41 protein-coding genes, 1 tRNA gene and 1 pseudogene are annotated in these 42,592 nt (G+C 51.2%); 30 read left to right on the plus strand and 13 right to left on the minus strand.

The annotated features are described in order from the left end of the window. On the minus strand, positions 1-185 hold a 185-nt coding region (locus ACL7TT_RS10205), incomplete at its 3' end, for a helix-turn-helix domain-containing protein (RefSeq protein ID WP_413395240.1). 60 nt (positions 186-245) lie between these two features. After that, a complete protein-coding gene (locus tag ACL7TT_RS10210) occupies positions 246-470 on the minus strand; it encodes an Acb2/Tad1 domain-containing protein (protein WP_413395174.1) in 225 nt (74 codons plus the stop codon). A gap of 123 nt (positions 471-593) precedes the next feature. On the opposite strand from ACL7TT_RS10210, the gene ACL7TT_RS10215 reads away from it, so the two are divergent. Continuing rightward, positions 594-767: a hypothetical protein gene (locus ACL7TT_RS10215; RefSeq protein ID WP_299947586.1), complete on the plus strand. Its 174-nt coding sequence runs from the start codon at positions 594-596 to the stop codon at positions 765-767. Positions 768-800: 33 nt separating this feature from the next. Here the strand turns inward: ACL7TT_RS10215 and ACL7TT_RS10220 are convergent, their stop codons facing one another. After that, on the minus strand, positions 801-935 hold the full coding sequence (locus tag ACL7TT_RS10220) for a hypothetical protein (protein ID WP_413395176.1): 135 nt from the start codon (positions 933-935) through the stop codon (positions 801-803). A 38-nt stretch (positions 936-973) separates the two neighbouring features. Then, the gene (locus ACL7TT_RS10225) at positions 974-1,258 is read right to left on the minus strand and encodes a helix-turn-helix domain-containing protein (RefSeq protein WP_413395178.1); all 285 of its coding nucleotides are present in this window, start codon (positions 1,256-1,258) and stop codon (positions 974-976) included. A gap of 83 nt (positions 1,259-1,341) precedes the next feature. On the opposite strand from ACL7TT_RS10225, the gene ACL7TT_RS10230 reads away from it, so the two are divergent. The 7 genes from ACL7TT_RS10230 (at position 1,342) to ACL7TT_RS10260 (ending at position 4,897) form a co-directional block, all read left to right on the plus strand. Beyond that, complete coding sequence (locus tag ACL7TT_RS10230; RefSeq protein ID WP_413395180.1) at positions 1,342-2,070, plus strand: LexA family transcriptional regulator; 729 nt, start codon at positions 1,342-1,344, stop codon at positions 2,068-2,070. 291 nt (positions 2,071-2,361) lie between these two features. After that, complete coding sequence (locus ACL7TT_RS10235; RefSeq protein ID WP_413395182.1) at positions 2,362-2,691, plus strand: response regulator transcription factor; 330 nt, start codon at positions 2,362-2,364, stop codon at positions 2,689-2,691. Then, positions 2,688-3,026: a hypothetical protein gene (locus tag ACL7TT_RS10240; protein WP_413395184.1), complete on the plus strand. Its 339-nt coding sequence runs from the start codon at positions 2,688-2,690 to the stop codon at positions 3,024-3,026. The genes ACL7TT_RS10235 and ACL7TT_RS10240 overlap by 4 nt, the downstream gene beginning before the upstream one ends. Next, complete coding sequence (locus tag ACL7TT_RS10245; protein ID WP_413395186.1) at positions 3,023-3,328, plus strand: DUF6378 domain-containing protein; 306 nt, start codon at positions 3,023-3,025, stop codon at positions 3,326-3,328. The genes ACL7TT_RS10240 and ACL7TT_RS10245 overlap by 4 nt, the downstream gene beginning before the upstream one ends. A gap of 96 nt (positions 3,329-3,424) precedes the next feature. Beyond that, entirely contained in the window at positions 3,425-4,132 is a 708-nt protein-coding gene (locus ACL7TT_RS10250) for an Nmad5 family putative nucleotide modification protein (protein WP_413395188.1), read from the plus strand. A gap of 60 nt (positions 4,133-4,192) precedes the next feature. Next, positions 4,193-4,726, plus strand: a complete 534-nt coding sequence (locus tag ACL7TT_RS10255) for a hypothetical protein (protein WP_413395190.1) — start codon at positions 4,193-4,195, stop codon at positions 4,724-4,726. A gap of 21 nt (positions 4,727-4,747) precedes the next feature. Next, positions 4,748-4,897, plus strand: a complete 150-nt coding sequence (locus ACL7TT_RS10260) for a hypothetical protein (protein ID WP_413395191.1) — start codon at positions 4,748-4,750, stop codon at positions 4,895-4,897. A gap of 135 nt (positions 4,898-5,032) precedes the next feature. On the opposite strand, the gene ACL7TT_RS10265 is transcribed toward ACL7TT_RS10260, so the two are convergent. The 3 genes from ACL7TT_RS10265 to ACL7TT_RS10275 form a co-directional block, all read right to left on the minus strand. Further along, positions 5,033-5,108, minus strand: a tRNA-Ala gene (locus ACL7TT_RS10265). 135 nt (positions 5,109-5,243) lie between these two features. Then, positions 5,244-6,719: a glutamate--tRNA ligase gene (gene gltX, locus ACL7TT_RS10270; protein WP_413395193.1), complete on the minus strand. Its 1,476-nt coding sequence runs from the start codon at positions 6,717-6,719 to the stop codon at positions 5,244-5,246. 424 nt (positions 6,720-7,143) lie between these two features. Then, a complete protein-coding gene (locus tag ACL7TT_RS10275) occupies positions 7,144-7,416 on the minus strand; it encodes a hypothetical protein (RefSeq protein ID WP_413395195.1) in 273 nt (90 codons plus the stop codon). Positions 7,417-7,845: 429 nt separating this feature from the next. Between ACL7TT_RS10275 and ACL7TT_RS10280 the strand changes: the two genes are divergently transcribed. Together ACL7TT_RS10280 and ACL7TT_RS10285 are read left to right on the plus strand one after the other, a co-directional pair. Continuing rightward, entirely contained in the window at positions 7,846-9,045 is a 1,200-nt protein-coding gene (locus tag ACL7TT_RS10280) for a glycerol-3-phosphate dehydrogenase/oxidase (protein WP_413395197.1), read from the plus strand. Between the two features lie 57 nt (positions 9,046-9,102). Further along, entirely contained in the window at positions 9,103-9,333 is a 231-nt protein-coding gene (locus ACL7TT_RS10285) for a hypothetical protein (RefSeq protein WP_413395199.1), read from the plus strand. 206 nt (positions 9,334-9,539) lie between these two features. On the opposite strand, the gene ACL7TT_RS10290 is transcribed toward ACL7TT_RS10285, so the two are convergent. The 3 genes from ACL7TT_RS10290 to ACL7TT_RS10300 all read right to left on the minus strand — a co-directional run bounded on the left by ACL7TT_RS10290 (position 9,540) and on the right by ACL7TT_RS10300 (position 14,266). Further along, positions 9,540-11,105 carry a S41 family peptidase gene (locus tag ACL7TT_RS10290; protein ID WP_413395200.1) on the minus strand — a complete coding sequence of 522 codons (1,566 nt, stop codon included), beginning with the start codon at positions 11,103-11,105 and terminating at the stop codon, positions 9,540-9,542. A gap of 206 nt (positions 11,106-11,311) precedes the next feature. Further along, positions 11,312-12,703: a Re/Si-specific NAD(P)(+) transhydrogenase subunit beta gene (gene pntB, locus ACL7TT_RS10295; RefSeq protein ID WP_413395202.1), complete on the minus strand. Its 1,392-nt coding sequence runs from the start codon at positions 12,701-12,703 to the stop codon at positions 11,312-11,314. Positions 12,704-12,715: 12 nt separating this feature from the next. After that, the gene (locus ACL7TT_RS10300; protein ID WP_413395204.1) at positions 12,716-14,266 is read right to left on the minus strand and encodes a Re/Si-specific NAD(P)(+) transhydrogenase subunit alpha; all 1,551 of its coding nucleotides are present in this window, start codon (positions 14,264-14,266) and stop codon (positions 12,716-12,718) included. 1,130 nt (positions 14,267-15,396) lie between these two features. Here ACL7TT_RS10300 and ACL7TT_RS10305 point away from each other — a divergent pair. The 6 genes from ACL7TT_RS10305 (at position 15,397) to ACL7TT_RS10330 (ending at position 24,474) form a co-directional block, all read left to right on the plus strand. Beyond that, positions 15,397-16,860, plus strand: a complete 1,464-nt coding sequence (locus ACL7TT_RS10305) for a NarK family nitrate/nitrite MFS transporter (protein ID WP_299946623.1) — start codon at positions 15,397-15,399, stop codon at positions 16,858-16,860. A 261-nt stretch (positions 16,861-17,121) separates the two neighbouring features. After that, complete coding sequence (gene nirB / locus ACL7TT_RS10310; protein ID WP_413395205.1) at positions 17,122-19,659, plus strand: nitrite reductase large subunit NirB; 2,538 nt, start codon at positions 17,122-17,124, stop codon at positions 19,657-19,659. Positions 19,660-19,700: 41 nt separating this feature from the next. Then, positions 19,701-20,132 carry a nitrite reductase small subunit NirD gene (nirD, locus tag ACL7TT_RS10315; RefSeq protein ID WP_413395207.1) on the plus strand — a complete coding sequence of 144 codons (432 nt, stop codon included), beginning with the start codon at positions 19,701-19,703 and terminating at the stop codon, positions 20,130-20,132. 2 nt (positions 20,133-20,134) lie between these two features. Beyond that, on the plus strand, positions 20,135-22,804 hold the full coding sequence (locus ACL7TT_RS10320) for a nitrate reductase (RefSeq protein ID WP_413395209.1): 2,670 nt from the start codon (positions 20,135-20,137) through the stop codon (positions 22,802-22,804). Positions 22,805-23,262: 458 nt separating this feature from the next. Continuing rightward, entirely contained in the window at positions 23,263-23,670 is a 408-nt protein-coding gene (locus tag ACL7TT_RS10325) for a VOC family protein (RefSeq protein WP_413395211.1), read from the plus strand. Positions 23,671-23,748: 78 nt separating this feature from the next. Further along, the gene (locus ACL7TT_RS10330) at positions 23,749-24,474 is read left to right on the plus strand and encodes a dienelactone hydrolase family protein (protein WP_413395213.1); all 726 of its coding nucleotides are present in this window, start codon (positions 23,749-23,751) and stop codon (positions 24,472-24,474) included. A 241-nt stretch (positions 24,475-24,715) separates the two neighbouring features. On the opposite strand, the gene soxR is transcribed toward ACL7TT_RS10330, so the two are convergent. Next, positions 24,716-25,201, minus strand: a complete 486-nt coding sequence (gene soxR / locus ACL7TT_RS10335) for a redox-sensitive transcriptional activator SoxR (RefSeq protein WP_413395215.1) — start codon at positions 25,199-25,201, stop codon at positions 24,716-24,718. A 625-nt stretch (positions 25,202-25,826) separates the two neighbouring features. Between soxR and ACL7TT_RS10340 the strand changes: the two genes are divergently transcribed. Together ACL7TT_RS10340 and ACL7TT_RS10345 are read left to right on the plus strand one after the other, a co-directional pair. Further along, entirely contained in the window at positions 25,827-26,792 is a 966-nt protein-coding gene (locus ACL7TT_RS10340; protein WP_299946605.1) for an ABC transporter ATP-binding protein, read from the plus strand. Further along, the gene (locus ACL7TT_RS10345; protein ID WP_413395217.1) at positions 26,789-27,550 is read left to right on the plus strand and encodes an ABC transporter permease; all 762 of its coding nucleotides are present in this window, start codon (positions 26,789-26,791) and stop codon (positions 27,548-27,550) included. The genes ACL7TT_RS10340 and ACL7TT_RS10345 overlap by 4 nt, the downstream gene beginning before the upstream one ends. 132 nt (positions 27,551-27,682) lie before the next feature. Here the strand turns inward: ACL7TT_RS10345 and ACL7TT_RS10350 are convergent, their stop codons facing one another. Beyond that, positions 27,683-28,315 (minus strand): TetR/AcrR family transcriptional regulator, encoded by a 633-nt coding sequence (locus ACL7TT_RS10350; protein ID WP_413395219.1) that lies wholly within the window; start codon positions 28,313-28,315, stop codon positions 27,683-27,685. Positions 28,316-28,448: 133 nt separating this feature from the next. On the opposite strand from ACL7TT_RS10350, the gene ACL7TT_RS10355 reads away from it, so the two are divergent. The 12 genes and pseudogenes from ACL7TT_RS10355 (at position 28,449) to ACL7TT_RS10410 (ending at position 42,209) form a co-directional block, all read left to right on the plus strand. After that, positions 28,449-29,567, plus strand: a complete 1,119-nt coding sequence (locus ACL7TT_RS10355; RefSeq protein WP_413395221.1) for an efflux RND transporter periplasmic adaptor subunit — start codon at positions 28,449-28,451, stop codon at positions 29,565-29,567. Positions 29,568-29,683: 116 nt separating this feature from the next. Next, positions 29,684-32,797, plus strand: a complete 3,114-nt coding sequence (locus tag ACL7TT_RS10360; RefSeq protein WP_413395223.1) for an efflux RND transporter permease subunit — start codon at positions 29,684-29,686, stop codon at positions 32,795-32,797. Positions 32,798-33,105: 308 nt separating this feature from the next. Further along, positions 33,106-34,236: a type 1 glutamine amidotransferase domain-containing protein gene (locus tag ACL7TT_RS10365; RefSeq protein WP_413395225.1), complete on the plus strand. Its 1,131-nt coding sequence runs from the start codon at positions 33,106-33,108 to the stop codon at positions 34,234-34,236. A 166-nt stretch (positions 34,237-34,402) separates the two neighbouring features. Next, positions 34,403-35,098, plus strand: coding sequence for a response regulator transcription factor (locus ACL7TT_RS10370; RefSeq protein WP_413395226.1), 696 nt, complete (start codon positions 34,403-34,405; stop codon positions 35,096-35,098). 27 nt (positions 35,099-35,125) lie between these two features. Next, complete coding sequence (locus ACL7TT_RS10375) at positions 35,126-36,397, plus strand: sensor histidine kinase (RefSeq protein WP_413395228.1); 1,272 nt, start codon at positions 35,126-35,128, stop codon at positions 36,395-36,397. Positions 36,398-36,656: 259 nt separating this feature from the next. Beyond that, positions 36,657-36,911 (plus strand): annotated as a pseudogene (locus ACL7TT_RS10380) (transposase); the annotation flags it as partial. An 873-nt stretch (positions 36,912-37,784) separates the two neighbouring features. After that, positions 37,785-38,285 carry a site-specific integrase gene (locus tag ACL7TT_RS10385; RefSeq protein ID WP_413395242.1) on the plus strand — a complete coding sequence of 167 codons (501 nt, stop codon included), beginning with the start codon at positions 37,785-37,787 and terminating at the stop codon, positions 38,283-38,285. Positions 38,286-38,421: 136 nt separating this feature from the next. After that, positions 38,422-38,655, plus strand: coding sequence for a UPF0175 family protein (locus ACL7TT_RS10390; protein ID WP_413395230.1), 234 nt, complete (start codon positions 38,422-38,424; stop codon positions 38,653-38,655). A gap of 13 nt (positions 38,656-38,668) precedes the next feature. After that, on the plus strand, positions 38,669-39,178 hold the full coding sequence (locus ACL7TT_RS10395; protein ID WP_413395232.1) for a DUF3368 domain-containing protein: 510 nt from the start codon (positions 38,669-38,671) through the stop codon (positions 39,176-39,178). A 487-nt stretch (positions 39,179-39,665) separates the two neighbouring features. Beyond that, positions 39,666-40,514 carry an NmrA/HSCARG family protein gene (locus ACL7TT_RS10400; protein WP_413395233.1) on the plus strand — a complete coding sequence of 283 codons (849 nt, stop codon included), beginning with the start codon at positions 39,666-39,668 and terminating at the stop codon, positions 40,512-40,514. A gap of 530 nt (positions 40,515-41,044) precedes the next feature. Next, positions 41,045-41,500 carry a hypothetical protein gene (locus ACL7TT_RS10405; RefSeq protein WP_413395235.1) on the plus strand — a complete coding sequence of 152 codons (456 nt, stop codon included), beginning with the start codon at positions 41,045-41,047 and terminating at the stop codon, positions 41,498-41,500. Between the two features lie 283 nt (positions 41,501-41,783). Next, positions 41,784-42,209: a hypothetical protein gene (locus ACL7TT_RS10410; protein WP_413395237.1), complete on the plus strand. Its 426-nt coding sequence runs from the start codon at positions 41,784-41,786 to the stop codon at positions 42,207-42,209. A gap of 56 nt (positions 42,210-42,265) precedes the next feature. Here the strand turns inward: ACL7TT_RS10410 and ACL7TT_RS10415 are convergent. Continuing rightward, positions 42,266-42,592: integrase core domain-containing protein (locus tag ACL7TT_RS10415; protein WP_413395238.1), on the minus strand; the 327-nt coding region annotated here is incomplete at its 5' end.

Below are 42,592 nucleotides of genomic sequence, written 5' to 3' on the forward strand. Positions count from 1 at the left end.
TGGTCCCGCTTACGACCGGGTCGATACATAGCGGAACGACGACTGATTTCACACTGGTCAGCGACATGCTGATAGCTGGGCCAGCATTCGCCCTGGTCATTAGCGTTGTCAGCCAATTTAAGGAGCACCAACTTGCGCAGCGGATTCCCCACTTTGACCTTCATTGCCTTGACCATTAGCTCCATACTCACGATGCAACTCCTATTTGATTTGGGTGGAGGCCGTGATCACTGCAGGCGTTCCTTTTAAAAGGTTTCGGGGCGAGCAACCCCACGAACTGCCCACATAAAGCCCTGCTGCAATTGGGTCTTACTCAGAGAGACACACCGTTTGTCAGTATCCGGATGCGCCCCCAGCTTTTCGATTAACGCACCGCACTTTTCAGCCAGGCCCTTAGCCTCATTCATAAGCGCTAACTCTTCCTCGCTGAGTTCGCGGTAGCCCTTAATTTTTCGGTGTTGATTTTCCATTCTGTATTCCAATATTTTCAGTTAAAAGCTGCCGAACTCTCCCGGCTGTCACACCACTCCCCAGGTGACGGGTTTCCCGGTACACTGCTGGCTTTCACACCAACAGCAATACAGACTTTCCCTATGGACGACTCAGACGAGCGCATTGCCGCAGACATCCTCATTGCCTCCCTTCAGCGCGGTGGAGGAAACTCCTCACACTGGCCATCAGGTGAGATGATCGAAGACGACGCCGAGAAACTTGCGAGTGCCTTCCAAGTGATTTACGACGCAGTACGCAACGCGCATAAGAATTAGTGTCTGGACTACTAGCCCGGCCCCAGCTGGGCCTCATCCACTGTCTTGTTCAAACAGCACGAAATCCTTACTAGCGATGTGGGCAGAAAGGATTTCAACTACTAGTGCTCTCCCTTGCTCCGTTTTGAGGAATTCTGCGACTGCGCTCTGTATTTCCTGCTTGTTCACCCTTCTCTCCTGTATGGATACCCATGACTGGTGATTGATTAGCCGGTACTCTCTTTGCCCCTATAATCAGTAACTAGGCTGGCAGTGAGAACGGAGGCTGCGACACTCCCTTGCTCCTCTGGCACCGGACCAAAAATATCCGGACGCAGGTCATAGCGGGTTATGACGCCATTGGTTGACTGCTCAATTGGCAAACACCAATGGGGTGCAATCTTCTTGCGACCTGTCACCCAGGCAGAAACAAGCCCTTGGGTAACCCCGAGGCTTTGTGCAAGTTTTGCTTGCGTTCTTTTTGCCCTTACAGCTATTTGGATTGCATTCATACACTTATTAATACCCCGGATATTAATACTAGTCAATACCCCAGGTACTTGTCATCTAATAGTGGCGCTAATAATCTCAACCTATGAGCAAACCAAAACGCAAAATCACCCAAGAAGAGAAACAACTTGCTGAGAACCTCAAGCGCACATGGCTTGCAAAAAAGGGGGAACTGGGGTTGAATCAAGAAAAAGCTGGCGCCACACTGGGCATTACTCAGGGAGCCGTCGGGCATTATCTGAATGGTCGAATTGCCCTCAATACCAACATCATCATCAAATTTGCGAAACTTCTAAAGGTTGAGCCCAAAGATATTGATCCAGCTCAATCCATCACGTTTAACAGGGAGTCTGAGCGTGCAGTACAAGAGCCATCACCCGAACGCCACCAAAACATTTCAAGAGGTCCACGAATTCGCACGAGAATTCCGTTGATTTCATCCGTGCAAGCTGGAGATTGGGCAGAAATTGTTGACAATTTTCAGCCTGGCGAGGCAGAAGAATGGCGAGAAACTACGGCCCGAGTAGGACCGAACGCTTTTGCGCTCCGCGTTGAAGGAGACTCAATGACCTCCCAAACAGGTATTAGTATTCCTGATGGCGCCATTGTTGTCGTTGATCCGGATGCATCCTATAGTAACGGCTCTATTGTGGTTGCCAAACTGGTTGATGTTGAGGAGGCCACCCTTAAGCGCTTGGTGATCGATGGCCCCAACAAGTACCTGAAACCTCTTAACACAGCCTATGCCCCAATTCTGATCAACAGTAATTGCCGTATTATTGGCGTGGCCAAAAAAATGGAACTCGACTTATAAAAGGCCGAGTTCATAAGCAGGCACAAATAATAATCCGCCAATCACCCAGATCGGGGAAGTAGTCTTCCCTCATAGAGTCACTCCCCCACCAGTAAAACTATCCCTCTGATAACAATACCCCCTTAACCCCAACCCCTCATCAGTTCGCATAAAAGCACCTCAATTTAAAAAAATAATACCTCAGGTATTTACAATAATAATATCCATGGTATTGTTTGTGGGGCAAGGGAGTGCTATGCATGCCGTCAGCTCAACCACTCCATGCAATAACCTTACAAAGGAAGCCAAGTGATGGAGTACAGAAAACTGGCCCCCCGCCAGGCAGAAGCCCTTACACACCGCGCTCGCGGGCTTAGCAATGCTGAAACCGCCGCCGCTATGCGCTGCTCTATCGCCAATGTCGCCAACCTGTTGACTGAATGCTTCTTTAAATTGCACGCCCGTAACAGTACCGATGCCGTCGCTAAAGCCATTAAACACGGCCTGATCCAGTTCGGCCTGCTCGCCTCCATTCTCGTCAGCGCCGGCACCGATTCCCAGGAACAACTCCGTACCCGATTCCAGCGCAAACCCACCATTAAAACTATTCGCATTCGTAACCAGGGAGGGAGCACCGCATGAAGGGCATCAAATTTAGATCAATTCCGATCACCGACTCAGGGGAAGACCCCGATAGGCCAGTGGTCGGCAAGGAAGCCATTGTGCTGCAGGGCAATGTCCTCGGAAAGATGATCTGCCGCCGCCGTTCCAACGAGTCATTGGATTATCACGCGGTTCTAAACGTCTTCACCTGCAACACCTTCGTTGGCCTGGGTTCAGACCTGGCACAGGGCCACGGCGCAAACCGTGTAGAAGCTATTAAAGACGCCCTCATCAAAAGCCGGGAAGCGGCAACGGATTACCTCGCAACCCTCGATCACCTTGCACAGAAAATCAATGAGAGTGAGTTCGCATGAACTCTGAAGCGGTTTCACCACCGGACTACAGCGCACCAGCCTTTCTGGAAAAAGCCGCTCAGCATATGCGTGACCGTGCAGAACAACGTGATTCGGAAAATGGTGAGCGCTCCATGGCCAAAACCGTTACCGCTTTTAATGCCCTCTACGGGTTTGATCTCACGGAAGAGCAGGGATGGCTGTTTATGGTGCTACTGAAGCAATCCCGTGCAAGCTGTGGGGTGTTTGTACCAGACGACTATGAAGACGGTGCTGCCTACTTTGCCCTGGCCGGTGAAGCCGCAGCAAAGAACAGGAGCTAAAGAATTTCCACCGCGCCCCTGGCGCATTCAGTCAGCTGTAACCGTATGGGCTGCCTGTATGGGGCTCTCTTTTAAAACCTGCAGCAAGGTAAAGACATGAAATCCTTTCCCATTACTAAAGAGATGCGTAACAACATCGCCAGAATTTTCACCTCAAAGGCTGTTGAGAAGGAAATCCGTGCAATTGCCAAGGAGGCTGACCGGCTTAATGCAGTGTTCTGGAAGCAGTACGAAAAGAAACTGCGTGCAGCTTCCGGCATTCCTTCAACCCGCTGGCCGGAACTCATCCAGCAGGGGATCGCCATTCAATCTCATCAATACATCCCCAGCGTTACAGCAAAGAAGGGGACTAGGGAAGCCCTGCGTATCGATGGTGACTCCAATGCTGTGCAATTTATGAGTACTTGGCTTAACAGCGGCTTAATGGAAACACTGCGCAAGAGAATCGATAGAAGAGTCAGTTTTAGCAGAGACCTGACTCTTGTATTTACTGCACCAAAACCACTTGCGAGTATGAGCGGCGGCAATCTAATAGACGATCCCGAGCTTATTGCAGACATTGAAGCGTTAGAGCTGCGTACAAAATCCGTGCTAACCGCAGCCAGAGATTTCCACGACCAGGTACAGACCATTCTCAACTCTTGCCGTACCTCAAAGCAACTGCAGGAACTCCTCCCAGAGGGCGCTAAATACCTGCCTGAACCAGCGGATAAGGGCAAAAACCTAGTTCCCTCAGAGCTGGCCGCTTCCGTCACAGAGATGCTGCAAAAAGGTATCCCGCCGGTACAAACGACTGCGGCTTAACCGATACACCCCCACTGCTTGGGCCGCAGGTACTGGGCCCCTTTTTAAAAGGATCTAATTATGGAAGTCCAAACTATAAGTGCCGAACCCACCGAAGAGCTTCAGGCTCCAAAGCTTGAAATGCCCGAATGGAAAAAATTTGCAGGAAACGAGACTGCTGATCTTCCAGTAGGAATTGAGGAAGGCACCCCAATCGCCATCCGTCTGCGCCAGGGCACAGAGCATGCTGTATTTGCCGGCGACTCGTTTGATCTGCCATTGGGAGATTGGGATCACGGCGACCACGAAAAAGATATTGTGGCCTACCGCCTGCTGTCTGCCGAAGAGGCTCGGGAGTTTATAGAAGCCCAGGCTGTTATCAAATACTTCTCTAAGCGTTTGGATAGAGAGATTAATCACTGGGGTAATCTTGTTTATGAACTAAAAGCAAGATTCAGCAAACCCCTATTTGAGCACATGCTGCCAAAACTGGTTGCCGCCTTTCGTGTTCCTGAGGGCTGCGGGCATAAAGCAGTCACTGCTAACGCTTCCAAATCACAAGCCTGGATTTTACAGCAAGTCATGCCGGCGTTTAGCGAACCATCCAAGGATTGAATGCCCCTCGCAGGTGAAACAATGGCAGCTTATTACAATGAAATTGATCCCTTTTCCGCCCAGTGGTTAAGGGAATTAATTTCAGCTGGGCACATAGCGCCAGGTGAAGTCGATGAGAGGAGCATTGAAGATGTTTACCTGGATAAGCAGGCTATAGGTAGGGAGTTTTGAAAAGGGAAGATTCAGACGAAAAAAAGGGCCGGATAAGGCCCTTTTTTTATCCCCGCGAGTTTTTGTGCAGTTTTTGTGCACCTTGCAGAGTTCGATTTCTCTTCTTCTGCAACCCCTTGAAATACAAGGAAAATTTGGTGGAGCTAAGCGGGATCGAACCGCTGACCTCAACACTGCCAGTGTTGCGCTCTCCCAGCTGAGCTATAGCCCCGAATATTCTGTATTTTCGTCGAAAACGGGGCGCATTCTAACAAGCTTTAGGCACCTGTCAACAGAAAAAAGCACTTTTAATCAGGTAGTTAGCAACAAGCCTCCGGCGCTGAAGCCAGGGGGGCCGCACATGGGTTCATACCAGCACGGCGTACTCCTTCTCCCAGCGCTTCAGCACTTTTTTCCCTGCCCCGCCCAGGGTGTCTATTGCATGGCGCAACCGGGCGCGGCTGAGGTCTGGGCCCAGCAGTACCATGGCATCCATCACAGAAAAAGAGGCAGTGGTTCCACTGATCGCCACAAACAGAGGGGCATTGAAGTCTTTGAGCTTGATACCCATGGATGCAGCCAGCCCTTTTATTGTCTGGAAGATGCTGTCGCGATCCCAGGCGCGCAACGCTTCCAGACGCCATAAGGCAAATTGCAGTAGCCGTTTCTGCTCATCCAGCGCCAGCTTGTTGACGATAAAGCTTTCCTCTGTTAGGCCAAGCTTGCCCGAGGCAAGAAAGCTGACTAGTGGTGCAAAGTCACCAAAGGTTTCCATACGCTCACGGGCAAAAGGCAGGACCCTGAGCAGGTTTTTCCGGTTGAACAGCCAGTCGGTCAGGCGATCTGCGAGCAACTCGTCCCCCAGTTCACGGATCCACAAACCATTTAACCAGGACAGCTTCTCTACATCGAAAACCGGGCCACCCAGGGAAACCCTCTGAATGTCGAAGTGCTCAAGCATATCCCCAAGGGCGAACTTTTCCCGCTCATCCGGCATGGACCAGCCCATACGGGCAAGATAGTTCAGCAGAGCCTCTGGCATAAAGCCGGCGCGCTGGTAATAGAGTATAGAGGTTGGGTTCTTGCGCTTGGAGAGCTTGGTTTTGTCTGGGTTTCGCAACAGTGGCAGGTGACAGAGTACCGGCATCTCCCAGCCAAGGTATTCATACAGCAGTTTGTGCTTGGGTGCGGAATTGATCCACTCCTCACCACGCAGCACATGCGTAATCTCCATCAGGTGATCATCCACAACATTGGCCAGGTGGTAAGTGGGCATACCGTCGGATTTGAGTAAAATTTGAGCATCCACCTGAGCCCATTCTATCTCTATGGGCCCCCGCAGCAAGTCCTCCACCACACAGGTGCCGCTCTCCGGCACCTGCAAGCGCACAACATAAGGCATTCCGTCGGCACGGCGCTTTTCCACCTCTTCCAGTGGCAGTGCCAAATCGCTGGGCTTGAGCGCTATGCGCCCGGATTCCCGCAGTGCTTCACGAAGCTGTTCCAGTTCCTGTGCAGTTCGATAACAGTGGAACGCATGGCCTCTTTCCACCAATTCATCGCTATAAGCCCTGTAGATATCTCCGCGTTCACTCTGGCGATAGGGGCCATGGGGCCCACCCACATCTGGCCCCTCCTGCCAGTCCAGCCCCAGCCAGCGCAGGCTATCGAGAATCGCTTTTTCCGACTCCGGAGTACTGCGTTGCTGGTCGGTATCTTCAATACGCAAAATAAACTGGCCACCCTGCGCTCGGGCAAAACACTGGTTGAACAAGGCGATGTAGGCTGTACCAACATGGGGGTCGCCAGTTGGCGAGGGTGCTATACGGGTTCTTACACTCATGGCAAACCTGATTCAAGGTAAAATTAGAGGCTGTGAAAACGCGGGATTATAGCGCTGGCCAGCCCTGGCGCACAGACAAGGATTGTAAAAGTCTTTCATGCCACAGAGCAAAGAGGGCATATGAACATCGCACTATGTGTTAGTAATAAACTGTATTATTAGCTGTATTAGCGCAGGACACAGGATATAGTCCGGCCGGCATGTTAATCGAAGTTTCGCAAGAATTACTTCGCATAGCACCTCCCAATACAGTGGGCCAACTACCTGGCAAACCACACCATGTGAGAAAATGTCGTTCGCTCACTGGTCACTGGGGGCTTCTTTGTCAGCATATTGGCAGCTCCACCCCCCTCAAGTGCTACAGCGCTGGTTGATGCCATCCTTCCCGCCCGGTTTGCAACAGGGTCCACAGCGTCTATTTTTCCTATAAGGCTCGACTGTAGACCGGGGCCGAATCGCCTTTGTGGTGCTGAACGCTGACGTGCCCCCCCTGCTGACATATAGCATCTGCGACCTGGAGCCGACTGACATGCAAATCACCTTTCAGGGCGACACAATCTGTCCATTGGATAAAGTCTTCACCACCCTTGAGCCAGCTCAGCACCAGAGGACCTATGCTATTCAGTGCCACATCTGCTTCAGCCGTAATGGTACCCACTGGTATTTTCGCAGCGAACACCCACTGTTCGACAAACATACGTGTTTTTCCTTCAAACCGAGGGACTCCCAGCTCTCAGTGCCATTGGTGGACGGGTCCAACCTCACCGGCATCGGTTTCAATACAACCAGGGTGAAATTACTGGGCCTGATGCGCAGTGGTCACAAACCCACTACCCTAGCTACCCAGGGCTGTTGCAGCTTACATACCCCCCCGGTCTATCGGGTGGTACAGAATGGTATTGCAGGGTGGCAGTATATCCTGCTGCCTGTTGACAGATATTGTGACACTCAATCGGGAGTATTTCCTGGCCCGGAAATGCTATATCAAGCGCAGCAAATTACCATCAGGTTCACTGCAATGGACCCTCTACCAGACCACGGCTGTACCCAGGGAGACACAAGCTGGCAGCCCATCACATACGTTCAGGGAGCTTGCTGCTATTCATCTGCTTGCGGGAAGTAAGTAATGTCTACAGATTTTGATGTCGTGGTGGTAGGCGCAGGTATTCTCGGTGCAGGTACAGCCGAGGCATTGTCCCAGGCTCATCACTCTGTCGTTATACTGGAACAACTCGGCATCGCTGCGGCCACATCCTCGCGCTCATCCAAATTGATCCACGGTGGATTGCGTTACCTGGAGACCGGCCAATTCCGCTTGGTATATGAATGTTTGCGTGAAAGAAGTTGGCTGCTGGAAAATAAACCCCAGCTGGTACGTATGGTGCCCTTTTATATACCTGTCTACCGACATAGTAAAAGGCCACCTTGGATAGTCAGATTGGGACTCAGTCTCTATGCCCTGCTCTCCGGCGTGAAGCATGGCGTCTCACTTTTCCAATCATTGCCAAACTCTGATTGGGAAAGTCTGCCGGGCCTCAAACGGGAGGGCCTTCTCGCAGTATTTCGCTATTACGATGCACAAACCGACGACGCCGCCCTGACCCGTGATGTGGTCGCATCAGCTATCGCCCATGGCGCACAAATTATCTGTCCGGGCAGTTTGGTGGGGGCTGAAGTGACCGAGGGCGGTGTCCGCGTTGACTATATGGCTAACGGAAAGCTCAATACACTGCGTACCCATGCATTAGTCAATTGCAGTGGTCCTTGGGTGGCCACCACCAATGCGCGCTGTATTCCTCCACTGCCCCTGCCGCCTATTGATTTGGTTGCCGGTACACATATTTTATTGCCCTTGTCTCTAGGGAACAGAATCTTTTATATAGAAGCGAGTGATGGGCGCGCCGTATTTGTTATGCCCTGGCAGGACAAAACGCTGGTGGGCACCACCGAACGCCCCTACTATGGCGATCCTCGGGATGTAGCTCCCACTGCAGAAGAGAAGTCCTACCTGCTGCGTACGGTACAAAGTTACTTCAGCCAGACCCGCGGTTTACAAGGGGAAGATATCTATGAGAGTTTTGCCGGTCTTCGTGTACTGCCGAAGGTTGCGAGAAGCTCCTTTTCCCGCTCTCGGGAATCCATGATTTGTTGTGACAATAATAGAAAACCGCGTATCCTTGCGGTAGCTGGCGGCAAACTCACCAGTTATCGCGCCACCGCGCATAAACTGGTCAAGAAACTTCAGCCCACCCTGAGAAATAAGCCCCATGCACTACGGAACCCTCCTCGCCCCATCAATTCTTCGGAGCGGGAACGCAACCCCTAGGGGTTCCAGCACCTGTCAAGACCCCGACCTAAATATCACTGGCACTGTGAAACCGGCATGTCAGCATTCATTAATTTTGGCAATAGAATTTTTTTGCACCATCTCTTCAAGGGAGGAAAACTAAAAGGCCCTGCTGCCCCGACAAGAAATATGCAACTCCTTCAGCACTCCATTCGGCAAGTGCTCAAGCCAACACCGTTCCCCATCAGTTACGAGCTGGAATTTCGCTGGCCTCTGCATTTCTCGGCCAATAATCCGCATTTGACGGGGGCTGTGCTCTATGAGTAAAAGGCTGTCTTTGGTTAATACCTCTGGCCCAAGGCTTACCGGTATTCCTCCCATCGCCGCAGAAACCGTTTCCTGTAGTTCTGCACGAATCTGTGGGTTCACTTCAATTAGCACGGCGGGCTGAAGTACCAAAGCCGCTGACTGAGATTCACAACCAAAGGATATGACAGCGACAAGCAATAACAACAACACAGGTACTTTCATCTTTATCGCACCATAATACGATTGCTGCGAGCAATATCTTTAGGAACACGAGCATGCACCGCCGAAAGCCGTTCCTCGACCGGGGAAGCTGAGAATGTATTCGCTGGGATATCTCCGCAGCTGCCAGTATCAATATAGTTCAGTGCCGCTGCAAAGCGGGCTTCATTTTTATCCCCGAGAAGATGGGTAAAGTCATCGCCGAGTTTGCACCCAGGCAGGTGTGCCTCAGTCTGGTGAGAACCACCTGGTATAAAACCATTTGAATAATCACCAAATCCCTTGGCATTCACCCCGGTAAACTGGATCGTAAAATACGTTGTACCGCAGTTGCCCAACGGGTAGAACCCGTACGGCTTTCCACAGGTAGAGTCGCCGATCTGGACTACTTCGACATCAATACCGCGCAAGCCGTTAATGATTGCTTCACTGGCAGAACAGGTGCCTTCACTGGTCAGTACAAAAAGCCTTTGCAGGTTTAGAGATGGGAGCGCCATACCAGCTTGCACCGCACCAATTCCCTGACTGGTGTTATAAAAGGGCGTTGGCAGTAATTTCCGCTTTGTAATGGGATTGATATTGGGGTGCTGATCATTGAACCTGAACAATTCAAAAGTCCTACCCAAGGTAGAGTCGCCGGCAATCATATAAGCCAGTTCGCTGGCGATATCGAGAATTCCGCCGCTATTGTAGCGAAGATCCAGTATCAGTTCTTCGACGCCTTCACTCTTCAGATCTGACACTGCATTGATCAACTCCCCTTCAGCAGTGGCAATATGATCATTAAAGAGCATATAGCCTACTTTCCGCCCTGAATCTGTCTGCACCGACTTTACATATTGTACTGGGTCGGAAGTTACCGCTTTCGCAGTGAGTGTCACGGTAATAGGGACGGTTGCACCAGGGAGCAGAAGTCTGAAGGCATGCTGTTCTCCCGCCGAAGCAGGCCACATACCACTGTTCAGCGTTTCAATATCGTCACTGTTGGCCACGTTGACACCATCCACACTCAGCAATTCTGCACCACGCATTATATAGTCGGGCAAGCCTTCGGCGGTTTCTGTATCCAGGTAGGCAATCACTGCTCTTCGAGGTGGCTCAGCAGATAACAGTGCCCATTGGAAACCGTACCCAACAGAGACGCCGGATTCTGTCATTTCCAACCATTCCTCGGTAGGAATTGTAAAGTGAAATCTATCTTTTTCCTGGCCAGAGGCTGTCAGTGCAAGGGTTTTAAGCTCAGCAAAATATTCCAGTGAATCATCAAACTTGGCAGGATCTTGATCGACAATTTCGCTATACCATAAGTAGAGTTCGTGACTCATCGAGCGCAACCAGTTGTTCTCATCCAGGCGGGTGCCCAGCACATCTGTACCGCTGCGTGGTGAGACACACATCCCGTCAAAGTCAGAAGCAGGCTGGAATTCCCCTTCAGTCCAGGTAAAACTCTCGCCAGAAGAAGTATCGGAAGAACTTCCTTCGTTTCCACTACCACCACCACAAGCGACAAGACTAATGACTCCTAGACCAATTAACCCTCGCAAAACAAAAACAAACAAATTGGTACTCATTCTTCTATTTCCACTAGTACTTCTTATATCCAAAGCTGGCAAAAAGGAAGAGTATCATTTTCAAACAAATAATACGATAACCAAATAATTATCAAAAAATTTGGCTGTAGGTTTTATCTTATCAAACTGCTTATTTTTATAACCTGCAACTGGCTAAGTTCATTGAGACCCAACTTGCTTGTTTCCCGCGGCTCAATATCAGGCAATCAATCACCCATTTTTCCCAATACCCCCTGCAAACTGTCCTTTGCATCTCCAAACAGCATCCGGGCATTTTCCTTATAGAAGAGCGGATTGGCTACGCCCGCATAACCCGAGGCCATGGAGCGCTTGAGCACCACCACTTTGTCCGCTTTCCACACCTCCAGCACTGGCATCCCGGCAATGGGAGAACCCGGTTTTTCGACTGCATCCGGGTTCACTGTATCATTCGCACCAATGACCAGTACCAGGTCCGTACTGGGAAAATCCGGGTTTATTTCATCCATTTCCAACACGATGTCGTAGGGCACGTTGGCCTCCGCCAGGAGTACATTCATATGACCGGGCAGGCGGCCCGCTACGGGATGGATACCAAAGCGCACCGTCTTACCCATTTTACGCAGCCGATCGGTCAAGTCGCTGACAGCCTGCTGCGCGTGCGCAACGGCCATACCGAAACCAGGGACAAAAATAATCTTTTCAGCGACCTTTAGATCGTCGGCCAGATCTTGCTGACTGATCGACACAACCTCGCCCTCAACTTCATCATCGGAAACCACTCCACCTTCAGAGCCGAAGCCTCCCAAAATTACGCTGATAAACGAGCGGTTCATACCGCGACACATAATATAACTGAGAATCGCACCGGAAGAACCGACCAAGGCGCCTACGACAATCAACAAGTCATTGCCCAACATAAATCCGGTCGCCGCTGCAGCCCAACCAGAATAGCTGTTCAGCATGGAGATCACCACCGGCATATCGGCACCGCCGATTGCCGCAACCAGGTGAATACCAAGCAATAACGCAATTGCAGTCATCAGAAGCAGGTTTATCAGCGTGCCGGTGCTGACTTCTGCCGGCACAAACTCAATACCCAGCACTATACAGGCCAGAATCGCGGTCAGATTCAGCCAATGGCGGGCCGGCAGTGTCAGTGGTTTACCAGACACCAGTCCTTGCAACTTGCAGAAGGCGACAAGGGAACCGGTGAGGGTAATTGCACCAATAAACACACCGAGATAGATTTCTGTACTGTGCACCACATGGGCGGCCCCGCGCAAAGTCACTTGTGGATCGAGAAAACCACCCCAGCCAATTAATACCGCGGCAAGACCGACAAAACTGTGTAATAAGGCCACCATCTGCGGCATCTGGGTCATGGCTACACGCCTTGCCAGGGCAAGTCCGATACTTGCCCCAACCACCATCGCGACGGCTACCATCCAGAGGGCTCCGGTGGCGACGCCGGCTATGGTAGCAATAATGGCGACCGTCATACCCACCATACCGTAGAGATTTCCCCTGCGTGCTGTTTCGTGGCTGGACAGACCGCCCAAGCTTAAAATAAACATCACCGCTGAGAGCAGGTAAGCCATTGCTATCATTCCGTTCATCACTAATTCTCCCTAGCGGCGAAACATTTTCAGCATTCGGTGGGTTACAAAGAAGCCACCAAATATATTAATGCTGGCAACCAGCACACCGACAAAAGCGAGGACCGTTACCAGGGCTGAGCCTGTTACCCCCAGTTGTACCAGAGCCCCGACCACCACAATGCCGGAAATCGCATTGGTGACACTCATCAAAGGGGTGTGCAATGCATGGGTTACATTCCAGATCACTTGCCAGCCTACGAAAATGGCGAGAACAAAAACGGTAAAATGTGAAACAAATTCCGGTGGTGCCACCCGCCCAAGCCACAGCAGCAACACCGCCGCCACGGCCCAAAATATAAAAATAGCCAGGGGCGATTTCTTCTTTTTAACTTTTTCCTCAACAGGTCCTTTATCCAGCTCAGCTTTTTTGGCTGGTGTCGTGGGTTGAGCTGAAATCTTTGGAGGGGGAGGGGGCCAGGTGATTTCCCCAGCCTTGACCACAGTTGCACCGCGGATCACTTCATCCTCAAAGTCAATATGGATCTCACCATCTTTATCCGGTGTCAGCTCACCCAGCAGGTGGACAAGATTGGTGGCGTACAATCTGGAAGACTGGTTCGCTGCGCGACTGGGCAGATTGGTGTAGCCAATAATGGTTACACCACTGTGCTCTACTTTTTTATCGGGCACTGTGTAATCACAATTTCCTCCCATTTCCGCAGCCAGGTCTACCACAACCGACCCTTGTGCCATGCTATCGACCATATCGGCAAGCCAGAGTTTTGGGGCAGGCTTGCCGGGGATCAATGCTGTGGTAATGACTATATCCACTTCTCTGGCCTGCTCGCGGAACAGGGCCATTTCCACTTCAATAAACTCCTTGGACATCTCCTTGGCATAACCACCAGTGCCGGAACCCTCCTCGGCTATTTCCACAGTCAGGAATTCCGCACCCATAGACTCCACCTGTTCACGCACTTCTGAACGGGTGTCGAAGGCACGCACAATAGCGCCCATACTCCTTGCAGTACCTATGGCAGAGAGGCCAGCAACACCGGCACCAATCACCAACACTTTTGCGGGGGGAATTTTTCCGGCAGCCGTAATCTGGCCGGTAAAGAAACGGCCGAAATTATGTGCAGCCTCGATTACCGCGCGATAGCCGGCGATATTTGCCATGGAGCTGAGTGCATCCATTTTCTGTGCACGGGAAATTCTGGGAACAGACTCCACAGCCAACGCATTGATTTTTTGATCAGCCAGTTTCCGCAGAAGCTCGGCATTTTGCGCTGGCTTGAGAAAAGCAATCACGGTGGCCCCTTCGGGAATCAATACCAGTTCCTCATCAGTGGGGGCCTGCACTTTAAGGACCACCCCCGCACCGGCAAGACATGCCTTTAGATCATTGCGGATTTCCGCCCCGACCTCAGCATAGGCCGCATCGGTAAAGCTGGCCATATCACCAGCCCCCTTTTCCAGCGCAATGGAAAAACCCAAATGGCGTAAACGTTTTACGCTGTCGGGAGTTGCCGCTACGCGCGCTTCTCCCTTTGCGGTCTCCCTTGGTATGGCTATTATCACCGCTGTGCCCCTCTTGGTTTGTTCTCTGGATTGACTACTAAACCTGCTTCGAAATGCTTCCGCCTGCCCAATTTATAAACAGCCGGAGTGTAAACCGGTGGGCTGAAGATGAAAAGTGGTCTCTTTTAATAGCGGTAATTGGTGAAATTTATAAGTCTCTTCTAAAAAACCAGGGTAAGGGCACACTACACACTATACGGACATCCCATCAAAAGTAACATTTGTAACCATTTCTCTTAGCTGGGCGGGCAAAAGTAAGCCTTGTTAACCGAGCCAGCGCGCAGATTGCCCGGTTTATAACACCCAGAACCCAGTCGCTGCCGGTCGTAATCCGCCGAGAGGCCATATAGCCCTATCAACATCACGCTTCATTATGCTACTACCCAGATCCAAACAGTTTGATTACAAATAGCATTTCCATTATAAAATGTCATTTAGAATATTTATGACTTATTTTGATCCATTAGCAAAAATAACTTCAATACTAATATTGAATTTTACATACTCTCTTAACCAAAATTCATTAACAGAGTATTTACTGCCCAGCATAACCCTTTGCAATAAATTGTTCGAATAGAAGAAAAAGAAGAAACAATCTTACTTAACATCACACATCATATCCGACCGAATTAGATCTTCATAAAAGCACCCCGGTTGTGCAAGAAAAACAATAAACGCAAACTATCGCACCAAAAAATTGCAGTTGTCCTTATCCTCACTTCCGGAAACAAAACCAATAAGGCAACCTGCTCAGTCAAACCGTGCGAAATATATTTTTTCTTAGGATTCCAGAGATCAAATCCGATAACTTTTTCGTGCTGGCATATTAATTGAATGGAAATAAAATGATGATCCAATGCGCTAATTTCAGGTAGATCACCAGAGTGAAGCGGTTTATTTACCAACTTACCAGTAAGCCAGGAAGGAAGAATACCCCACTCTCAGGGTCGTATAAGGCATGGATGCCGATTACAAGCGCACAGGAATGTATTCACAGCGTATTTTGGGAGAGGAATATTCTTTCCTTACGGCCCGGTAGTAAATTGCCAACAAAGTCCATCGATACCAACCGCCGGATTTCGGTTGAAAACGTCGTGTGCCTGCGAGATTTGTAAACAGAGGAATTACGTATGACCAGTGAGCCACTCAATCTGATCTCGTTCCGCGGTAAGATAAAAATACTTCACCTAACCTGGGTGGCTTTCTTTATCACGTTCTTCGCCTGGTTTAACCATGCACCACTCTTAATGGCCATTTCAAAAAGCCTCTCCTTAACGCCAGAACAGATCAAAACACTGTTAATCCTCAATGTGGCCCTGACCATACCTGCGCGCATCGTGGTCGGTATGTTCACGGATAAATATGGTCCGCGACTCACTTATTCCCTGCTCCTGGCCATTGGCAGTGTGCCCTGCTTTATCTTCGCACTGGCGGACAACTTTATACAGGCAGCGATCAGTCGTTTTCTCCTAGGATTTATCGGTGCCGGTTTTGTGGTTGGCATTCGTATGGTATCGGAGTGGTTTCCCGTGCGCCAGTTGGGTACAGCCGAGGGTATTTACGGCGGCTGGGGAAATTTTGGTTCCGCTGCCGCAGCCATATCTCTGCCAGCGATTGCCCTGATTGCTGGTGGAGACAATGGCTGGCGCTATGCCATTGGCCTCACCGGAGTCATCGCACTGGTTTACAGTGTTATTTACTACCTTTCAGTAACAGACACTCCAAAAGGCTTTGCCTATTTCAAGCCAAAAAAGATCGGCGCCATGGAAATTACCAGCCGTGGAGATTTTATTCTTCTGCTAATTGTGAAGATCCCCATCTATGCAGCATTGGTATTGCTTACTTGGAAATTGTCCAGCGGGATTGGTCTTTTTTCCGAGGCTGCTGCCACAATCATTTACTGCGGCCTTGGCCTGCTCTATATGCTGGATACACGCAAGACCTTCAGAGTAAACCGCGAAGTCCTCCACAACCCGCCAGCGCCGTTACACCGCTATAAGTTCAAGCAGGTGGCGGTTCTAAATCTGCTGTATTTTGCCACTTTTGGCTCAGAGCTTGCCGTGGTTTCCATGCTGCCCCTATTCTTCTCAGAAACCTTTACCCTGGACCCGATAAAGGCCGGTCTGCTTGGTTCGGCTTACGCATTCATGAATCTGATGTCGCGCCCCGCGGGCGGACTGATTAGTGATCGCTGGGGGCGCAGGCCCACCCTGCTGGTGCTCACAGCAGGGCTGGCTCTGGGATATTTCATCATGAGTCTTATCGATACCCAATGGCCACTTTACCTGGCCGTTTTCGCTGCGATGGCCTGCTCTTTCTTTGTGCAGGCTGGCGAAGGGGCCGTATTTGCTGTGGTTCCTTTGATCAAACGCCGTCTCACTGGCCAGATTGCGGGAATCACCGGCGCCTATGGCAATGTCGGTGCTGTGTTTTATCTCACCGTTTTTAGTTTTATGTCCTACCAGGAATTCTTCCTGGTTATTGGCATCACGGCGCTGCTCGGCTTCGCTGCCGTATTATTGCTGGAAGAGCCCGAAGGGCAGATAGCGGAGACTCTCCCGGATGGCAGTGTATCAATGATCAATGTCGCCTAAAAAACTTGCATAAATTCATATCTATACTCGACACTACTGACCTATCCCATTGACCTTACAGGAATTCGTCATGCATTTTCCGGAAAGGCGTTGTTGCTCAACTGTCAAGCTGGTATGAATATTGAATGATTAAACTAACAGTTCTTGCCCAACCAAAACTGGGTAATCTGTTATAGATATTGGCAGAAGTGGAAGCTACTAACACCCTCAAACTCGCCCTATTCTGAAAACGTCGACTAGAGCCTGGCAGGAATTTCAAGAATGAAAAAAGCAGAATCAAAAACCAAGCTGATAGTCATTGGCAACGGTATGGTAGGGCATCACCTCCTAGAACAGCTAGCAGCCCACAAACAGGTCGACTATTTCGACGTCACAATATTCTGTGCCGAGCCCAGAACAGCTTACGACCGCGTGCATCTTTCGGACTATTTTGCCGGGTCCACTGCCGAAGATCTGGCCATGGGAAGCGCCGGACAGTATCGACAGTGGGGCTTTGAACTGCTTGTCGATGAGCGCGTGATAGAAATTGACCGGGCAAACAAGACAGTTACCGCACAAAGTGGGGTTGTTAAAAACTACGATCAATTGGTCCTCGCCACAGGCTCTTACCCCTTTGTGCCACAAATTCTCGGAAACCAACACAAAAAGTGCTTTGTCTATCGCACCCTTGAAGATTTGGATGCGATACGCAGTGCCGCCGCCAGCGCAAAGAGGGGCGTGGTACTGGGCGGTGGACTACTGGGTCTTGAAGCCGCAAATGCATTAAAAATACTGGGACTGGACACCCACATTGTAGAGTTTGCATCTGGGCTTATGCCAATCCAGTTGGATGCAGGTGGTTCGGCTCTATTGAAGCAAAAAATAGAGACACTGGGTGTGGGTGTTCACATAGGTGCTGTCACAGAGCTGATCGAAGAAGTGAACGGGCGTCTGCGCATGCAGTTCCGGGATGGCAGTGAGCTAATCACTGATATGATTGTATTTTCTACCGGTATCCGCCCCCGAGACGAACTGGCTGCATCGGCCGGGCTGCAGCTCGGGAAACGTGGCGGTATCGTCATTGATCAGAACTGTCGCACCTCCGATTCTGATATATTTGCCATTGGCGAGTGTGCACTTTTTAAACAGCGTATTTTCGGCCTTGTTGCTCCTGGATTTTCCATGGCACGCACCGCTGTCGCGCAATTAACTGGCGAACAGGCATTTTTTTCTGGGGCAGATCTGAGTACCAAGCTAAAACTCCTCGGTGTCCAGGTCGGCTCCATTGGCGATGCCCACGGGCACACTGAGAATTCTGCTGCAATTACTTTTATAGATGAACAGGCCGGTGTATACAAACGCATGATCACCGATGCAGAAGGAAAGCAACTGCTTGGGGGCGTGCTGGTGGGAGACACTGATAACTACGATACCCTGCTGCAATATCACCTCAATGCTATCGTGTTGCCCGAACATCCAGAACAATTAATCCTACCCACTGTGGACAACGCGGCAACTGCACCGGGTACCCCAGATCTGCCCGCAACAGCAACCGTGTGTTCCTGTCACAATGTGAGTAAAGGCCAGATCCTTGATACTATTGCCGAGGGCTGCCATTCCCTGGAAGAAATCAAGGATATAACAAAAGCCGGGACCGGCTGTGGCGGTTGTGCCCCCTTACTGAAAAACATCGTTGACGACGCCTTTACCACTTTGGGTATGGAAGTGAACAATCACCTTTGTGCCCATTTTCCCTTCTCGCGCCAGCAGCTTTTCCAGATAATACAGGTAGAGCGCATTAAGACTTTCCCGGAGCTTTTGCAGAAACGCGGTCGTGGGTATGGCTGCGAGATCTGTAAGCCCGCGGTTGCTTCCATTTTCGCCTCTCTGTGGAATGAGCATATCCTGGAACAGCCCCATGTAGGACTGCAGGATACCAATGACACCTTTATGGCAAATATGCAGAAAAACGGCAGCTACTCGGTAGTGCCACGTATTCCCGCTGGAGAAATCACCCCACAAAAATTGATTGTGATCGGGCGGGTGGCAAAGCGTTACAACCTCTATACAAAGATTACCGGTGGCCAGCGCATCGATTTGTTTGGGGCTCGCCTGGAACAGTTGCCGGAAATTTGGCGAGCCTTGATCGATGCGGGATTTGAAACTGGCCATGCCTACGGGAAATCCCTGCGCACAGTGAAATCCTGTGTGGGCAACACCTGGTGTCGATTTGGTGTGCAGGACAGTGTTTCCATGGCACTGTTTATGGAGAACCGCTATAAGGGTCTGCGCTCACCGCACAAAATAAAAATGGCAGTTTCCGGCTGTACACGTGAATGTGCGGAGGCACAGAGCAAAGATATCGGTGTTATCGCGACCGAGAATGGCTGGAATATGTTTGTCTGTGGCAATGGGGGTATGCGCCCACGCCATGCAGATCTGTTTGCTACCGATCTCGACAACAAAACCCTGATCCGCTATATCGACCGTTTTTTAATGTTCTATGTACGCACCGCGGACAAATTACAACGCACCTCAAGATGGCTTGAAAACTTTGATGGTGGTCTTGACAATCTGCGCGAAATTATTATCGAGGACAAACTGAAAATCTGCAAGGAACTGGAAGCACAAATGGCCAGGGTGATTGATACCTATCAGTGCGAATGGAAAGCAACCATTAACGACCCTGAAAAACTCAAGCGTTTTCGGCAATTTATTAACAGTGACAAGGCCGATGACAGGATTGTCTTTGTGAATGAGCGCGGACAGCCACGTCCTGCCCAAGTGGAAGAAATGGTAGGCGTTGTCGAACCGATATAAAAGACTCCAATAAATTTATCTTTCATCCTGTGAGAAAGAATATGGCTCAGACTTTATTAAAATCATCCCAAACTCATTCATTTAACTTAATTCACTCTCTTTGGCAGCCGATCTGTCAGCGATCAGATCTGATCAGCGATTCCGGAGTCTGCGCCCTCTGGGAACATACTCCCACCCAAAAGAAGAGAAAAACCTGTACACTTTCAAGAAAAAGTATCGCGCTCTTTTTCTTGCCCAGCCAGGCGCAGCAGCTTTACGCCATAGACAACTGGGACCCAATCGCACAAGCTGGCGTCGTTGCGAGAGGAATTCTTGCAGAACTGGATGGGGAATTCACCATTGCCTCTCCGCTTTATAAACATCACTTCCGCCTTACAGATGGGCTTTGCATGGAAAATAGCAATATCCAGCTTTCCACCTACCCATTAACCTTTATCGGGGACACCGTTTTTATCGACAGCAATAGTATATAGTAATGGCCACAAAGAAATTTTTGGGCACACAGACTACCTGCCCTTATTGTGGCGTAGGGTGTGGGGTTTCAATCAGCCACAAAAATCCTGCGGACCCTGCCGCAATCGCGGTGTGTGGTAACAGGCACCATCCCTCCAATTTTGGTCGCCTTTGTGTCAAGGGTGCCGCATTGAGTGAAACACTGGGAGATCGTGGTCGTTTGTTGCGCCCGTATCTGCACGGCCAAGCAACCGACTGGGATACGGCCATGTCCTTTGTGGCCAATGCTTTTGCCGAAAACATTCGCAAACACGGACCAGACTCCGTGGCTTTTTACCTCTCTGGCCAGCTACTCACCGAGGATTACTATGTAGCCAATAAACTGATGAAGGGCTTTATCGGCACCGCCAATATTGATACCAATTCGCGCCTGTGCATGTCTTCGGCAGTGGCCGGCTACAAACGCGCCTTTGGTGCCGATGCAGTACCCTGCTGCTACAAAGACCTAGATCGCGCTAACCTGATTGTGCTGATAGGTTCTAATGCCGCATGGACTCACCCGATCCTGTTCCAACGCATGCAGGCTGGCAATGCCAAACTGGTGGTTATTGACCCTCGTGTCAGCGCCACGGGCGAATTGGCCGATCTACATCTGGACATCCGCCCCGGCAGTGACGCAGCACTGTTTAACGGGCTGCTGAATTTCCTTGCGCAACATCAGTATCTGGACAACCACTATATCCAGCAACACACCAACGGCTTCCAGGAGGCACTCACCACAGCCCGGACGTGGTCTCTGCAGCAAACTGCACTACACTGTGGGGTATCCGCAAAAAAACTGTTGGCCTTCTTCCAACTGTTTGCCGAGACAGAAAAAACCGTCAGTTTTTACTCCCAGGGTGTCAACCAATCCAGTAGCGGTACCGATAAGAACAACGCCATTATCAATTGCCACCTGGCCACCGGGCGCATTGGTACAGCCGGAGCCGGCCCTTTTTCCATCACCGGGCAACCCAATGCCATGGGCGGGCGGGAGGTGGGTGGTCTGGCCAATACACTGGCTGCGCATATGACGTTTAACCCGGATAACATCAATCGACTGGGCCGCTTCTGGCATGCCCCACGGGTCGCCCTGACGCCAGGGCTAAACGCTGTGGATATGTTCAGGGCGGTGGAAAGCGGCCAAATCAAAGCCATCTGGATTATGGCCACCAACCCTGCAGTGAGTATGCCCGAAGCCGGGAGAGTAGCTGAAGCCCTGCGCAAATGTGCACTCGTCATCGTTTCCGATTGCGTTGCCGATACTGATACCACCCGCTGTGCAGAAGTGCTGCTGCCAGCCACCAGTTGGGGAGAAAAAAACGGCACTGTCACCAATGCGGAGAGACGCATCTCTCGACAGCGCCCTTTTCTGCACCCTCCCGGAGAAGCCCGCCATGACTGGCAGATCATTTGTGATCTGGCGCAACGACTGGGCTATTCAGAAGCCTTTGGCTATTCACATCCAGTAGAGATTTTCCGCGAACACGCGCGGCTCTCAGGCTTTGAAAATAATGGGCGCCGCGCCTTTGATATCTCCCTGCTGAGCGATATCCAGCGTCAGGAATACGACGTGCTGGAACCGGTACAGTGGCCAGTAAACCAGGTCAACCCCCAGGGGCGTGCGCGGCTATTTAATGATGGTCGGTTTTTTACCGCCAATGGGCGTGCGCACTTTGTACCAATCACCCCCCGAGCACCGCTTCAGCAAACCTGTGCCCTCTATCCACTGTGGCTTAACAGCGGTCGCATGCGCGATCAATGGCATACCATGACCCGCACTGGTCACGCACGTACACTGCTGGACCACAGTGAAATTGCCGAAATCCAGATTAACCCGCAAGATGCACGACAATACAACATTGAAGAGGGCACTTTGATCGCGCTGAACAGTGCTCAGGGCAAAATGTCCGGGCGTGCCACCCTGAGTGAAGCACAAAAGCCCGGCCAACTATTCGCCCCCATCCACTGGAGTGAAACCCTGGCCCGGGATGCCAGGGTCAGTGCACTGGCTGCTGCGGTTGTAGACCCCCACTCGGGCCAGCCGGAATTCAAACAGGTGCCGATCCAGGTAGAGGCACTTCCCTGCAGTAGTTACGCCACCCTGATTTGTCCCGACATCGTCGCAAAAAAACTGTGGCAATGGCTGCATAGTGCCAAAGATAAAAATCTGTTGCACTGGTACCGGGTACCCTGCACCGGCGGTTACCGCTACGAACTGGCCCTGCACCATCCTTTAAACGGGCGCGGCCTGGGCACACAACTATTAGGCGATATTCACGGCATGCACTGGCAACAGATTGAGTCACTAAAAAACCAGCGCTGGGTGGTCTATAACGACACGCTACAATTGCTTATCATTGCAGGCAACCGCTGGCAAGACCTGCCAGACCGGCGTTCGCTGGAACGCTACCTGGAGATGGCACTACCCCGGGTTCCCGCAAAACTACTGCACCCCATCGCACCCGGTGTGAAGATCATCTGCACCTGCATGCAGGTTTCCCGTGCACAAATCACCAAGGCAATCGGCAACGGTATGCACAGCCTGGCAGCTCTCGGCAACACCTTGGGCTGCGGCACGCACTGTGGCTCCTGTAAAGCAGAAATTTTAACTCTGTTGCGCACCGTCCACGCCAGTACTGCAGAAGAATAGACCGCAGCGGCAATTCCGTCGGTTGCGCCTATAATACCAATGGTATATTCCAAAAGTACCCTTCACACAGGGTATAGGGCATTTTCCCTCACAGGCTGTTAAAACCTACAGAGCGCAACTGTAACGAGCTTATTTTCAAGCAATCTGTTCGCAAGCCACCGGTCATTTCCCGCACCGAGCTCAGAGAAGTTTGCAGAAAAACCTGGCACAGCCCAAATAGACGATTTCAGTGATTAAGCTCACTTCTGCAACCCCAGGTCTTGTGTAAAACTATTGAAAACAGCGACAGGCCCTCTGTTTCGCTTTCCCAGGCACAGTCGAGTGCAAACAATTGCCATAAGACGCCACTTAATGCCCCCTTGTGGGCCGCGACCCCACCGGCCTCCTACACTTAGAGCCGGTGTATCGCAGTTTCCATTATTGCCCGAGACAGGTTTTCCTAAAATTAATGGGCTCCCATGTTCACTATCCAACATATCGATCACCTTGTATTGCGCGTAAAATCACTGGAAACCGTGCGCCGTTTTTACCAGGATATTCTCGGCTGCAAACTGGAACGGGAGAATACGAGTCTCGGCCTGTATCAAATGCGCGCCGGCAGCAGCCTGATCGATCTGGTACCGGTGGATCAGGAGATTGGACGCACAGGCGGTTCCGCTCCAGGATGCGAGGGACACAATCTGCACCATTTCTGTCTGCGTGTGGACCCATTCAACGCCGACAATATTCTGCGATTCCTACAGGAAAGAAATATTGGTGCCTCACCGGTGGAACAGCGCTATGGTGCGGAAGGCATGGGGCCCTCTCTCTACATCTCTGACCCCGAGAACAACGTGATTGAGCTAAAGGGACCGCCGGATACCTAGGAATCTCTGCTAAAGTGCGCCATCGCACTTTAGCCTGGGCAAATTCTATTTAGAGAAACACTTTGAACTGGAAGAATTATGGCGTCGGAAGTAATTGATTACGCAGTAGATGGGCAACCCTATACCGGTTATTTAGCCTGGGATGATCGCATTGCTGACAAGCGCCCGGGCATTATCCTGGTACACGAATGGTGGGGGCAGAATGCCTTTATGCGGGATCAGGCGGATCAGCTCGCCAGGCATGGCTACCGCGCCTTTGCAGTGGATATGTTTGGCACCGGCAAACACACTGACGATCCCGCCGAAGCACAAAATTTAAGCGATGCGGCACGCAAAAACCCTGTGGCCCTGGAAGCCCGTTTCCGCACCGCGCAGTCACTGTTACAACAGCACACCAGTGTCGACCCAACCCGCATCGCGGCACAAGGCTACTGCTTTGGCGGAGAAGTGGCATTGAATATGGCGCGACTCGGCCTGGAACTGCGCGGCGTAGTCAGCTTTCACGGCGCCCTGGCCAGCAATATCTCCGCTCAGAAGGGTGGAATTCAGGCGGAAATCCAGGTGTATACCGGCGGTGCCGATGTCATGATCCCTCCGCAACAGGTGGGTGCCTTTGTCGAGGAGATGCAGGTGGCAGGTGCCAAACTCACATTGATCAGCTATCCCGGCGTGCTGCACGGATTTACCAATCCTATCGCCACAGAGCGGGGCGAGAAGCTTGGGCTACCCCTTGCCTACAACAGGGAAGCAGCGGAGGATGCCCGGCAGGGAGCACTGCATTTTTACCAGAGGATATTTAGTTGAAAGGAACTGGTCACAAACCCACAGCCCGGGATATTATCGGGCTGATGGAACGCGAGAAGATGCTGTCACTGGCCGGTTCTAAACCTGAAAGACAAACCCGTTGGCCCTTTGAGGGCGACAGCCAAAGGTGGTATGGAAAACCCGTTTGATTGCCGAATGACCAGCGACCCCAAGGAATTTTAATAAAGGTGGGGTATCCACTCTCCGCAATGGGCCGGCTGAGGAATGCTTACCGGCCCAACTATTTTTCTTCCAAATAGTGCGCACCACTTCCCTGCTCCGCTGCCCGGTCTCCGGGATTGCGCAACGGGCAAGTGTCCATAGAGAGACAGCCACAGCCGATACAGTCCTGCAGGCGATCGCGCAACCGGGTCAATTGACCAATGCGCTGGTCGAGGTCTTCGCGCCAGCCCGCCGACAGCCTTGACCAGTCTTTGGCAGTGGGTGTGCGGCCATTGGGCAGCGTGCCCAGAGCTTTGCGAATCCCGGCCAGGGGAATGCCGGTGCTCTGTGCGACTTTGATAATTGCCACGCGCCGCAGTACATCCCGCGAATAGCGCCGCTGGTTGCCACTGGTACGCCAGCTGCTAATCAGGCCCTTGCGCTCATAGAAATGCAGCGCACTCACCGCCACACCGCTGCGCTCGGCCACTTCACCCACAGTCAACGCACGCCGAATACTACTTTCTGCGCCAGATGCCGTTTTGCTGTTATGCCCCTCAGTCACCGAAAAGCCTCCTGCAGCTATTGACCTCAATATTACTTGAGGTTTTACACTGCACAGCTTTCCAATGCAAGTGAAGGGAGACCAACCGTGAACTGCAACCGCAAACAGCCAAACCCTGCGCCTCAGCCACCGACAACACCGGGCTTCTTCCTATTGATGGTGGCAGCAGAGAGCCCAAGTATCCGCCTCGCCCGGCAGATCTTGAACCACACCTCGTCACCGACGGCCAATATGAGCCCGGAAGGTCATACATTGGGAACCGGGCAATGAGCTTTGCAACTACCGTCGCAGCACCCATGGCGCTCTCGGTAATATCCGGGGCAACCATAGACACGGTCACTGCCTGCGCTGTAAGCGCACTTTGCCAGTCACCTCAACAGCACACACCGGCTTACACTCTAATAAGCTGTTGAAAAAAGCCTTCCATGGCCTTTTTCAACCCGGGTTTGCGGCGCATGCCCGCAATCCATCCACGACAAATCAAGCACTTACATGCTTGATTTGCGACCCGAATATCCTTGTTCGAGTTGGCAGGCTACTGAAATATTGTGCGGCAGGATGTAGACTGAACCGACAGCGTGCAGACAGAAAAGCCCCGATCACCTTACTTTGACAAGGAGAAAAAGTGGAACCCATTATTTCCATTCAAGATCTCGGCAAAACCTATGCCGGCGGCTTTACCGCCCTAAAGAAAGTTAATTTGGAAATTCAACGCGGGGAAATTTTTGCCCTGCTTGGCCCCAATGGTGCCGGCAAGACCACCCTGATCAGTATTGTGTGCGGTATCGTCAATGCCAGCCAGGGCAATGTCACTGTCAGCGGCTATGATATCCAGCGGGATTACCGCAGGGCCCGCCGGGAGATCGGATTGGTGCCCCAGGAAATATCCACCGATGCGTTCGAGAGCGTTTGGAGTGCAGTGAAATTCAGCCGCGGGCTGTTTGGTAAAGCGCCCAACCCCAGCTACCTGGAAAAAATCCTGCGGCAGCTGTCCCTGTGGGAAAAGAAAGGCAACAAAATCATTACCCTGTCCGGGGGTATGAAGCGCCGCTTAATGATTGCCAAGGCACTCTCCCACGAACCCCATGTACTCTTTTTGGATGAGCCCACGGCCGGCGTCGATGTAGAACTGCGCCAGGATATGTGGGCCATGGTGCGCGGGCTGCGGGATTCCGGGGTCACCATCATTCTCACCACCCACTATATCGAGGAAGCCGAGGAGATGGCCGATCGCATCGGGGTGATCAATCGCGGTGAACTGGTCGTGGTGGAAGAGAAAAATGCCCTGATGCAGCGCATGGGGGAAAAGGAGCTCAGCCTGACACTGCCGGAACCCTTGCAAAAGATTCCCGATGCCCTCGCCGACCTGCCGCTCAGGTTGAACAGTGATGGCAGTGAATTGATATACCGCTTTGATATCAAGAGCGAAGATACCGGCATTGCGGAATTCCTGCGCTGCCTCAATGCCGCCAATATCGATTTTCGCGATCTGCACACCAGGGAGAGCTCCCTGGAGGAAATCTTTGTGAATCTGGTACACGGTGAACATCAGAAACACGAGGGACAACTCAGCGGGGAGATGCAGGAATGAACTGGTATGGCATTGGTGCAATTTACAAGTTTGAAATGGCGCGCACCTGGCGCACCCTGATGCAGAGTATCGTCTGGCCGGTGCTCTCCACTTCCCTTTACTTTATCGTGTTCGGTGCCGCCATCGGTGCACGAATGGGCAACATTGAGGGCGTCAGCTATGGGGCCTTCATTATCCCCGGACTGATCATGCTGGCGCTACTGAGCGAGAGTATCTCCAATGCCTCCTTTGGCATTTTCTTTCCGAAATTCTCCGGTACTATTTACGAAATCCTGTCCGCACCGGTATCTGTATTCGAGATTGTGGCGGGTTATGTGGGGGCCGCAGCAACCAAGTCTATCGTCCTGGGTCTCCTGATATTGGTGACGGCGCGCTTCTTTGTGGACTATGAAATTACCCACCCAGTGTGGATGGTGGTATTTCTTGTATTGACCGCCCTCACCTTCAGTTTGTTCGGCTTTATCATCGGTGTCTGGGCCGACGACTTCCAGAAGCTGCAAATTATCCCCCTGATGGTGATCACACCACTAACCTTCCTTGGAGGTGCCTTTTACTCTATCAGTATGCTGCCGGCAGTCTGGCAGAAAATTACCCTGTTCAATCCCGTGGTCTACCTGATCAGCGGTTTCCGCTGGGCATTTTACGGCGTGGCGGATGTCAATATTGGGCTCAGTGTGGGCATGACCCTGCTTTTCCTGATCCTGTGTCTGCTCGCCATCTGGTGGATATTCCGCACCGGTTACCGTATCAAAACCTGATCAAATGCAATCGGTAACTGATACGGGTGGCAATGTATAGCGGGAGCGTTTCACGCGGTGTCTGCGGGCCAGCGCATGCCCGCATCCGCACTGCATCGGACCAGCACCGCTAGCGGTGCCCTGTGATGGAGTTTAACGGTAGGCCCGTATAAACAAATCCACCGCCCTGCACACCCGCGCGCGCCGCTCCGCCCCTGCCTCCACCTCTGAGCGCCCGATCAACACGCCCAGATGCCCGCAGCCCAGCAAAATGCCGAGAAAGTTCTCTGCGGCAGCAGCCGGGTCCTCCACCCGCAACATCTCCAACTGGGTGGCCCGGATCAGCAACTGCTCGATTTCCCCAAGGATACGCTGGGGACCCGCATCAAAGAAAAGCTGCGCCATCCTCGATTCCTGCGAAGCCACAGAACACAACAGTCGCAACAGCCGGACGCTATCCTCGCTGTACACCATCTCCAGAAAAGCCTGGCCGATCCGTTCCAGCACGCCCGCTACCGAATCCTCCTCCTCGAGCACAAAGATCGGCAGGGGCATCATACTTTCACAACGATCGGTAATCGCGGCACTAAAGAGCGTCTCCTTGTCGGAAAAGTGGCTGTAGACGGTGAGTTTCGAGACCCCCGCCACCGAGGCCAGTGCATCCATGCTCGTGGCGGCAAAGCCCTGGGTCAGAAACAACTCCTTGGCTGCATCGAGTATGGCCTGGCGCTTGGCCGGGTCCTTGGGACGACCGCGCTGGGCGTTTGCCGTTGACTGCTCAGACATAGTGCTCCATATACTGGACTCTCCAGTTTAATAAATTTACTATACTCGCCAGTATAGCATTGCTGGCTACCGGGCCCTGTCTACCCACTCCCGGTTTCAGCCTGTTGCCTCGCCGCGAAGGAAGGGAACCCCTATGTACCGACCACTAATGCACACTGTATTGTTAATCAGCCTGCTTGCATCCGCCTGTACGCCATCCGATACCACAGACCGGGAGAAAAAACCGCGCCCCGCCGTGATGGTTCGCCCCGAACTGGCCAGCACCCGGCTGGATGTATACCCCGGAGAGGTACGTGCCCGCTTCGAACCGGCCCTCGCCTTCCGTATCAATGGCAAGATCCATCGGCGCCTGGTCAACGTAGGCGATCGGGTTGAACAGGGGCAGGCCCTGGCTGAACTGGACACCGATGACCTGCTTCTGCAACTGGACTCCGCCCGCGCAAACTTCAATTCTGCCGAGGCCGATCAACGCCTCGCCGGCAGTGAGTTGGAGCGCCACCGCAAACTGCTGGCGCGCCAGTTGGTCAGCCACTCCCAGTTCGACGCCGTAACAACCCGTTTTGAGGCCAGTGAAGCCCGCCTGCAGCAGGCCCGGGCACAGCTGGATGTGGCGCGCAACCAGGCTGCCTATGCAGTGTTGAAAGCACCGGAGAGTGGCGTGATCGCCCGCCGTAGGGCGGAGGCCGGCCAGGTTGTGGCCGCAGGCCAGGGTATTTTCACACTGGCCGCAGACGGCGAGCGGGAAGTGCGCATCGACCTGCCGGAGCAGTCCATCAACCGCTTCCGTGTGGGCCAGCCGCTGACAGTGGAACTCTGGTCGCAACCGGGCAAACCTTTCCCCGCCCAGGTGCGCGAGCTCTCCCCCGCCGCAGATCCCATTTCCCGCACGTTCGAAGCCCGTGTGGCCTTCGACAACCAGGCAATTGGCGCAGAACTGGGCCAGAGTGCACGGGTTTTCGTACCCCAGGCTGCCGCCACGGACATATTCCAGGTGCCCATGTCCGCCGTGAGCGCCGACGATGGCAAGGCCTTTGTATGGGTGCTGGACCAAGAACACCAGACACTGCACAAAACAGCAGTGACCCTGGGGCCCTTCGGTCAGGAGTTTGTCCCGGTATTTGCCGGCCTGCACGCCGACGACTGGATTGTGGCAGCCGGCACCCACCTGTTGCGGGAGGGCCAGCGCGTGCGACCTGTAGACCGTATGAACCGCCCCATCAATCCGGACCGCACCCTGGTCAGCCAGGATTAAACGGCCGGTCAAAACACAGCCAAAAACTGCAGAGGGCAGTCCGTTAGGTGCCCCGACAATTTTACCAAAGCGTGGCCCCAACAAACCCGCCGCGCCTACCAGACAGAGACACTGCCATGGGATTTAACCTCTCCGAATGGGCATTGCAAAACCGCCCCCTGGTACTCTACGCCATGATCCTGCTGGGGCTGCTGGGCGCCGTCTCCTATACACAACTGGGGCAGAGCGAAGATCCGCCCTTTACCTTCAAGGTGATGGTGATCAATACCCTTTGGCCCGGTGCCAGCGCCGGGGAGGTCTCCCGCCAGATCACCGAGCGGGTGGAAAAAAAACTGATGGAAACCGGCGACTATCAGTACATCTCCTCCTTCTCCCGCCCCGGCCAGTCCCAGGTGTTGTTTGTCGCCCGGGACGATATGCACTCAAGGGATATCGCGGATCTCTGGTACGAGGTTCGCAAAAAGATTGGCGATATCCGTCACACCCTGCCAACCGATATTCACGGCCCCTTTTACAACGACGAGTTTGGTACCACCTTCGGCAATATTTATGCGCTTACGGGTAACGGCTTTGACTATGCACTGTTGAAGGATTACGCCGAGCGTTTGCAACTGTCCCTGCAGCGGGTGAAAGATGTGGGCAAAGTGGAACTGCTGGGCCTGCAGGATGAAAAAATCTGGGTGGAACTCTCCAACACCAAACTCGCTTCATTGGGGATTCCCCTGGCCGCGGTGCAAAACACCCTGCAGACACAAAACCAGGTCACCGACGCCGGATTTGTGGATACCGTGAGCGACCGAGTACGCATACGCGTTAGCGGACAGTTCCAGTCCGTGGAGGAAATTCGCCAGTTCCCCATCACCGCTGGCGGTCGCACCCAGAGGCTCGGCGATATCGCCGAGGTGCACCGCGGCTTTAGCGATCCGGCCCAGCCGCGCATGCGTTTTATGGGAGAGAATGCCATCGGCCTCGCCGCCTCCATGAAGGGGGGTGGGGATATTCTCCAGTTGGGCAGACAGCTGGACGCGACCTTTGCCGAACTGCAACAGGACCTGCCCCTGGGTATGGCACTCCACAAGGTCTCGGACCAGCCCGCTGCGGTTAAACGCGGAGTGGGGGAATTCTTACGGGTATTGGCCGAGGCACTGGCTATCGTGTTGCTGGTGAGTTTTTTCTCCCTGGGCAGTCGCCCCGGCCTGATCGTGGCATTGTCAATTCCGCTGGTGCTGGCCATGACTTTCGCACTGATGCAATATTTCAACATCGGCCTGCACAAGATTTCCCTGGGCGCACTGGTGCTGGCACTGGGATTAATGGTGGACGACGCCATTATCGCCGTGGAAATGATGTCGATTAAAATGGAGCAGGGGTTCAGCCGCCTCAAAGCCGCCGGGTTCGCCTGGACCAGCACGGCCTTCCCCATGCTCACCGGCACCCTGATCACTGCCGCCGGTTTTCTGCCCATTGCCACGGCACAGTCGGGTACCGGCGAATACACCCGCTCCATTTTCCAGGTAGTCACCCTGTCACTGCTGGCCTCCTGGATTGCTGCAGTGGTGTTTGTGCCCTACCTGGGCCACTACCTGCTGCCCAACCTGACGCGCCGCGACCACAAAGGCGAGCTGCGGGACCCCTATCAGAAACCCTTCTACCAGCGCTTTCGCAAGCTGATCACCTGGTGCCTGCGCCATCGCAAAACCGTGATTGTGGCAACCCTGGCGATCTTTGTTGGCTCACTGGCCCTGTTTCGCCTGGTGCCCCAGCAGTTTTTTCCCTCCTCCGGGCGCCTGGAGCTGATGGTGGACCTGAAACTCGCCGAGGGTGCCTCCCTGGCGTCCACCGAATATCAGGCCCAACGCCTGGAATCCCTGCTGAAAAAGAATCCGCTGGTGGAGAACTACGTGGCTTATGTGGGCACCGGCTCACCCCGTTTCTATCTGCCCCTAAACCAGCAACTGCCGGCGGCCAGCTTTGCCCAGTTGGTTATCATGACCCGCAGTGTAGAAGCGCGCGAGCAGGTGCGCAGTTGGCTGATCGAGACCATGGAGACGGAATTCCCCACCCTGCGCAGCCGGGTTTCCCGTTTGGAGAACGGCCCGCCGGTGGGCTACCCGGTGCAGTTCCGGGTTTCCGGTGAGCATATCACTACCGTTCGCAGTCTCGCCCACGCAGTGGCCGGGCATATACGGCAAAACCCCCAGGTATCCAATGTCCACCTGGACTGGGAGGAACCCAGTAAGACGGTGAACTTGAATATCGACCAGGATCGCGCCCGTGCCCTGGGTGTCAATAGCGCTGACCTGTCCCGCGCTCTGCAAAGTTCCCTCACCGGCATCACCGTAAGCCAGTATCGCGAAGACAACGAGCTGATTGATGTGCGCGTGCGCGGCCAGGAGCGTGAACGCCACGCCCTGAGCCAGCTTGGCAACCTGGCGGTGCAGACCGACAGCGGCCGCAGCGTTCCCCTAAACCAGATCGCCACCTTGGAGTATGGCTTCGAGGAAGGAATTATCTGGCACCGCGACCGATTGCCCACGGTGACTGTGCGCGCCGACATCTACACTTCAGCGCTGCCCGCCACAGTGGTGGATGCGGTGTGGCCGCAACTGCAGACCGTTCGCGACCAACTGCCACCGGGTTACCTGTTGGAAGTGGGCGGCAGTGTGGAAGAATCCGCGCGCGGACAAGCTTCCGTCAACGCGGGCATGCCGCTGTTTCTACTGGTGGTGTTTACCCTGCTGATGCTGCAATTGCGCAGTATGTCTCTTTCTGCCATGGTGCTCATTACCGCGCCGCTGGGCCTCATCGGCGTTACCCTGTTCCTGTTACTGTTCAACCAGCCTTTCGGGTTTGTAGCGATGCTGGGCACCATCGCCCTGGGCGGCATGGTGATGCGCAATTCGGTGATTCTGGTGGATCAGATTCAGCAGGATATGGCCCAGGGGCTCAGTGCCTGGAACGCTATTGTCGAGTCCACCGTGCGGCGCTTCCGCCCCATTGTGCTCACCGCCCTGACCGCTGTTTTGGCAATGATCCCGCTGTCGCGCAGTGACTTCTTCGGTCCCATGGCGGTGGCGATCATGGGTGGCCTGATCGTAGCTACCGGACTGACGCTGCTGTTCCTGCCAGCCCTTTACGCGACCTGGTTCCGGGTGCGGGAGGAAGATACCCCGTCAGTGGCCCAGCCCGATGCCAGGGTTACGACGGATGGCCCGCTATTGGAGCGATGAGCACAATGACCAAAACGGTACGGGAAGAACTCCCGCCACCTCCACCAAATCACTGTTTAAAGCAGTCTACAAAAGCCTCTCAATCCTCATAAATACTGGGCTTGCGGGGGCTTTTGTTTATCCGACCAAGCCCAGTTACTCTAATTCGACCCACCCAAAACTGGTGCAATGTTTTACCCCCTTTGATCCGTGCATTTATTCTGTCTGGCGGCGGGGCAACCTCTTCACATTTTCTTCACGCCGTCATAGCTATCGTGAATACAGCCTCACATATAGATATGAATGAACCCTCTAAAAGGAGCGTGAAAATGAAAACTTTAATGATTAGGTTTTTATCATTAACCACAGCGGCTGTTTTGGCGTTGTCCACAACAAGCCTATTTGCGAGTAATAACGATATACAAGTTTTGATGGTACTGAGTAGCCATGGTCAAAAAGACGCTGAAGGTAAGTTAGTAAAGCCGGGCTTTGAGTTCGACGAGATGAGTAAGTCTTATCTGGTATTTGCTTCTGCCGGTGCCACTATCACTTTCGCATCGCCGACTGGCGGCAAACTTGTCGCCGATAACTACGATCCGTCCAAAGCCTACAACGAACGGTTTCTTGCTGATAAGGCCGCGGTGAAGCTACTTGAATCGACGCAAAAATTAAGCGACATAAACCCTAAAGATTATAATGCGGTATATGTGGTCGGTGGTAAAGGGCCGATGTTTGACTTGGCCGACAATCAGTCCGTGAAAAACATAATTCGTGAGGTTTATGAAAACGGCGGTGTTGTTGGCGCTGTGTGTCATGGGCCAGCTGCGCTTTTAGATGTGAAGCTCAGTGACGGTTCTTATCTGGTAGAAGGAAAGCGCGTATCGGCCTTTACCAACGAAGAGGAGTCGGCATTTTCCAAAACCTGGAGCATGCCATTTTTGTTAGAAGACAAACTGACAGAGCAGGGTGCGGTGTTTCACCAGGATGGCTTAATGCTGAATCAGGTCAGCATTGACGGTCGGGTGATCACCGGGCAAAACCCCTTCTCGACCGCCGACACCTCGAAAGCCGTGGTTAATAAGTTAGGGCTCAAGGCAGACGAAGCGCTTGAGTTCAAAGATGATCGTACCATTAAGCTTGTTGAGCAGTTCTTTTCTGATCGTGACACAGCGATAAAAGAGTTTACAGCTCATAGAGATCAATATGATCCTATGCTATTGGGCATGTTTGGTGTGTATCAGGCACGGCATGCCAACACCGCAATCGAACGCGATGTGGCGCTTATTCTGATGCAACAGACTCAGGACACCATCAATCACCCGATGTTAGACACAGCGATTGCCAAAGCATACCTGCATAACAATAATATTCCTCAAGCCAAGGCAGTGTTAACTGCAGCGAAGAAGAAATTCCCTGAGAACCAGCAAGTGCTCACCTTGCTTCAAACCTTGTCGGAATAATGGTTATGTAGAAGAAAATTTTTATTATTAGTCCGGCGATCATATAGTTCTGTATATAATCCATTCTGACACCAGAGGGAACTACATCATGCAGAAAGCACATTCAAATTGGCGGTAGACATATTTTTCCCAAGGGATATCACCAACAACTGACAAGGTGGCATGAGTGACAAAAGCAAAGCTCAAATTATTGATTGTTGAAGACAATATCGCCATATCAAAGAACATTGCTGCGTTTATGGAAAAACGCAGTGTGGAATTGGATTTCGCATATGATGGCCAGCTTGCCTGCGATCTGGCCCTTAAAGAATACTTCGATTGCATTGTGCTTGATATCGCCATGCCAAAGATGGACGGTTTGCAAACCTGTAGTATACTTCGAGAAAGGGCCACTCGGCACATCCCCATCCTTTTTCTGACCGCCAGAGATTCTCTTGACGACAAACTTGCCGGTTTCTCTCATGGTGCTGACGATTACCTGGCTAAACCTTTTGCATTACAAGAACTCTACGCGCGGTGTCAGGCATTGGCTATGCGCTATGGTCCATCAACGGCGAAGGTGCTAACATTGGGGCTGGGCGAGACAGAAATTAGCCTTGATGTTACCAGAAAAAAGGTGACGCGAGCGGGGCAGACCATTCATTTGCAACCCATTTCATTCTCAATTCTTAAGCTGTTGATGGAGGCGCACCCCAGGGCCATTACGCGCAGTGAAATCTGCGATAAGCTCTGGCATGGCGAACCCACCCATTCTGATGCGTTGCGTTCGCATTTGTACCAACTCCGTAAAGCCATCGACAAACCTTTCGCCAAACCTATCGTTAAGACTTTGCATAGTGTGGGTTTTAGCCTTACCTTATAAGTCAAGTAGAAAGTTCAAATACTTATAATGTTCACTCAAATACGTACACGTATCGTTGTCTATTTTGTTGCTATCGCGGTTTTTGTCAGCGTGCTGTTTTCTTTGTTGGGGCTTTTATATTCTTACTATGTTGAAGATGAAATGTTTCATCAGGTATTGACCGAAGAATCTGTACGAGTTCAACAGCAAATTATGCGCGGTGAACAACCGAAACCACAAGTGGCTTATGTGCAGTTTTACGCTGACCGCAATGATCTACCTGAAGAGGTATTGAGAGTTCTTATAGACGAACCTGATCGTGTTGAATTCTCAGGTACAGATGGGAAGCATTATCACCTAATGCACATTGAGCAAGGCTATATATTGGCTGAAGTCAGCGACTATTTGATCGTGCGTAGAATCAAAATTGGCATGCTATACACACAATCTATTTTCAGTTTAATGATTGCTATTCTCACTGCCCTCATTGCCTGGCTGATGGCTAAACAATTAATTCGCCCAATCGATCAATTAAATACTGTGTTATTAAATGTACAGGGGCGACAACTGCCCATAGGCTTTTCTTCACAATTTAGTAATGACGAAATTGGTAGGTTTGCCAAAGAATTGGATAAGGTAATGTCGCGAGTGCAGAATTTTATCAAAAGAGAGCAGGATTTTACCCGCGATGTATCTCACGAACTGAAAACGCCTATTACTATCAGTCAGGGTGCAGTTTCGCTACTTAAAGACACGGCTTTAAATGAAGAACAAATGCAGTTAGCAACGCGATTGGAGGATGCGCAAAAACAGATGCAGCAATGTATTGAGGGCTTGCTATCGCTAGCCCGGGAAGAGCGATTGCAGCAAGAGCAAGTGCTTATTTTGCCCTTAATAGAGAGTGTCGTGGTTGAGCATTACCATCTGCTAAGTGATGACCCGAAGAGCAAAGCCATTGAGCTTCATTTGGATGTATCTGCAGATGCGCAGACCACTACCAATGCCGAGGAATTCAGAATCATCCTTAGCAATATCATTGCCAATGCCTTTGTCCATACCGACAAAGGTAAGATTAGCATTCGCTATACCGATAATTGCCTATCGATTACAAATACCGGTTCTAAAATCGATCCTGCAATGCTGCCTGACATCTTCCTATCTGGAATTAAAAGCGAACAGAGTAGCGGCTACGGAATAGGTTTATCTTTGGTTAAGAGATTGTGTCTCCGATTGGATATAGAAATTGAAATCAACAGCGACAGGGAGGGCACAACGGTGACGATGGAACCAAGGCCAAATACGCACAACCTTTCAAATTAGGGAGGCCACTTAGGTGTAATCGCTGATCTTTTTATTCACAGAAGAAGGGAAACAGTAGGTAACTGGCCTTCCTGTGGCCTGCCCTCACTTTCTACTCCAAGCGAGGGGCCTATCGGAATCAGACTTAGGATTGGGCATGCCCATCACTATCTCATCCAGTAAATTGCTAGGGGCTGTTCCCGTTTGGATGTAGCCTATTGATTTATAAGAGCAAGCTCGCATTGTTGAGGTTCTAACACAACGAAAAAACGAGCTTGCAATGCCCCAATTCATGCTCAGCAATGAGCACTGGTCGAAGCTGTGGGGAATTCTGCGGCAACTGGCCATCTATAACAAGCGCGATCTCAGTATGACCCTTGAGGGCATGCTCTATCGAATGCGTACAGGTTGCCCATGGAGAGATCTACCGAAGGACTTCGGATGTTGGAGTAAGGTGTACAAGCGCTTCAATGCCTGGTCAGCATCAGGCAAGTGGCAGAAAGTATTTCAAGCGCTGGTAGTAGATCCGGACATCAGTAATCCATTGGTTCTTTTCACCGGGTTTGACTTGCTTGATTTGAGTATCGGTAAGTGCCATTGGTGCTATCTTGACGCCGGAAAATGCCAAACTGAACTTGGTAGCACCAGATAGCACCGGATGACAACGAACGGGAGCGGAAGGCTTTGGACACTGCAGATAGCAAAAAGCCCCGATTTACGAGGCTTTGCGGACGATTTCGGACTTCTTTGAACTTTGATGTGGTGCCAGGGCGGGACTTTTAAATGAATTCGCAGGAAGCCTCTACAAGAGTCAAGCAAATTCAAATTACTGATTTATCATAGTTTTTTAAAACCATCTACTCTCAGTGGTTGCCAGTTAGGTGCAGATGGAATCAAAATATTGCACCAAATTTGCACCAAAGGACAGAGCGATGGCAACATTTGTTCGACGCGGGAAGACGTGGCGTGCTCAAGTTAGGCTTCGGGGCGAGTCTGCCAGTGCGACCTTTGATTCAAAGAGACAGGCTCAGGAATGGACTCAGGATATAGAGTATCAGATACGACAAGGAACGTACGGCAAGCCCCGCGCGGGCACTTTCGGTGATCTAATGGAGCGCTTCGCTGGGTCAGTATCTCCCAACAGGGCTGGGGCAAGATGGGAGGTGGTAAGAATCAATAAGCTGTCAACAGACCCTATCTCCAAAATATTACTATCCGATCTTAAAACTCAGCACTTTGCAGAGTTCCGTGATCGCCGCCTCACTTCTATATCACCAGGATCTGTAAATCGAGAAATTAACCTATTAGGTGCTGTATGCCGCTACGCATTACGCGAGTGGCACCTGCTGGATCATCATCCAATTCAAGGCTTGAGTGACCGCGCAATCCACGACCACGAGATAGGCGCATCCCTGGGCAGGAAATAGACCGGATCTGCACAGCACTGAACTGGCAGGAAATGTCACCCCAAACTCGTCGCCAGGAGGTCGCGTGGGCGTTTCTGTTTGCTCTGGAAACTGCAATGCGATTGGGGGAAATACTGGCACTAACCCGTGATGATCTTGACATACTGGGGCGCTATATCACCGTGCAAACATCGAAAAATGGAGATAAGCGGCATGTGCCATTGACTCGGCGCGCATTAGAACTCTTCAAGATGATGGAAGATCGTCCTAAAACGTTTTTGCAGGTTGGACGAGATGTAGCGAGCGTGATGTTTCGACGTGCTCGAATAGATGCTGACATTGAGGAGCTGCGCTTTCACGATACCCGGCATGAGGCACTGACACGGCTAGCACGTAAATTGGACGTGCTTGACCTTGCGCGGATGGTAGGACACCGTGATCCACGCTCATTGATGACCTACTATAACGCAACCGCCACAGAAATTGCCTCGCGCCTGGACTAGCCAATAAGTTTGCACTCACTCACAAGAGGTGTCAGGACAGCCTCTTCTTAGTGGTTGAGGTATACTCGATAGCTCGGCAAGGAACTGCTACACCAGTGGTACCCTTGGAATCGGACAGCCTTAGCAAGGATGTAGCATGAATATAGAAATCGACGACGCGCTGATGACGCAAATCGGTGTCGACGAAAAGGAAGCGCGTGAGTTGTTGGCTATCGCCCTATACAAGTACAAGCGCATACATGGATCTTTGGCGGGGAAACTGATTGGAGTGTCTGAATTCGACTTCCATAATCTGCTTTCAGAAAAGGGGGAGGCCGTCAACTTCGGTGTGGACGACTTGGTCGACGATATAAAAAACCACGATCTATAAGGATATAAAGAAGATGAACAGGATTGTCGTCAGCGATACCACCGCAATAACCCACCTCGCCAAGATCGGTGCTCTTCACATACTCCAGAAGCTTTACGGCGAGATACTGATCCCTGAAGCCGTTGTGTCGGAACTGGCACAAGTCAAGCGTATCCAGCCAGGTGCACTTCAGGTACTCAATTCTCCCTGGATCAAGGCAGTTCCGATCAATAATCAGACAGTGGTTAACAAGTTGACCCGGCATCTGGATCTAGGTGAATCCGAGGCAATAGCCCTTTCTTTGGAGCTGGATGCCGACGTGCTGATTATTGATGAAGTCGCCGGTCGGGCAGTGGCGAAAAAGCTGGTGCACAGCATTATTGGCATGGTTGGCGTTCTGCTGGAGGCAAAGAAGAAAGGTCATGTGACACAGGTGAAGCCTTACTTGGACAAGCTGCGCAGCACTGGCTTCCGATTGGGAGAAGATATTTACAAACTGGCATTGACTCGTGCCGGGGAAGCCCAAAACAAACAGCAGTGGTAAGCACTTTGAGGGCCCACATTGTGGGCTCTGAGCCACTCCGTTTCAACTCTCAGTCCAGTCTACACCACCATATTCGTGCGCTTATGAAAGTAGGACGATATGTTCAACAACCAGGTCTGAAGCTAGGGTAAAGAATTGGTCAGTATATGGGCCCATCCATAAGCCAGAGTTGACAATACAGCCCTTAGCATTGGTTGAGTTACCAGGGTCAGGAAGAATTGCACATGCAGCTTGTAATGAATGCTCTGGCTGTCAATTGGAATGAAGCCAGCTTGGCAGCGGCCCCTGTCAATCGTAGGCTTCGACTGTAATCGCATTGCACCCAATCAGTAATACTGATAGAAAGGACCGTGAGAGAGATCTCGTCAACTCAAAATTAATACTGCCAGATTGATGGCACACCGCTCTGTATTTAAACTGACAATTGTTTGATTGCGGACGACTTAAGTGTCAAAACTTTCTTCTGGCCTCTATTATTAAAGTAACCATGGAAATCAAGAAAATAATCGTTGTAATTGGCGCAACTGGCAAACAGGGCGGCGCTGTTATAAAACATTTACTCAAAACCGATTTTGCTATTAAGGCTGTCTCTCGCAGTCTTGATGGCCCTGGTGCGCAGAAGCTGCGGAAAATGGGGATAGAGGTCGTTCAGGGCGATCTAAACAAACCCGAGACATTAGGGCTCATCTTGGCAGAAGCCTATGGTGTGTTTTCCATTCAAAACAACTGGACCAGCAGTGTAGAAACTGAACTTCTTCAAGGCAAGGCTATCGCCGACGCGGCCCACGCGGCTGGTGTTCAGCACTTTATTTACTCCTCCGTAGGCGGGGCCGAACGCAATACCAACATTCCCCATTTCGATAGCAAGTTTAAAATCGAGAAGCATATCAACAAGCTGGGGCTTCCCTACACAATTGTCCGCCCTACCTATTTCATGGCCAACCTGTTAGAAAAAGGCCAAATGGGTTTCATCAACTGGGGGCTATTATCCTGGGCGTTGAAAAGAAAGAGGAAATTGCAGATGGTTGATGTCGATGACATCGGCGCGTTTGTCGCTTATTGCTTTGTTCATTCAGAGCCATTCTTGGGCAAGGCTATCGAACTAGCGGGTGATGAACTAACTTATGAGCAGATCAAAACTACGTTCACAAAAGTAACGGGAAAACCACCATTCCATTTCACTCTGCCTGCCTGGCTGTTCAAACCAATAAGCCCGGAAATCTACAGCATGGTCAGCTGGTTCAAAACTAGCGGATATAAGGCAGATATACCGGCACTCAGAGAGAGCTTTCCCAGACTCAAGACGTTCGAGCAGGCCCTTCACACCTATTGTTAGCGAATGGCATTATGTACAACAGCAGATAATAAAGGTTATTCGTCTATCGTCGATGCTTTGGCAGCCACCGCATTGATTTTCTTCTGAATCACATCCAGTTTTAGTTGCTTAGCCTTGCGCGGCATATCCTCGGCCAAAAAGAACCCTTTCACTCCCCAATCTCCACCCACAGATTCAACGTGCGCTAGATGCACTCTACCCGAGCCACCTATAAACCGAAGGCATGCGAACCTAAAGCTGGTGGCCCACGCGAAAAGTAATGTAACTAATGAAAATTTAATTTGTAGTTTAGTGCTACTTTTAAAGCCTAATTTAAGCTTGGATACTTTAATGAGACCTATCAATTGTGCTCCGAAAGAGGGGGCAGGGATTCTACATTTTCAAAATCAATTAGTACGTTTGTATGCCTAATTGGCGGGCTCAAGCTCATGTCAAGCCTAAAACATCTAACCGAGTAGAGGATCTGGCCACTATATTTACTCAGGAAATAGTGGCCACAAAGTTCACTGACACTTTTATAGGTGAAATCTATGAAGCAATTTTCAGAGTTGGTAATAAAAATTCTTGCCGCATATTTTATTCTAGGTAACTTGGGAAATGCCTCGCCGCTGCTTTTTGTGCCTGAGTTTTGGACAAGCAAAGAGTTTGTGCCTACTGTACCATTTGTTGCGATGTTGGTTGCTCCTATTGTCATTGGTATTTTTCTTTGGATATTGGCCCCCAATATAGCTCAGAAGTTAAGCAGTCCCTGTGAAGGCGAAGCAGCTATTTCCGAGCACGGCCTCGTAATTGCCGGAACCTTCCTTATAGGCGTTTATTGGGCGTTGAGATCCATAGGAATTGTTATCGGTGAAATATCCAACAATGGATCTATAGATTACGGCAACATTGCAGTATTTTTAATTTCTTTAGTCCTGATTTTAGGGGGAAATTTATTACGTCTTTCTATCGTTGGCTACGAACTGCGGGTAGTGGCGTTTAACTAAAAAATATATAAAAATGCAGATTGTTCAGGTTTTTTTGGAGAAGCCTAGAATATTTAAGTCATTTTTTGCTATATTAAGGGCCGTTGTTTTACATTTAGGAATTGTAGAATTTTTTAATAAATCAGTTAAGGGTTGACGATGAAATATCTAATTTTTCCATTTCTCTTTTGCTGCTGCACTTTTGCGCATGCTGACAATGATAAAGCGAGAAGCCTACGGGCAACTGGCTGCTTTTTCTAGCTCCATTGAAATATGCACTTACAAGTTGAATCTAGGAAAGTTTATGAGATTGATGAATACATTTATTTTAATGGCTCCTCTAGTTTTTATATTGTCTTGCAGCAGTACAATAAACAAAATTAGATTTTTTGGCTCAGAAACTTTAGAGGCGCCATTGCCGCAATTTTTTAAATCGACTATTGAATTGGCTTCAAGCGAACAACTTAAAAATTATTGGATTCCAAATTATAAGTTCGATAGTTTTTGTGGAGTTGGAGAGGACTGCATAACCGTCGATTTGCGTATAGTTATTGATTCTTGCGGAGATATATTTGCAGCAACTATTATGGAATCTGGGAAACCAGATCCGTATAACAAAAGGTCAGAACAGATATTTGAAAAAATTGAATCGTTGAAATTTGATCCGGCAGAAAAAAATGGGGAAAGAATTCCTGTTGAGGTTGGTATTAAATTACAAATAAATAAATAAAGGACAATTTTATGAAATGAATCGCCCTGGGTTTGCCGGAGGCAATTTGATTTGAGTCATGCCGCTTGGGCAGACTCGGCTTGCTGATAATACAGCTTTTCGTATTCGGCTGGAGGTATATCGCCAATTGGCCTGAGAATGCGGCGATGGTTAAACCAATCGACCCAGGTCAAGGTTGCGCGTTCAACCTCATCCAGCCCTTTCCAGGGGCCTGTTCTGTGGATGACCTCCGCCTTAAATAAGCCGTTGATGGTTTCTGCCAGTGCGTTGTCGTAGGAGTCGCCGACGCTGCCGACTGACGCCTGGAAGCCCGCTTCATTAAGCCGCTCAGTGTATCGAATCGACAGGTACTGACTGCCTCGATCACTGTGATGGGTAACGCC

The sequence above is a fragment of the Microbulbifer jejuensis genome (assembly GCF_047289955.1).
Lineage (GTDB): Bacteria > Pseudomonadota > Gammaproteobacteria > Pseudomonadales > Cellvibrionaceae > Microbulbifer.

Excerpts from the sequence above, each read along its gene's own strand:
- ACL7TT_RS10405 (WP_413395235.1), top strand. The coding sequence starts at position 41,045 with ATGAAGCAATTTTCAGAGTTGGTAATAAAAATTCTTGCCGCATATTTT.
- ACL7TT_RS10215 (WP_299947586.1), top strand. The coding sequence starts at position 594 with ATGGACGACTCAGACGAGCGCATTGCCGCAGACATCCTCATTGCCTCC.
- ACL7TT_RS10235 (WP_413395182.1), top strand. The coding sequence starts at position 2,362 with ATGGAGTACAGAAAACTGGCCCCCCGCCAGGCAGAAGCCCTTACACAC.
- ACL7TT_RS10375 (WP_413395228.1), top strand. The coding sequence starts at position 35,126 with ATGTTCACTCAAATACGTACACGTATCGTTGTCTATTTTGTTGCTATC.
- ACL7TT_RS10285 (WP_413395199.1), top strand. The coding sequence starts at position 9,103 with ATGTCAGCATTCATTAATTTTGGCAATAGAATTTTTTTGCACCATCTC.
- ACL7TT_RS10395 (WP_413395232.1), top strand. The coding sequence starts at position 38,669 with ATGAACAGGATTGTCGTCAGCGATACCACCGCAATAACCCACCTCGCC.
- ACL7TT_RS10245 (WP_413395186.1), top strand. The coding sequence starts at position 3,023 with ATGAACTCTGAAGCGGTTTCACCACCGGACTACAGCGCACCAGCCTTT.
- ACL7TT_RS10365 (WP_413395225.1), top strand. The coding sequence starts at position 33,106 with ATGAAAACTTTAATGATTAGGTTTTTATCATTAACCACAGCGGCTGTT.
- ACL7TT_RS10390 (WP_413395230.1), top strand. The coding sequence starts at position 38,422 with ATGAATATAGAAATCGACGACGCGCTGATGACGCAAATCGGTGTCGAC.
- ACL7TT_RS10225 (WP_413395178.1), bottom strand. The coding sequence starts at position 1,258 with ATGAATGCAATCCAAATAGCTGTAAGGGCAAAAAGAACGCAAGCAAAA.
- ACL7TT_RS10275 (WP_413395195.1), bottom strand. The coding sequence starts at position 7,416 with ATGTTTGTCGAACAGTGGGTGTTCGCTGCGAAAATACCAGTGGGTACC.
- ACL7TT_RS10240 (WP_413395184.1), top strand. The coding sequence starts at position 2,688 with ATGAAGGGCATCAAATTTAGATCAATTCCGATCACCGACTCAGGGGAA.
- ACL7TT_RS10400 (WP_413395233.1), top strand. The coding sequence starts at position 39,666 with ATGGAAATCAAGAAAATAATCGTTGTAATTGGCGCAACTGGCAAACAG.
- ACL7TT_RS10350 (WP_413395219.1), bottom strand. The coding sequence starts at position 28,315 with ATGTCTGAGCAGTCAACGGCAAACGCCCAGCGCGGTCGTCCCAAGGAC.
- pntB (WP_413395202.1), bottom strand. The coding sequence starts at position 12,703 with ATGAACGGAATGATAGCAATGGCTTACCTGCTCTCAGCGGTGATGTTT.
- ACL7TT_RS10260 (WP_413395191.1), top strand. The coding sequence starts at position 4,748 with ATGGCAGCTTATTACAATGAAATTGATCCCTTTTCCGCCCAGTGGTTA.
- gltX (WP_413395193.1), bottom strand. The coding sequence starts at position 6,719 with ATGAGTGTAAGAACCCGTATAGCACCCTCGCCAACTGGCGACCCCCAT.
- ACL7TT_RS10355 (WP_413395221.1), top strand. The coding sequence starts at position 28,449 with ATGTACCGACCACTAATGCACACTGTATTGTTAATCAGCCTGCTTGCA.
- ACL7TT_RS10230 (WP_413395180.1), top strand. The coding sequence starts at position 1,342 with ATGAGCAAACCAAAACGCAAAATCACCCAAGAAGAGAAACAACTTGCT.
- ACL7TT_RS10345 (WP_413395217.1), top strand. The coding sequence starts at position 26,789 with ATGAACTGGTATGGCATTGGTGCAATTTACAAGTTTGAAATGGCGCGC.
- ACL7TT_RS10320 (WP_413395209.1), top strand. The coding sequence starts at position 20,135 with ATGGCCACAAAGAAATTTTTGGGCACACAGACTACCTGCCCTTATTGT.
- ACL7TT_RS10360 (WP_413395223.1), top strand. The coding sequence starts at position 29,684 with ATGGGATTTAACCTCTCCGAATGGGCATTGCAAAACCGCCCCCTGGTA.
- ACL7TT_RS10330 (WP_413395213.1), top strand. The coding sequence starts at position 23,749 with ATGGCGTCGGAAGTAATTGATTACGCAGTAGATGGGCAACCCTATACC.
- ACL7TT_RS10280 (WP_413395197.1), top strand. The coding sequence starts at position 7,846 with ATGTCTACAGATTTTGATGTCGTGGTGGTAGGCGCAGGTATTCTCGGT.
- ACL7TT_RS10290 (WP_413395200.1), bottom strand. The coding sequence starts at position 11,105 with ATGAGTACCAATTTGTTTGTTTTTGTTTTGCGAGGGTTAATTGGTCTA.
- nirD (WP_413395207.1), top strand. The coding sequence starts at position 19,701 with ATGGCTCAGACTTTATTAAAATCATCCCAAACTCATTCATTTAACTTA.
- ACL7TT_RS10250 (WP_413395188.1), top strand. The coding sequence starts at position 3,425 with ATGAAATCCTTTCCCATTACTAAAGAGATGCGTAACAACATCGCCAGA.
- ACL7TT_RS10305 (WP_299946623.1), top strand. The coding sequence starts at position 15,397 with ATGACCAGTGAGCCACTCAATCTGATCTCGTTCCGCGGTAAGATAAAA.
- nirB (WP_413395205.1), top strand. The coding sequence starts at position 17,122 with ATGAAAAAAGCAGAATCAAAAACCAAGCTGATAGTCATTGGCAACGGT.
- ACL7TT_RS10255 (WP_413395190.1), top strand. The coding sequence starts at position 4,193 with ATGGAAGTCCAAACTATAAGTGCCGAACCCACCGAAGAGCTTCAGGCT.
- ACL7TT_RS10325 (WP_413395211.1), top strand. The coding sequence starts at position 23,263 with ATGTTCACTATCCAACATATCGATCACCTTGTATTGCGCGTAAAATCA.
- ACL7TT_RS10410 (WP_413395237.1), top strand. The coding sequence starts at position 41,784 with ATGAGATTGATGAATACATTTATTTTAATGGCTCCTCTAGTTTTTATA.
- ACL7TT_RS10210 (WP_413395174.1), bottom strand. The coding sequence starts at position 470 with ATGGAAAATCAACACCGAAAAATTAAGGGCTACCGCGAACTCAGCGAG.